We start from the raw sequence: 54,858 nt of genomic DNA, 5'->3' as shown, positions 1-54,858 counted from the left end.
CCGGCGACCGTTGAACGGCCGTTGCCGCCTCCGGTGGCCATGACGGGCACGACCAACCGGACATGCGGCTCCAGCCGCTCCAGTTGTGGAACCCCCCTGGCCATAGCTGCACCGCCCCCAACGTGCCTCGATGCCTGCGCTCGCCAGACGCAAGATGATCAAAAGCAATGTTTAGCAAGGGGCCTCTGAGTCTGTCTATGACTTTTAGTGACTGTTGATGACTGCTGTGGTTTCAGTTATGAGTTGGTACGGTCCTTGATCAGTTCAGGAACGTCCGGACGGGATGGGAGACCGCTGGTGGCACCCGCAGGCACTGACGACGCCGGTGAAAGCCGCGAGGACAGCACCCCGTCAAGTTGCACATGCAACGCACAGTCGCAGGGGTGGCCCGAGGTCCTCACCGCCAAGGAGACCGCCGACTACCTGCGGCTGGACTACCAGCTCGTGATGCGGATGACACGCGCTGGCCACCTGCCGTCGCTCAAGGCGGGGCGGACCTTTCGCTATCACCGGCGTGCACTTGAGCAGGCCATGGGCGCGGACGTCATACGCCAGTAGGTGACGACAAGGGAGGGGACGGGGGCGGGGTGGCCAAGAAGCTGCTGATCGGCGCGGGGGCGGGGCTGGGTGCGTTCTTCACGCTCATAGCCGGCGTGACGATCCAGACCACGACATCGGATGTCGCGAGTGCGAACCCGAATACAGGTGCCATCGGGGGTGGTCTCAAGGCAGGTTCGGTGCCACCCCAGTTCGCCCCCTGGATCGAGAAGGCCGCCGGTGCCTGCCCCGGCCTGCCTGCCCCGATCCTGGCCGCGCAGCTCGGAGCCGAGAGCGAATTCAATCCCAACGCCCGTTCCGAGGCGGACGCCCACGGGATCGCCCAGTTCATCCCCAGCACGTGGCAGGCCTACGCCGTGGACGCCGACAACAACGGGAAAGCCGACCCTTACGACCCGGCGGACGGAATCATCGCGCAGGGCCGGTACATGTGCGATCTCCTCAAGGACGCGAAGAAGTCCGGCTTCCCAGGTGACCCGATCGAGCTGGCCCTGGCCGGCTACAACGCCGGCTGGGGCGCGGTCATGAGGTACCACGGGGTCCCGCCGCGGTCCTTCGCCCGCGGGCAGACCTACGACTACGTCCGCGCCATCATGGCCAGCGCCAAGAAGTACACCGCCCCCGCCGCACCGAGCGGACCGGTGGACCTTCCGAAGGGCTTCTCCATCCCGGCCGACGCCCCGGACACCGTCCGTAAAGCGGTCGCCTGGGCGCTCTACCAGAAGGGCGGCTGGTACCACCTCGGAGGCGACTGCACCAACGCACTCGGCTCGAACCCCGCGCACTGGTGCGACTGCTCCAGTCTCATGGAACAGGCCTACCGCGCGGCCGGGGTGGCCATCAGCCGCACCACCTACACCCAGGTCAACGAGGGCCAGGCCGTGAGCATGGACGCGCCGATGGCCGGCGACCTGGTCTTCACGCCCGGCTCGGGCGGCTCCGCCTCCGCCCCCGGTCACGTCGGGATGTACATCGGCAGCGGCCTGGTCATCGAGGCGCCCCGCACCGGCGTGCAGACCCGCATCGTCGCGTACAGCAGCTGGCGCAACTCCAGCAGCCCCATCACCCGCATCGTGGCCGTGCGCCGCATCGTCCCCCAGTAACCGGGAGCACCATGAGCACCGACCAGACTCTGCATGCCCCCTGGGGGCTCGTCAACCCGGCCTTCTGGCACACCGGCGGGACGCCTTCCGCGCTCGCCCGCCCGGAGCCGGAGAGCGCGGCGGCCGCGGTGGGACAGACGGAGGCGCCTCCGCCGCCGGCGGAGTACCGCTGGCAGATCGCGGCGATCACCGCGGCGTGCGTCCCCCCGATCGACCCGCAGCGCCTCGCCGCGGCGAACGTGGAGGCCGAACGCATCGACCGCGAGTTCACAGCCACGTTCGGGGCCGCGCACTCGCACACGATCAACGTGCGGGAGCTGCGCGGCTGGATCGCCCACCTGATGGGTCAGCCGGCGGCGGCGGCCCGCTGGTACCTGCACACCACCGGCCTCCAGGCCCAGGTGTGGGGCACCGAGCACGAGTTCACCCGTGCCTCGGCAGAGCGGGCAGTCCAGCAGTGGAGTGGTGTCACTGACCCCACCGAGCGGCTCGCGCTCGGCTCCGAGCTGCTGCCCATGCTCCGCGTCGTCACCGGCGAGACCAGTGATGCCACACGCGCCGTCCGGGCGGTTGTCGGGCCGTCTGTCTGAGTGCGCGCCGCACCGCGCTCAGGTGACCTTCTGGCCGGACGAATCGGGCCGGAGGACCGGTTCTGGGCCCTGCCGGTTCTGCTGAGCGCCAGCCGTTTCCGCACGGCGGGCCGGCGGCCGGACCATCTGGCGAGCGTTGTGCTCCGCCTGGTCCTGTCCTGGGGCCTGTGCTGCGATCTGCTGGCGCAGCTCCCGCTCCGCACGCAGCGCGGCGGTGGTCGTCCGCAGCGTCTCGGCCCGGGCGCGAAGTCCGCTCTCCCGGCCGCGGGCATGCTCGACGTCCTCGGCGCGCTGCGTGTCGATCTGCTGCGCGAGAACCGGCAGAGACTCGCGCATCGCGGCGAGCCGCTCCTGCATCTCGTCGAGTTCGCGGGGCGGGGCACCGGTGGCGCCCTGTGCCCGGAAAACTCCGGCGTAGGGAGAGCGGGCGATGGTCTGCCACGCCTCGCGCTGGGCGGCCTGGGCAGCCTGGCGGGCGCGCTGCTGCTCCTCGTGCGCGGCCTCCATCTGCTCGGTGTACTGCGCGAACAGCTGCTGCTGGGCGCCGCGGGACGTGCCGGAGGTGCGCAGCCCGAGCCGGGTGCGCCCCGCGGCCGTCTCTGCCTCCTGACGCATCGTCCGGGCCCTGTCCCCCTCGGTGCCGGCCCGGTCGGCGTTCGCCGTCTCCTGCTGGGCGAGGTCAAGGAGTCGGTCGGCCTCGGCAAGCAAGGCGCCGGCCTCGTCGGCGATGCGCTTGCCCGGTGAGACGTGCGCGGTGAGTTCGGCGGCGGCGCTCTCCAGCTCGCGCGCTTTGTCGGCGGCCGCGCGCCCGGCCGCCGTCGCCTGCTGCTCGGCCTTGGCGATTTTGGTGTCGAGGACGGCGTCGGACAGCGCACCGTACGGCCGCGCCACGGTGTCGTCCCACGCCGGAAACTCCGGCTCGGGCGCGGGCGCCGGCGGCGCGACAGGGTCGGGAGCAGCGCGCAGTTGGTCGCTGACCATCTGCGCCGGACGGTCTTGCTTAAGCAACGCGCCGTACGCGTACAGGGCGCGGTCCAGGAGTTCGGCCTCGCTGCGCGGCTCGCCGAGGGTGGCCCGCGTCTCCTCGTCCTCCAGGGCGGCCGCCGGCAGCCACAGGTGGTTCTCGCCCTTGGCCCGGGTGATGCCGGGGTAGAGGCTGAAGCTGTTCGCGCCGAGGCCATACATCAGGCTCGTCTGCGCGGTCAGGCCCTGGGATGCGGCGATGGTCATCGCATAGCCCAGACTGAGGGCGCCCTGGCTGATCTGGCCCGGGGTCAGCCACGCCTGCTGGTGGCTGACGGTGCCGTCGGACTCCTCGCGCCGCCAGGTGATCTGCACCCTGCGGTCGTCGGAAATGTCGGTGACGACGGCGCGGTAGCCGTTGAGCACATCGAGTCCAGCGCCGCGGCGCGAGCGGTAATCGTTGCGCCGCACGCGCACAACGTCCCCGACCGCCAGGGTCAGGGTCTCGCGGCGGGGCAGCACGAAGGTGCGCGCGGGCCCGAGTTCCCCGGCGGCGCGTCGCAGGGCCTGGGCGCCGGCGTTGAGGCTGTCGACGTCCTCGTTGCGGGCCGCCAGGACGACAAGGTTCGCCAGTGCGTCGTGCGCGTCCGGCCACCGCGTGCGGATCTGGTTCCAGGCAGCCAGGATCTCAGCGCGGGCCGCGTCGGCAGTGTCCGTGGCGTGCACCCGGCCACCATCAGAGAGCATGCGCAGCGCCCGCTCGCGCTGCGCCGCACCCTGGCGCCACACCTCCAGCGCGGCCCGCTCGCCCTCGTCCTTCTGGCGGCGATTGTCGGCGAGAAACTCGCCGCCCACCAGGCGGTGGACCTCTTCGAAACCGCCGCCGGGGCCGATCGCCTGGAGCTGCTGAGGGTCGCCGATCGCAATGATCTTCGTGCCGGTGCGGGCCGCCTCGGCGAGCAGCACGGCCATCGCCCGGTCGTCCGTCATCACGGCCTCGTCCAGCACCAGGACATCCACGCCGCGCAACCCGGTGCCGGCCTCGATGCGCTTCAGCCAGGACGCAATGGTGCTCGACGGCACCCCCGATCCCTCGTACAGGTTCTGCGCGGCAACAGCGGACAAGCAGGCGCCGGCGTAGGTCATGCCGACCGCGTCCCAGCCGATCCGGCACGCCTCCATCAACGTCGTCTTGCCGGAACCGGCGACGCCGAACACCGCATCCACGCCGTGCCCGGCGGTCAGCAGACGCTCCACTACGCGCCGCTGTTCGGCCGACAGCTCGAAGCCCGCCGCCACCTGGAAAACGCTGAGCGCGGCCGCGGCCTGGTCGCCGGTCAGGCGGGCGGAGCCGTCGGCGTAGCGGGCCCTGGCCTGGTCGACGATGACCTGCTCGGCCGCGAGGATGTCGTGGGTGGTGTAGCGGTCGGTGTTCGACATGAGGGCCGATCCGCGGTGCGGCAGTGCCCTCGCGTACCCCTGCACCGCGAGCACCTGGTCCGCCACGTCCTCCAGCACACCGTCGCCCAGACCGTACGGGCACGCGTTCGCCACCGCGGCCAGCAGCTGCGCCCTGCTGAACTCCTTCTCGTGGGCGGTGAGGCCGCGGGTGGGGGAGAAAACCTCGGCGGCGATCTGCTGCGGCGTCGGCATCCGGGGGCCGTCGGGACCGCCGGCTGCCATGGTGCCGTCCGGTCCGGGCGGGCCCGGGGCGGCGGCCGCGACCATCGCGTCGACGTCGAGGCCCAGATCCTCCGCACGCTGCCGCCAGTGCGCCCGCAGGTCGATCACACCGGCGTCGTGCTTGGCGTGCCGGGTCTCGGCCGAGATCCTCATCTTCTCCTCGCGGCTGGCCTCCGCACCGGCCTGCGCGTCGACCTGGGCAGCGCGGCGGGAGTAGTGCGCGCGCAGCTCCTCGGGTATGCCGACCACGTTCCAGGCGCGCGTGCGCACGTCGCGCTCGTAGCGCACGCCGAACCGCTCGCCGGCCAGCGCACGCACGCGCGCCTTGAACAGTCCGTCGAAGGCGCGCACGTGCCGGTGCAGATCGCGGCCGCCGTTGGCGATGGCCCGCCACTGGCCGTCCTCGCACCTGGCCATATTCACGATGACGACGTGGACGTGCAGGTGCGGATCGCCCGGCGTCTGGTCGTCGACCGGCCGGGCCGACTGGTGCTCCACCGTCCAGCCCAGCAGTCCCCCGGTGGCGATGCGGTGCAGCTTGCCGTCCTCGCTCGCCAGGCCGTAGCCGATCCACTCCTCCAGCTGCGCGAACGCCTCCCGCTTGGCCTGGTGGACGAGCTCACGGAACCCCGCCTCGTCTTGTTCGGCGAGCAGAGCCCACAGCACGGAATCGCCCTTGGGCAGGTCCGCCACCACGTCGTAGGCGCGCATGCGGACGTTGACGCGCTCGCCCTCGTGGGCGCGCGCCTCGGCGAGTTCCCCGGCGTCGTAAATGTCGTCCAGGTCGAGCCCAGCGGCACGGGCGAGGCGGTGCAGGGAATCCACCTGGAGCCGGTGGCGCTCGCCCTGCGCGTGCACCATCCGCGCGAGGGTCGCGTACTTCTTCTGCTGCTTGGGCTTGCCGCGGAAAAGGTCGCCCGGCTCGACCCCCGCGGCCGCGGCGGCGGCTTCGATCGCTTCGACGAGGCGGGCGCCGGCCAGCTGAGAGCGCGGGTGCGCCCGGAGTTCGGCGCGCACCAGTCGCTCGCCGGTGACAGGGTGGGTGCCGTTCGCCAGCGCTCGCGCAGCGTTCTTGCCGGCCTCGTCGAGGATGGTTCCGGCTGTCAGGCCGACCTCCGGCAGGCCTTCGCCGATCCACACGAGGCCGCCGTTCTCGGCCGCCTTCATGCGGTAGTCGACCTGCGCGTCAGTCGCCGCCTGGCCCTGCTGCTGGGCGCCCTCGGCGTCGAGCTGGACGTAGCAACCGGAATTCGCGGACAGGCGGTACTCCACCTGTTCCATGTCCACGATCCCCGTGACCCAGGCCACCTGGCGCCGCCCCCTCCCCCCGGTCTTTCAGCGGCGAAGCCGCGTACGTCCCCGCAGGGGACGTACCTTTGTCCATCCGTTCTTGATCTTTTGGCCTCTGACGGTAGCTCTGGGACAGATGGCAGTCAACGGAATGAACGGATGCTGTTGAGACGGATGAGGGGTGATGTGAGGGGATTTGAGGTAGATGCGAGGGAAACGGAATGTGCTCTCGTTCAACGAGCGTTCGGGGTTCGGGGTGCGGCGGGGCTGTCCAGGGGCACGAGGAATTCATCCGCCGGGGATGGAGGGCTTCGGCCTACGACGACGACAGCGGCCAGGGGCGAGGTATCACGCCGACCCAACTCGATTCCTTCCGAGCCGGTCGACTACTACGATCCGATCATGGCTACAGCAGAAGAGATCATGAGGCAGGCGCAGGAGATAAACGCTGCGCGTGAGACCGCCCTGGGCCCGCTCGCCAGCCTCCTGGCAGACCGGAAGACGCTGCGGGATGAGTTCGAGAAGACCGAGGAACCGTACGGCCGCGCCTACGTGGAAGCACAGGCCGCCGGCTGGACAGCCGAAGAGCTGAAGGGCCTGGGTGCGGAGGAGCCGAAGCGCCGCCCCAAGGGCCGGCCGCGGACGGCGAACAAGACGGCTGCCCCGAAGAACGCTGCGGCTGCTACCGCGAAGTCAGCGCCGGAAAATGCCCTGGGGTCCGCCGCCACCTCGCCGGAAAAACCGCACCAGTAGGTACCCTCCGGCGCCCGAAAAAACCACCGGACCTGACAGCGAGATGATTGCGCGCGATCACGTCTCCGGTTCCGGTAAATGAGGCAGCATCAGCTCCTCACCAGCGTGCCGCGCCTTCCGCCCCGACGTGTGAGAGAGCCCCGACCGATTGTCTGTCGGGGCTCTCTCACGTACCGCACCTGCGGGCGCTGCCGGCGCGCGGGATGCGGTTGCCAGTCGCTACTGCGTCTGCCTGCGGGCCGCGGTAATAATCCGCTTCCAGGTGTGGACGGACTGACCGTGCGCCTCCGCCAAGTCGGCGGCGATGTCGCCGGCGGCCCGGTCGGGCTGTGCTGCCAGGGCGTCGGCAGCAATCTGCACACGGGGGTCCGGTCCGGTGGCAGCACGGCGGCCGGCGGTGCCGATCCGGTTGGTGGTGTCGTGGTACTCCCACAGCTGCCGCCGGGTACGGAACTCGCGCACCCCGCCGGCGGGAAGGTCTTCGACTCGTGTCGGCTTCGGCCAGCCGTTCGGTGGCTTCTTCCGGTACTGGGCGATCATGTTCCGGGGCAGGCCCAGCACCCTGGCCTGGTCGGCTGGCCTGAGCTCCTCGTCGGGGTCGCCGCTGCGGTCGATCGGCTTCGCCGCGTTGCGCCGGGTGCGCTGAAACTCGGCGTACCAGCGGTCCCACTCGTCCACGTCCCAGTGCATGACGCCGTCGATGATGCGTGCGGGCGGGTGGCCGTTGGAGACGCGGTCCTTCCAGAAGTCGGAGAGCGTGGCCGTGCTGTAGCCGGTGTGCTCGACGAGGTCCTGGCGTGTGCCGTACTGGTGGCCGTCGATGATCTGCATCTGGTGGGGACTCTCCGTTGCCCGGGGCGTGGTTGGCTACCATGGTGACGTGTTCGGTTCATGGGCCGTTGAGGGCCCTCGGTGGCCGAGCGCGAAGCGGCCGACGAGATTCCCCGTCGGCCGCTTCACTTCTTCTTGATCCTTGTGCGTGGCCCTTTTGGTGGGGCGAGCGGGGATTCCCTTCCCGCTCGCCCCGGGGCCGTTTGTTACGCGGCCCAGACCTTCGTGGCGGTGCCGCCGAAGTCGATGCGCTGGCCGCTGGCGGTGTAGCCGTACCGGCAACCGGCTTCCGTCGCGAGCTTGACGACCTCGACCGGCTCGCCGGTCAGTCGCTGGCGGTCGCGGGCGAGCCACACGCGCCCGTCATCCTGCACGTCGCCGTACACGAAGAACGGGGCACTGATGCCCTTGAGGGTCCGCCACTGCGCCGCCTCGGCGAGGCACAGGCCCCAGGTGCGGGCGATGGCGAGTGCGGCTTCCTCCTTCGTGGCGAAGAAACCGACGGTGCCGTCGCGGCGGGAAGCCTTCGGGGACCACGCGGCCCAACCGCCCCGGGTGAGGCGGGCGGAGGTCTCGTCGAGGATCACGCCGAGGTGCTGGCTGCCCTTGAGCACGTCGTACTTCATCGTGCTGATGTCGTCGGGGACGGCTCGGAGTCCGGTGCTCGCCGGGGCGATCCAGTCGCGCCGGTGGTCCGCGATGTACACCGCGATGGCGCGGGCGCAGTGCGCGGAGTCCTCGACCAGCGTCAGGCCCCCGGGCGCGGTGTCCAGGGTGTCCACGTAGTCGCCGTTGCCGTCGTAGAGCGAGGCGCTCCACGGCTCGTCGTGCCCGGCCATCAGGCGGTGTGCGTCCTCGCCGGAGGAGACGAGGAAGTGGGGTTCGAGGCGGGCGGAGTCCTCGTCGGCGTGCGGGTTGAACGGCACCACGAGGTAGGTGGCCCCGCCCTCGCCGCCGTCGTACGCGGAGATGCCGTAGGTGGAGAGCGCGCCGCGCAGGACGTCGGCCTCGGTGAGCGTGGACTCGTGCTGCTTGATGTGGGCAGTGACGGCCTCGGCGACGGCGGCGGTGTCGACCGCGCACTCCTTGTCTTCGCCCTCGGAGTCGTAGACGGTGGCGAACTTCTCCTGGTCGGCGTCGTGCCAGTACGCCTGCCAGCTGCTGTGCTCGTCCACGTCGTGGATGGCGCACACCTCGGCCCCGTCGGTGATGGTTGCGCTGATGCTGATCTGCGAGCCGTCCGCGAGGGTCAGCAGGACGTAGGTGCCCGCGCTGTCGCCCCACATCTCGGGGGACAGTCCGGCGGCCTCCAGCTTCTCGAACAGCGGGAGCTGCGCGGCCTGAGTCGACTGCGTGGTCTGCATGGTCATGGTGGGTCGTACTCCTGATGTTGAGGTTTTCGGTGACACGTCACGGCGGCGCGGCCGATGCTCATGCAGCGGTGAGTGCTGCTGCATCGCGTTCCCAGGGCCGCGCCGTCGTCCGGCCGCACGGTGGTTTGCGGCCGGGGCGGGGCTGACGGCTACAGGCGGCAGTCGCGGCGGGCGATACCGGCGGCGTGCGCGTGACTGATCGCGAAGACCGGCGAGACGCCGCCGAAGGCGTCGTAGGCGTCCCACGAGAGCTCGTCGTAGAGCTCCTGGGAGTCGAGCGGGTCCGCGGGGGCCTCCTCGATGTGCCAGACCTCGTAGCCGTCCACCTCGTCCGTACCGACGACGAAGAACTCGCGTTCGCGCTTGGTGAGGTCGACAGTCGGCACGGGGGCCAAAGTGTTGTTCATGGCTTCTCCTGTTGAGGTTTTCGGTGTTGACCCGGGTGGCCCCGGGGGTGTCGGAGGGGATTCCCGGCCGCTCCGACGCATCTAATTCAAGTACCTTTTTACTCCGTGGTCAATCCCCTTCCGCACACCAACTTGATCTTTCCGTCTGGGAATCAAAACGGCCGTTTTGGCATGGCCAGGAGGGAGCGAGAGCAGAGCACCCGCCACGCGCCGCCTGCCGGCCCGTACGTCGAACGCCTCCCGGGATGGTGCTCCGGGAGGCGTTCGACGTCGGCGTGCGTTCGGCGCTCGGCTACTGCTCGGGCAGGCGCATGGGGCGGGTCATGCACGCGAAGACCGGTGAGTCCGGGAAGGGCTGCTGGCGGCCGACTTCCTCGTAACCCCATGCCTGGTAGAGCGTCACGACCCGCGGTCGCTGCGGATTCACCAGCAGCGTCACACGCTCCTCACTGCGGCCGGACAGCAACTCGTCGTGGAGGCGACGGCCGAGGCCCTTGCCGCGCCACCGCGAGCGGATTTTCAGCTCGTTGAAAGCGAGCGTGCGGCGCCCGGTCTCGACTGCGTACCCGTCAGGGAGCGGGGTGAGCATGTCCTCCCACCAGGCGGTGGTCGCACCGAGCGGCGTGCCGTACGCGAACCCCGCTGGTTCGCCCGCGTCGTAGGCGATGACGGCCTCCCAGCCCGGGCCGGCGTGGCCGCGGAGCCGGTCGGCGAACCGCGCGGCGGAGTAGAAGTCGCTGGTTTCGTCGGCGTGGACGTCGGTGTAAATGCTCAGGAGGTCCTGGCGGGCGGCCTCGACGTCCGTGTGGTGCCGGAGCTCAACGCTCAACGCTCGTCTTCCCTTCGTGACAGTGGTCGGCCCAGGCGCGGGCTTCGGGGGTGCGCGGAGCCACCGCGGCGAGCCGCGCGGTGAACTGCGCGAGTTTCTGCCCGGCCCTCCCTTGCCGCGCGTCGGCGGGCACGGCGAGGGCGGAGGCGACGGCGGGTTCGAGTGCGCCCTGCTCCAGCTGCGCGTGCGCCAGGTATGCCAGCGACAGGGCGCGGTTGCGGACCAGTTCCGGGCGCAGCAGCGCGAGGTGCTGGTGGGCGTGGGCCTCGGCGTCGGCCCACTGGCCGAGGACGGTGTGGGTGATGAGCGTGAGCAGCTCCAGCTCGGCCTCGTCGTAGAACTGCATCCACGGTGGGCGAGGGGTGTTGCGGTCGGCGCGGGTGAGGGCGTCCTGGGCGTGGCCGAGGCTGCGCAGGGCTGCGGTGCGGGCGTGGAGGTCGGCGTGCGTGACGGCGATGCGGGCGTGTGCGAGGGAGGCGTAGAGGGGGTCGCGGCGGGTGATGACGACGGCGCGGGCGGCGTCGTCGGCGGCCAGGGCGTCGGTGTAACGGCCGAGCTGTCGGTAGAGGGCGGCGGCGTGGCCCCAGACGCGGAAGCGGACGGCGCCGTCGCCGGACAGGCCGGCGAGAGTGACGGCGCGCTGCATGTGCTGCTGCGCGGTGTCGAGCCGTTGGCCGTCGGTCGCCGCCCACATCGCGCTGGAAGTGAAGGCGGCCGCCAGGGCGTAGAGGTGGCTGCGGACCCGGGTGGTGCTGCTGCCGCGCTGCTGGAGGTCGAGGGTCTGCCGGGCCAGGGCGGCGGCACGGGTCTCCAGCGCGGTGGTGCCGCCGTGCCGGTCATCGGAGGCGACCACGTCGGCCAGGCGCGCGGCGAGCCGGTTCACGTCGCTCATACCGACGCGCGGCCGCGGCCCCTGCCCGGCCACCGCGGTGGCGGCCAGTGCTGTTCCAGTGGTGGCGGTCAGGAAGACGCGGCGCTGCACGGGCTCCACCTCCTGCGGCGGCGCGCTCCTGCTCCTGCTCCTGCGCGGGACGAACCCGAGGGCCTCGGCAGAGCGGCCGGCCAGCTGCTCCAGGACCTTGCACTGCCTAGTCTGAGGCCACCGGGTCTCGCCCGACAGCCACCGGCGCACCGTGCGGTCCGACACCAGCCCGTCCCGGCCGGTGAGGGCCCCCAGCTCGCCGTTGACCGCGTCGGCGAGCTCGCCCTCGGTCATCTGATGCTCGGCCATCCACTCGGCCAGCGCCTCATTGCGCGTGCGCTCCACGAACCCACCGTAGGCCCGGCGTCCACCCCGGAACGGCAAAGCAACGGTCAACTCGTCCGGGGGCATACACGCGGAAAGCAGCGGGCTCGACCTGCCCCCGCCCGGACAACGGCCGTTACCTAGGGGTCAGCACCCCTGGGGCAGCCACCAGCCCCCGACAGGGAGTGCAGCGGCCGGGCCCCTGCTCCCCCGCACGGGCCCGGCCGCCGTTCGCAGACGTCCCCCAGGCCGAGGAGAACCCGCGTGAACGCCACCGACCAGACCCCGCCGCGCATCGAGTCACTGATGACGGGCGACACTCCCCCTGTGGACCTGGTGACGATCCGCGCCACCGTCACCCGCGCCCTCCTCGAACGCCCGGTGCTGCCCCGCGCCGAGGAAGTCCGCGCGCTGACGGTCGACCTACGCGCGCACCTCGCGGTCATGGCCGACGAGACCGAAGCCCGGCGCGACGCGTGTGCCCGCAGCACCGGCGACTGGCACCAGTGGAACGCCCTGCTGAACCGGGCCCGCACCGACATGCAGAGCGACGCCGGCCCCGGGCTGAAGTCGGCCGTGATGCACATGTACGAGCTCGGCCGCACATGCAGCCACCTCGTCGACAAGCTCGCCGAGTAGAGCGGCGACGTGATCGCCGGACCGCGGGCCGCGTGCACGATCCGCCGCGACGACATAGTCGACGTCGGCGGCCGCCGACGTCTCGTCGCCGCCGCCCGCACCGACCACTCCACCCCCGCTAGCCCCCGCATCGTTCTCCAGTTCCGGGACGGCGGCCCGACATTGCGCCTGGCCCCCGGCACCCGGCTGAACATCACCCGAAGTCTCACCTCTTAAGCGGTGAGAGTGAGGGACGCCCGCCAGGCCCCTGCCACCGGACCGACCACCACAGAACCCCCGGCACCACAGGAATGTGGTGCCGGGGGTTCTCCGCTGACTCGGGATCAGCCGGGCTGGCTCAAGGGTGGCCGAGAAGCCAGACGATCTCCACCTCGACACGGTCCGAGTAGACCCGGTAGCCGATCGAGACACGGGCCGCCTCCAGAACCAGCAGCCGAAGCGCACCGGACCCATGTCCCTCGTACTCGCTGCCCACGGAAAGCGGGCGCATCGCCAGCTCTCCGCGGACCGCGTCGTTGACCGCCCGCCGCTGCGCAGGTTCCAGGCCGGCCATGCCGCGCCGGGCGTCCTCCCCCACGACCACCTTGTAGGTCACGGACGCGCCCCCGGAAGCAGCTCGAACGTCTCGGGGTCGTAGTCGGCCATAACCTCGTCCCACGGCACGGCGCCTGCGCTGCCTCCCTGCGAGTTCGCGGTGGCCTCACGGAGAACGGGGTGGACGAGCGAGAGCCACACCATCCGGTACTCGGCAATCAAGCCCCGCAGCTTCGAGAACTCGGCAGCCTCCAAGCGCGCGGTGAAGGCCATCAAGTGCTCCGGCCACGGAGCCAACGCGGCCTTGAGCTCCGCGATCGACTGCGGACCCTCGTCCGACTCGATCCGGTACGGCGAGCGAGTCGGGTACGCCTCGGCCGGCTGTGCACTCATCGGAACCTCCTCATGTCTGCGTCCAGTGTGTCGGATACCGGCCCCTGGCGGGCCCGGGTTCGTACGGCCGGGCTCCTTGGTCAGCCTTGGGCCATGTCGTCGACGCGGCTGAACCTTCCCCTGAAGGCGCAGGTGACGATGCCGGTGCTTCCCTCACGGTTCTTGGCGACGATCAGGTCGATCTCACCGGCACGGATACTCTCCGGCTCGTAGTAGTCCTCGCGGTGAAGGAGGACCACGGCGTCGGCGGCCTGCTCGATCTCGCCGGACTCACGCAGGTGGGACAGCTGCGGGACGCGGTCCGTGGTGGCGGTGGTGAGCCGCGAGAGCTGAGCTGCGGCGAAAATCGGGAGGTCGAATTCGAGAGCGAGTTCCTTGAGACCGCGGGCGATGCCGTCGACTTCGTTGGTGCGGTTGGCGCCCCTGCCAGCCTCGGGCTTGACGATCTGGAGGTAGTCGACGGCGAGGGCTGCGGGCAGACGGTCCTCGATGGCCCAGCGGCGCAGATTGGAGCGGATCTGCGCGACGGTGATACCGCCGGGCGGGACGATCAGCCGCAGTGGAGCCTGCGCGAGGGTGTTCTTGACCTTGTCGTACTTCTTCCACTCCTCAGCGTCCATGGCCCGGGTGCGCACGGCGTGCTGGGGGATCTCGGCCTCGGCTGCGATCAAGCGGTTCATGATCTGGCGGCGGGCCATCTCCAGGGAGACGAACGCGGCCGGCTTGCCGTGGACGACGGCCAGGTGCCTCATGAAGTCCAGGAGGACGACGGACTTGCCCATGCCGGGGCGGCCAGCGACGACGACGAGGTGGCCGGGCACGGTGCCGAGCATGGACTGCAAGTCGGAGTAGGGCATTGGCAAGCCGGGGTTCTCGCCCTCGGCCTGGGCTTCCTCCCATTCGTCCAGGAGCTCCGCGAGCGGGGTATCCCACCCGGCCGGGTCCTTGCCCGTGTCGAACGAAGCCTTCAGCGCGAGTAGTTCGGCGGCCGCCGACTCGACGACCTCCTCCGGGTCGGCCTCCTGGGCGTAGCCCATGGCCGTGATGCGCGTGCCGGTCTCCACGGCCTGGCGCAGCTTCCAGCGTTCGCGGACGATCTCGGCGTAGTACGCGGCGTTCGCCGCGGTCGGCACCGACTGCACCAGGGCGTGCAGGTAGGGGGCGCCGCCGACCCGGGTGAGCTCGCCACGTCGGGTGAGCTCGGCGGCGACCGTGATCGGGTCGGCGGGTTCGCCCTTGCCGTACATCTCGACGATGACGGCGTAGATCGTCTCGTGGGCCGGCAGGTAGAACTCGCGCCCCTTGAGGATCTCGATGACGTCGGCGATGGCGTCCCTCGACAACTCCATCCCGCCGAGGACGGACCGCTCAGCCTCAAGGTCCTGCGGCGGCACGCGGTCGAACCCCTCGGCGGACCGGCGGGGGCCGGGGACCACGTCCGGGTCGCCGTCAAACAGGCTGGTGCCGTCGGTGTCCGGGGACGGGGATGTCATGCTGGTCATGGATCTCTTCTCCATCGGGTTGGGATCACACGGCGGCCGGTTCTTGTCGGGAGCGGCCGCCGTGCTGTTTTTCGGGGTCGAGGTAGGTCAGACAGCGGCGGTCTGCTTGACCGCGCCGGGGTGGCATGCTGCGCACTTCACCAGGCGGCCGGCAACCTTGCGGAACCGCTCGGCGACGAGCTCAGGGCGGACGCCGTCGTTGCATTCGCCGCACCAGTCCGAGACCGCGGCGCGCTGGCCCGGTCCACGCGTGCCCTTCGGAGCCGGGCACTGCGGGTGGGTCTTCGCCCGCCCGAAGTCCAGGTAGCCGTTGCGGACCATGAACGGCACGACGGACTCCAGCAGCCACTCCACGGTGTCGCCGTCTTCCAGGGCCTCCACCCCGTCCTGCACGACGGCCCGAAGCTGGCGGCGGCCCGGGCGCGTACCGCGCTGGACCTTCCACTGCTCCGCGAACGCCTCAGCAACGGCCTCGGCCAGAACCGTATGGGACGTGATCGGCGAAGCCTGGTCTCTCTCTCCCCGCGCAGCGGGCAGCGGAGGCAACGCCTGACCTGCGACCTCAGTAGAGAGAGAAGATCCATTAGAAGACACCACGGGAAGATCGCGTTCCCGCAGGTCACCACGAGAGTCGTGGTCGGAATCCCGACCACCGTGGTCGGAATCCCGACCAGCCTGGTCGGAATTCCGACCACGACTCCTGGCCTGGTCGGAATTCCGACCAGACTTCGGAGCGGCCTTGCGGGTCGGCTTCGGTGCAGGTGCCGGGATGGGGGCCTCGGCTCCGGGATCATCGGCCTCGGCGCCGGCGGCGGCCTTGATGGCCTGGAGCTTCGCCTCGGCGTTACGCCACCCCTGGTAGCTCGGGGGCGCGGCGTCGTTGATGCGGATGCGCAGCGGCTTGTCGGCGGCCTTCTTGCTGGAGGAGGTCGTCAACGGCTCCCCTTCGGGAGTGGTCACCAGGCCAACGCTGGTGAGCGCCCGCAGCATGTCCCGGACGCGCGTGAGGCTTGACGTCTTCCCGTTCGGGCCCGGGATCAGCTCGCACATCTCGTTCAGGGTCAGCTTGCGGACGTGGTTGGCGAACTTCTCGATCACCAAGCCGCGCAGGACCACGTAGCCCCGCACGTCGGCGTCGCGCAGGTCAGAACACAGCCCGACCCAGTCCTTCACCCGGGTCTCGTACCACCCGCCGTCCTCGGGACCGTAGAGCTCGACGACTTGCTGACCCTCGTGGGCGGCCTGCTGCTTCGGGATGCTCACTGAACGCCCCCGGCAGCTGCGCAGGGCCGGGAGATCGTCGTCGCCTTCCTTCGGTCTTCGGGCAGACCATGGGGCTCGACGCGAGCGCTGTGGTGGTTGCTGGTTGTGATGTGAGCCACACCACCGCCGGGGGCTTCACCCAACGGGGTGGCGCTGCCGAAGGGGACGTCGGCGGGGAAAACCGCCTGGTCAACCCGAGGATTGAGGCCGTGCACCGTGATCGCCTTCCCGCGGACAGCGAAACGGGGAGTCAGACCTACTGCACGAACCGGCGCTGGGCCCGCTATCGTGGACCCGCACGCGGTTCGACGCGAGCGAGGGGAAGCTCCCGAGCCGCTACCGCGAACTATGGCCGGTTGACTCGCTCTACTTTGGCGAGTGGGATCGAGTCTCCGGCTTGGTGGGCCCGGACCGTTTCTGGTCCGGGCCTTCTGCTTTCTTTCTGTGTCGCCGCAATTACGAAGCGACGTTGCGCATCGTATCCCTCGACGTCTCAGACGCCGCACCAATACCAGCTCAGCCGGGCGCGCCTGACAGGTCGTCCGTATTTGATACGGATTAGACCCCCAGTTCGTAGACGAGGCGGTGCCGGTCGCCGGGGGCAATCGTGCGCACTACATAGATGGGCGTGGTGTTGCCGTGGCCAGTGCGCACGTGCTCGGCCACGGGTGTCCCGGGCGGGAGGCCCAGGGGCTCGGCCTCCTCCGGTGTCGGCATCCGCACATCGATCTCGTCCCGCACGCGCTGTTGGGGGTGCCCGGCTTGAGCCAGGACGGCGGCGGGGCGAGCTACTTCCCTCTCCTCGGCGAGGGGGGTGTTCCTTACGAGGCCGGCGGGGAACCACATGTTGACCAGCTGGAACGGTCTGCCATCCACGGTGCGGAGATGCTCGCGTCGGACGACTTCCTCGCCGGGGTCGAGGTGCAGCCAGGCCGCGACCTCTCCTGACGCGCCCTCAGTGGTGACGCTGAGCGTCTGCGCGGGTTCCCGGCCCGCTTCCTTGATGGCGGTTGCCCAGTCGTCCATGACGGCCGCGCCCTGCGTCGAGCTGGTCAAGTTCCAGGTGATAGGCCGGGAGGCCCGTACGCGCCGCCGGCCGCCTCGCTCGCCGACAACGAGCCCTTCGACCTTCAGCACGTCGATGCCCGCGCTGACGGTCTTGTGTGAGACCCCGTAGCGACTAGCGAGCTCCCGGCTCGTGGGCAGCACTGCGCCCGGCGGCAGCGTGCCGCCTCTGATCTGCGCCCTGATGTCGTCGGCGATCGAGCGGGCGGTGGCCCGCTGATCACCCTTCGCCTTCTCCATGGCCGCTGAGTGTACCCACCGAATCCGACTTTGGTACACAACCGGACCGCGTAGACGACTTCTCCGAGCAAGTTAGGTACTTAACTCTTGACTAGATGGCACCGAAGACCTGTAGTGTCCTCTCCAGCGGCGCAAGTTAAGTACCGAACTTCGGGATGTGGCTACGCCGGATCGGGCACTTCTGTGCCCGGATGCGTCCTCGGAACCGGTCCCTGCGGGGCTAGGCCGGGAGAGCGCAGGTGCCTTGAGAACTCAACAGCGTGCGAAGAGAAGAACGCCCTCGGTACTGGTCACAGCACTTCAAGAGCCAGTACGAGGGCCGGCGTCCAGACAGTTTCGGCCCGGCGCATCCGCCTCGACGGGGATGTGCCGCGGCCGTGCCCGTCTGGGCTGCATCCACCATCCCGGCGCCCGTAAACGGGCGCGGCCCCGGACAAGGCGTTGCACCGCCCCCGGGGCCACTTCGGAACCCATCTCACCCAAGGAGTGGATCCCGCATGAACGACATCATGACGGACCCGGTGGTCATCCGGCGAGTCCCGCCGGTGCTCGCCGACGCCGCCACGCGGATCGGGCTGTCGCTGGAGCTCGGTATCGACGCCGACTTGATCACCGGCAGCGAGTACGAGATCCCCGAGACCCTGAGCGAGCAGCAGCGTCGAGATGCGCTGCTCGCCTGCTTCACCGAGGACTTCGCCCGCCGAGAGGCCCTCGCCGACATGGTCGCCTCCGGCTTCCTGCCCGTCGACGACGTCGCCCACGCCGCCGCGCACCTGACGGTCATGGCCTCGGTCCTCGACGAGATCGAGGACGAGGACAACCGGAGCGGCTTCGAGCCCGAGGCGATGGCCTGGGGGTGGGCGGCGTGACGGACAACGACCGCAAGGCGATGGTCGACAAGCTCCGCGAGGTCAACCGCCGCTCGACCGGCAGCGACGTGGGGAAGAACGGCGTCGCCATCGCCGGATCGGCGGTGGCGCTGTGACGACCCGAGCCGAACTTGCCCGCCTCGGGCGCCGCATCGTGAGCGGCGCCGACAAGCTGCACCCGGCGGCGCTGGCCGCCCTCGTCGTGGTGCTGCTGGGCCTGGCCTACGGCGTCGGCCTCGTCCTGGAGCCCGCCGTGATCGCGGCCGTCACCGCGCTGGTGGCGGCGGTCAAGGCCGCCGCGGTCCTGGGGGCCGCCGGCCTGGCGGGCCGCTGCGCGGTCCGCGCCGCCGTCCACCACTTCTCCCGCCCCGGCTCGCGCAGCCCCAAGGAGGCCCACGCATGATCCGGATCATCCGCGCCCGTCGCCTGGCCGCCTTGAGCGACCAGCGTGACCGCGCCGAGGCCCGCATCCCGGCCGTGCAGCTGCGTCTGGCCGGGGTCAAGGCCGAACGCGACCAGCTGCTGCGCGACTTCGACGAACGCGCCCTGCTCGTCCAGGCGCAGGCCGCCAAGCTGGAGCGCAACCTGAGCGCCGAGCAGGAGCGGGCCGGGGCCCTGGCCGCCCAGCTGAAGCAGACCCGCGAGGAGCTGGCCGCGCTCCGCACGGTCGAGCGGTGGCTCCAGACCACGGTCGAGCACTACCTCGCCGTGGCGGACACGCCGGTAGAGGTCATCGTCCGCGACGGCGTCGTCCACGGCGTCGAGCGGTCCCGCGAGAGCGCGAAGGAGGCTGTCCGCCGGATCGACCCGGCAATCACCTCCTGGTCGCCGGTATCGCCCGACGGGGATCTGCGCAGCGGCTGGCTGGTGAGTACCCGCCGCCTGCCGGAGCCGCCGCGGCCCCCGCACTACGCGGAACTCCAGGCGCGCTACTGGCCCGAGGGCCCCGTCCCGCAGCTTCAGGAACCCGACCGGTCGCCCGAGGCCGACGGCAGCTCGTGGCCGCTGGCCAGCCTCGACGAGGGGGAACGGGACGAGTTCCTGGCCTCGCTGTCCTTCGCCCTTCTCCTGCTGCTGAAGCGCGTGGTCGTCGGCGAGTGCTGGGAGCAGGCCCTTGGCCCGATCGACGCGGAGGTCGAGCGCCGCCGCGCCGCCGGGAAGGGGGCTACGGACCGGTGACGACCTACCAGACCGAAACCCCGCCTACCCACAACGGGCACCCGTCCGAACCGCCGTACGGACAGGTGCACATCGGCCCGTCCGTACGGCGGGAGGAGAAACGCCGGGACCGCAGCGCCGAGTGGGCCCAGCGGCGCGAAGACCGGCGGCAGGATCGCGAGCAGCGGCGCCTCGACCGCGAGCACCGGCGCGAGATGAAGAACGCCGATGACGAGGCCAAGCTTGCCCGGAAGGCGCAGGAGCGTGACGCTCGGGAGAAATTGCGCAGCCGCCGCCGCAGGGAACGACGCGCGTCTTGGCAGGCCGCCCAGCTCAAGGTGGCCAACCACATGCCGCTATGGGGCCTACCAGTCGTCGCCGTCTCCATGATCCTCGGCTGTACCGGGCAAGCATCGGCGGCCGCGGCGCTCGGGATGGGCATGGGTGCCATTGGCATCCCGGTCCTGACCGAGGGCATGACCCTCACCCTGGCGGGGCTGACCAGCCATGCCATTGAGCAGAAGCGCCCGTACCGGTGGCTGCTGCGGGCCACAGTGATCACCGCCGTGATCGCGGCTGCCATCAACGCGGCCGGGCACCTGATTGAGGACCACTCGGCCGCCGGCGGCTACCGGGCGGGCGCTTACGCCCTCGCCTCGCTCGCCGCGGTGGCCCTGTGGCTGGTGGTCATGCGCTCCAAGAAGGTCGCGTTGTCCAAGCAGAGCGCGGAGGAAGCCGACCGGTGGCGGCGACTCGGCCGCCGACACCCGGTCCTCGTCCGGCGCGCCCGGCGGCTCGCCGACAACGCCACCGTCTCCATGGACGAGGCGTACGAGACGGTGTGGACCCGGGCCAACGCGGCCTCACCCGACGAGCCGTCGATCCGCGAGATCCGCGCTGCCCGACGGGCCACTTATCGCCGCGCCCGGGCTGCGTCCTGGGATGGCCGACGCCGGTGGATCCGGCGGGGCACACCGCTGACTGCGGTGGTTCCCGACGCGGTGGAGCCGGAGCCGGAAGCGGTCGTCGAGACCGTGTCCGACGAGGCGCCCGAGGTGATCCCCGCGCCCGTCCTGCCGGTCGCCCTGGTGGTTCCCGGAGTGGACGGTGAGTGGGTGGCGCACCGGGTGCCGGTGCATCCGCTCAGTGCGTCCCGCCCTCCGGAGGAAGCGGTTCCCGAGGAGCCCACACCCCGCTTCCCGCAAGGGAAGGAACCGGTTTCCGACCCCGTCCGGGACCAGGTCGACGACGACCGTCTGGAGACGGTCCGGGCCATGGTCGACGAGGTCCTCGAAGCTGGTGGGGACCTGATGAAGGAACCGTCCGCGCGCAAGACAGCCAAGCGACTGGGATGCAGGCCGGGCACCGCCCGCGCGTTCCTCGCGACCGCGCTCGCCGAGCACGGAATCACCCGGCCCAAGCGCCACTGACCCGCCTGCTTCCCTCTCTTCGGGGCGCGCCCCGCCCCCCTGCCGGGGCGCGTCCCGGGACCTCCCTCTTTGGAGACTCCGTGTCTGCCCGACTCCTGTCCGCCATCCGCTTCCTGGGCTCCTTCGCCATCGGCGCCCTGGCGGTGGCCACCCCGCTCGCCGCTGGCGGAATCGCCGGACTGTACGCCCACGGCGACCTCAACCAGATGCTCCCGGACCCGGTGCCCGTGCCCACCGGACACAGCCTCGGCCTGGCGCTCGTGGCGGCCATGTTCATCGGCATCGCCGTCGAGGGCCTGACCGGCGCGTGGTTCGCCAAGACCCAGGCGCGCGTCGGCGGCAAGCCCTGGCACAGCTGCCCGGTCTGCGCCCAGCACATCGAGACCCCGGCCGACGAGGTCTTCCCCGTCCCGGCACTGCCCCGCCGCCAGGAGGAGCAGTGAGCACCACCACTACCGACAACCCTGCCCTCGACGAGGACCTCCACGAAGACCCGGCCGGCGACGACGGCGCCGACGAGACCGAGTCCGCGCCACCCTCGACTACCCGCCCTGCCACCCCGACCCCGCACACCCCCGGTGGGATCCCCGCCGTACCGCTGACCGTCATCGGCGCCAACTCCACTGTCGCTGCCGTGTCCGCCGCGGTCGTGACGGCCGGGGCAGCGACGACCGGCCTGGCGGCCGCGGGCCTGGCAGTCACAGCTGCGGGAGCCACCGCCCTGGCCCGCCGCGCCGCCGCGAAGAGCACCACCGCGGGCCGGGCAGGCTCCACCAGCGGTGGGAAGTCCGCCGGAGGATCGGCCCGCACCCGCACCGGTTCCCTCTCCGGGGGCCTCGGGGGCCGCCGCACGGCCGGCGGCGGCAAGGCATCTCGGACTCGGAGCGGTTCCGCCTCCGGCTCCCGCAACACCGGCGCCGGTGGCCGTAGCGGTTCCCGCGCACTGCGGGCCTCCGGCCAGGCCGCCCAACGGCGGGCGACCGCAGCGGGCGCCGCGAAGAACGCCCGGGGGGCGCTCGGCGCGGTCAAGGCCGCGCGAGCCGCCCGGCAGGCCGCCGCCCCCACCCGGGCGCAGCGACGCGCGAAGGACACCGCTGACGCCCGCCGTCTGAGCGACGCCCGGCGGGCGGCCAAGGCTCAGCGCAAGGCCGCCAAGCGCGCCGCCAAGGACAAGGCCGCGGGTCGCGGGACGGGTTCCGCCGACAAGCGGCTGAACCTGAAGAAGTCCCCCAAGGGCGCCGCCGGTGGCGACCGCGCGGGGCACGCCAAGGACAAGCGGCGCAAGGCGGCGGAACGCCGAGCCGGCGCCGCGAGGTTCTCGGCGCGGGAGAGGGCACGGCACGCCCGGCGCCGGCTGCGTGACCGGGCCCGGGCCACCCGGGACGAGCACACCCGCCGTCGGCTGTCCCGGCTGCGCGCGGTACGGAAGCGGGCTCGGGCGCGGGCTCGGATGTGGCGGCGGCTGAGTGCCTCGGCGCTGCGCTGCTACGGCCGCAAGCTCCTGGCCGCTGCCATCAGCATCCCCTTCTTCGCGATCGGGCTGATCACCCACCCCATCGGCGTCCGGTTGGGCTGGCGCGGGCTGCAATACCTCGGCCCGCGCGTCTATCGGCGCCTGGCCAACGCCGCCGACCGGGCCCGCGCGGAGCGCGACCGCGCCATCCGCGGCGAGTACGAGACGGCGGTCGAGGCTGCCGAGAACGACGACAACCACCCGGTGGCGGCGAAGGTCCGCCGCGCCCCTCGCCACCACGCCAACTGCATGAGCACAGGAGGTTCCACCCCCATGTCCACCTCGGCCGGCCCCGGATTCCTGTTCAACGAGAGCGCGGCCGACATGGAAGCCGCGGCGAACGCCTACGACCCCGACGGCATGATGCACGTCCACGACACCATCCAGGGGTTCCCCGACGCGCTGGAGTCCGTCGCCAACACCTTCGCCATCCTCGCCACGAAGGCTGACAGCGAGTTCCCGCTGGAGCCCGAGGTCGGCGCGGCCCTGGACGACATCTACAAGGCGCTCCAGCAGGCCATCGACCAGGCGGAAGAGGCATTCAAGGTCTTCTGCGTGGTTCACGAGCAGGACATCAAGCGGCACACCGACCCGCGCAACAACGCCGAAGAGAAATGGGACACCACCAACAACTAGCGCCCCCCTCCCCTGCCGTTTCGCCCGGGCCCGCACACCGCGTCGTGTGCGGGCCCGGCCCTCGCCCCTGTCAGGAGCTCTGGAAGGTGACCGAGAAGACGATGAGCCGCGAACGCCGCTCCCTCACGCTCACGAAGAAGAAGCCGGGCGACGACACCCAGCTGCCTCCGCTGGACTGGGCCCGTGGACACGGGCCGATCACCGGCGCCCTGTCGGCGACCACCGGCGCCGCGGCCGTCGCCCTGTTGGGCACCGCGACCGGGATGCCGGAAGGCTGGCCGCTGGTCATCGGCGCGGCCGGCGCGATCGGCCACGGCATCGGCCACAGCGTCCGCCGCAAGCTGACCGTACGCTCCGCCGTCGCCCGTGCCGCCTCGTGGCTGGTGGCCGGCGGCTGGACGACCTGGGCCATGGCCCACGGCCCGCTGTCCTGGGCGGCAGCCGGATCGCTGGCCGCCCTCGGCGTGGGCACCTGGGCCGCCGCCTCGCACACCGCTGCCTGGGAGGAAGTCGTCGAGGAGGAGCGGTTCTCCGCCGAGGCCCAGGCCGCGGCCGCCGAACTCGACACCAAGCGCCGCGTGATCGCCCGCGAGTGGCAGGACCGCATCAAACGCGTCGCCACCGTCGACGTCAAGGTGATCGCGGTCGAGTTCTGGGAGACTGGCGCCGGCTACTCGCTGGAGGCCGAATTGCCCGGCGGCGGCGTGACCTGGGACCGCATCGGCGCCCGCGCACGGGCACTGGCCGCCGACGCCCGGCTGCCGCTCGGCTGCACCGTCCGCGTCGAAGAGGGCCAGGCCCAGGGCCTGGTCGTCGTCGACGTCATGACTAAGAACATCATGCGCGACGAGGTGCTGTACCCGGAGGACTACACCCCCTTGTCGCTCCTCACCGGCATCCCGTGGGGCCTACGGCCCACCGGCGAGGAGATCCAGGTCTTCCTCCGCGAGGCGTGCGCCCTGATCCTCGGACCGCCCGGATCCGGCAAGAGCACGTTCATGGACGTCATCATCGCGGGCTTCGCCCGCTGCGTCGACGTCGTCACCTGGGTGATCGACCTCAAGATGGGCGCCATCGGCATTCCGTGGGTGACACCGTGGCTGGAGGCCCGCGGCCTGATCGACCCGGACGACCCGGACGACAAGGCGCCCGCCGGCACCAAGCCGGGCATCGACTGGCTCGCCTCCACCCCCAAGGAAGCCATCCGCATGCTGAAGGCCGCCCTGCGCATCAACAAGGCCCGCCAGCTGCATTACCAGAAGCTGATGCGGAAGATGGACACCACCCTGCTGCCCATCTCGGCGACCCTGCCGCAGATCGAGATCCTCATCGACGAGGGCGCCGAGATCCTGGCCCACGCCAACAACCGGCGCGAACCGGAGAAACGCGAACTCGCCGAGCTCATCAGGGAGGGCATGCGCACCACCCGGGCCATGGCCGAGCGGTTCGTGCTCACCGCCGTGGACGGCAACGTGAGCACCATCGGCGACACCGTCGTCAAGCGATACAGCCCGGTCTCGGCCGCGCTGACCTCCGGCGAGAACTCCGGCCACAACGTGGGCAAGCTCTTCCCGCGGGCCCGCATCGACACCTCTCAGCTCAATGAGAAGGGCGCAGGCGTCATCGCCAGCAGCGCCGCCAACGGCTTCCCGGCCACCGAGTTCAAGGGCTGGAAGTCGCTGCCGTCGATGGTCCGCAAGGTGGTGCTCGCCACCAACGGCCGCCGCATCGAGCTGGACGCCATTTCTGCGGAGGCCGCCGGGGACGACTACCGCGACCGCTGGAGCCCCGAGCGGGCCGGCTGGCTCGTCACCGCCGCCCACGCCGCCCGTCTCGGCGCGGACCCCGACGACAACGACGCCGCAGCGGGCGGCACGACCACCGCCGTCGTCGAACCACCCGAGCCTCCGACGGTCGACACCCGGCGCCGCAAGTCGCTGGGCCTGTCGTACGAGCGGAAGGCCGAGGACCCCGACGTCCTCGCCGCGCAGCTCATGGCGGAGATCGACCAGCGCTTCGGCACCACCGACGAACCCGGGCACCCTGACGGCGGAGAGTCCGGGGGCAGCAACGGGGGCGACGGCGACACGGGCGGCCGCCGCGGCTCCCTGGGCCTGTCCTACGAGCGCAAGGGCACCGACCCGCAGCCGACGGACGAAGGAGCCTCCCCGGCTGCGGACCCCGACGAGTCGACGCCGTCCCCCGCCCCACCGGCGGAGGGCCCCGACTGGCTGCCCCAGGCGCTGGAGGCGATCGAGGCCGCGGGCACGGCGGGCATGAAGGTCGGCCAGATCGCCGCGTTGGTCAAGCGGGACCGCAAGACCGTCCGCCAGGCCCTGCAAGAGGCCGTTGCCCGCGACCTCCTGACCTACCGCGAGAACGGCCCGCAGTCCGTCTTCCTCCACCCCGACCACGCCTGACCCGGTAACAGGCAGCTACCGCGTAGTGGGTAGTGGGGTCCACCCCACTACCCACTACGCACCCCCACAGCCCGGAAACAGACCCCAACCTGCGCTTTTACTGGTGACCCCAGTACCCACTACCCACCCCACTGCCCAGTACGGCCACAGAACGTGACCAGTGTGTGAGCGGCCGACACGGCGCTCACCCCGGCCCCGAAGGACACCGGTGGACACCACCCGCGACCCCATCACCGCCCTCGCCCGGGCCGACCAGCCGTGGACGCACCCCCACCCCACGACGCCGGCCCCGCTCCTCCACACCCACGGCCCCGCCGCCCATACGGGCATCGTCGTCCCGCCCGAACAACTCGCCGCGCTCATCACCGCCGCCCAGCTCGCCCAGCAAGCTCCCCCCGCCCCGCCGCCCGCAGCCACCCCGGTGGAGACCCGCATATCCGGACGGGCCAAGGGCGCCGCCCTCGTCACCGCCGCCGGCGGCATCGGGGTCGGCACCGCAGCCGTCGGCATCGGCTACGGCGCGGGCCTCATCGCCGACAAATCGGAAGGACTGATGACCGCAGCTCTCGCCTTCGGGATCGGCAGCGGCTCCCTCGCCGCGCTCGTTCTCCTCCTGCGCTTCCTCTTCGCCAGCCGCACCAGCTCCGGTGCCACCACCAACCACACCACCATCAACCAGACCGTGCATGCCTCGGGCTGGTTCTCCAAGGGATCCATCCACAACCACTGACGAAGGGACCACCGTGACCGAGGTCGACCCCGTCCCGCCCCTGCCCTTCACCTTCCGCGACGCCTACTCCCGCGCCCCCCGGCTGCTCACGGAGACATACGCCGTCCTCCGGCTCCAGGTCCTCGCTGGCGATGCCACCAGCACCCCGGACGAACGCCGCGAGTACCTGCTGCGCTACGCCGCTCTCGCTGACCGGCAGGCCGAGGCGACCGGCGGGGAGGACGACGTCGTCGTGGCCGAGCACACCGCCGAGCAGCTGCTCGGCCACGACCGCCAGCACGGTGTCACCGCGGGCCTGTACGACCAGAACCACCCCATCTGGACCGTTCACGGTGTCCGCGGCTACGTCCGTCAGGAGTACGCCACCTGGCACCCCGACCACCTCAACTGACCCGCCGCGAAGGGAAGCAAGCCGGTGACTCTCTTACAAGACGTCCTCAACCGATGCGGCCGACGCTGCGCATGCGAAGGAGCATGCGGCCGGACCCACCTGGCCGGCACGTGCAACTCTCCCCGCGGCCTCACCGCCGCCCCGTACCCCGCCCGCGCCACCGACGCGCAGAACGCGAACGTCCAGCCGGAAGACCTTCGCCCCTGGTGCGGCCCCTGCTGGAACCACGCCCGCGGCCGCGCCCGCCAGGACGCCGCGGCCGCGCGCCAACAACAGATGGAGAAGGGCCAGCAGAGCCTGTTCGATCTGACCTCAGGGAGCGCTGCGTGACGACCACGGACCCCCGACTTGACGCTCGCCTTGCCGAGGCCGACGCCACCGCACGCAAGGAGATCGAGCGCAGCGAGCCCAAGTCCGGCGCCCTGCTGTCCGCCTTCAGCATCCCCCTGGCCGTCCTCGTCGCCACGGTCCCCGGACGCCACCTCCCGCCGGCCGTCGCCCTGCTCGCCACCGTGGGCGCTGTCGGGCTTGCCGTTGCCGTGAAAGCGGTCCTCTTCGCCATCCGGCCGCACATCACCGGAGCCCCCCGCGGGACATACCTCTACTGGGCCACCCTCGACCCGGCCACCCCCCAAGACCTGATCGATGACCTACTCGAAGAGCGCCGTGCCGAGGACATCATCCGCCTGGCCAAGCTTGCCCGCGCGAAGCACCGCAGGACTCGCCTGGCCATCGACATCACCGTGGCCGCGATCCTCGCCCTGGACGTGGCCCTGCTCGTCGCCCTCCTGTAAGTGGCCGACCGCAGCCTCTACGGGCATTCCCGCCCCTGCCGACCGTACGAGACGACAGGATGAAGCCCGGAGCCACCGACACCGGCCCGGGCCTCGCTACCAACCCGCCAGGACCACCACGCCTGGCTCTCCACATCTGACTAGGAGCACCCCGTGCACTGGACCCCGACCACACTCGTGCTGATCGACGAGGCCACCGACCGCGACCGCGCATCGGACGGCCGCTCCCGCTACGGCGTCTACCTCCGCCAGCAGGAGCCCAAGCGCTGGTTCATGGACGAGATCGAGGCCCGAGACCCCGCCGCCTTCGCCCGCTTCGCCTGGACCGCCGGCACCGGCCCCGTCATGAGCCCGGCCTACGCCGTCGTCCGCCCGGACCTCGACATCCGCCTGACGCGCGCCGAGGAAGACGGCTCCCTCCTCGTCCTCATCGACGTGCGTCTCCACCACGACGCACTCGACAAGAAGCACCGGCCCCCCTACCAGGTCGCCACGTGGGAGACCGTCCACGGCAGCGACGACTACCCCGCGCGCATTGAGCCGGAGAACGAATCGAAGACTGCGCTGTTGCTCACCGCGACGCTGCGCGTCTCTGCCGCCCAGTGGGACTTGTGGGAGCCGTCGGGAGAGCTGGAAGGCGAGACTCTTACCGACGACGCCAAGAGTGCTGTAGGGCGCCTGGCGGAGCTCATCAACACCCACGTCGGCCCGAAGGTCGCAGCCCTCCTCGATAATGAAGCCGGCCGCTGGGAGTAGCCGGTCCGGTCTCTAAGGCTGGCGCCTCGTTGGCCGAGGGGCTTAACGGAGCGCGGCCGGGGGCCGCCACAATGAGCGGCCCCCGGCCGGATTTCGATCCGGTCGGGGGCCGCTCTTGTGTTCTGAGAGCCGTCAGGCCGCTGCCGTCTCCGAGTCGGGCGACTTGATCTCTACCTCTATCCCGACCGATGACGACAGGGCCTCGATCAGTTTGCACACCATCGTCCGCGTGCCGTCGGGGTTGCGCTCCATTGCGGCATGGATCGCGTCAGGGCTGATCTTCCTCGTGGCCCGGTGCAGCGCCTTGTAGGGGTCCGTGGTTGGGGGTAGCTCCTTCGTCCCCTCGATGGTCGCGAGGTAGGCGACGACTGCCTCCTCGGTGGCCTTCTTCTTCCCGGCTGCCTCCGGTGGCAGGTTTCCTGCCGCGCCCTTCACCAGCGCGGCCGTGACGCCCATGCCCTTCGCTTGGATCAGAGCCAGGTAGAGCAGAGCGGCCGCATCGACACTGTGCTCTTCAGTGAGGGCGACCAGTTCCCATGCCTGCCCGAATCCCAGCTTCTTGGAAAGAATTCTTTCCAAGTCCTTCGACTTGCCGCTGACCATCTCAAACAGCTTCTCCGCGATCCCCCAGGACCTGATGAGCTGGTTCGCGTACTGCCGGGTGATGTCCCACTGTTCCTGGCAGTAGTCCTCGAAGGTGGGGTGCGTGGCCCGGTACAGCCGGCCATCCCGGATGACCTGAAGTGCCTTGCCCGCCGCCCAGTACGCGACCCGCAGGTTCTCCAATGCGGCCTCGCACCGGACCAGCATCTGCTGTTCCTGGGCAATGAGGACGGGCGTATCCGCGAGCTGTTTCGTCGGGAGCTGGTCGATGGACCGGGCCAGTGCGACAGCAGTGTCCGGCTTCCCCGGCCCCTGTGGCCCCCCGCTGACGTTGATCGGTCGTCCCATCAGAGCATCTGCTCCATGGTCAGGGCGACGCGCATGAAGTCCTCACGGGCATTCAGTGCGGTGCCGCTCATCTTGTACTCGGTGACGAGGGTGCCGTTCTCGTAGGCGTGCTCGTGGATCGTGTAGCGGCGAATCGGATCCGAGACGCGCGGGTAGTTCCGCTCGTCGATCCACGCCTTCACCTTAGTGAGCTGGGTTTCGTGCTTGTCCTTGCTGGGGTCGTGCATGTTGATCACTACCAGGAAGGGGATACCCCTCGGCTTGAGGACGCGCTCGATGGTGAACTCGCACTCGTCCCAAGTGATCTTGCTTGGGGTGATCGGCACGATCGCCAAGTCCGCTACCTCCAAGACCTCGCGCAGGGCGTCAGCCGTTCGGCTCTCACCCAATGGATCTGCGCCCCACTCCGCATCAGGGTCGACATCCATGAAGCCCGGTGTGTCGATGATGATGCGGCGGCGGTCAGGATCCTCCACGATGCTCGGCAGGATGCCCGTCTTGCTCTTGGTGACGAGATAGTCGAAGGGGAGGGCCTCCTCCCGCACTGCGGCACACCATTTCTCCAGGCTGCCCTGGACATCGATGCCAGCTGCGACGATCGGGGAACCGACCGACTCGTCCCCGTTCGACAGCACTGCGGACCGTCCAGCACAGGCGGCAGTGTTCACCGCTATCGTGGTCTTGCCAGCGCCGCCCTTCTGCTGGAGAACGACGATGACTTTCGCTGCCCGCCCCGTCTTCGCCGCCGTTCGCGCGGCTGGTAGCACGGCTGTGGATGTGGTCATCCGATGGCCTTTCAATCGCCCGTTGATTTCACCGCACGGCGCGGCTACTCGGACTGCCGTCACAGCTTGCCAGACGATTACTACCCGCACGCAGTCGGCCCGCCGCCTCGTCAGGTAAAAGGGCTGGCTGCCCCTGCTGGCTAGCTAATTAGGGTGACGGGCCTTACTGGGGTTCCGTTGGACAGCAGCCCGGCGACAAGGCCGCCGAGCCCGTGGGGGTAGACGGTCTCGTCGGTCATGTCGAGCTCGGTGACGGACCACCAGCGCAGGGAGCGGATGGTGTCGGGCTGGGTGGCCCTGGAGAGGTCGGCGGTACCGGTGGCGAAGCGGACGAGGTAGTACCGCTCGACCTGGCGGACGGTCCGCCCGCCGACCTCGTGCTCCTGGTTGCGTTCCGCGAGTTGGGGGCCGAGCTCGGCGTCGGTGACGCCGAGCTCTTCGCGTAGCTCCCGTCGGAGGGCGGTCTCGTGGGTCTCGCCCTCGTCCAGCGATCCGCCGGGCGTTGCCCAGAACCCCTCGCCTTCGTCGTAGTGGAGGAGGAGAACACGGTCCTTCTCGTCGAGCGCGATGGCGCGGGCGGCGTGGCGGATGGGTGGAGTCATGGCGTCAGTGTGGCCCGTTCGACGAGGTAGTTGCCGATGCACGCGGCGTCGAGCCCGGATGCCTGGAAGGTGGCCAGGGCGTGCGCGGGGGTCTCGACGATGGGTTCTTGCTGGTTGTAGCTGGTGTTCAGCACGACGGGGACGCCGGTGATGCGGTGGAACTGCTCGATCACCCCGGAGAACTCCGGGGTGTGGTCGGGGTTGACGGTCTGGACGCGGGCGGTGCCGTCGACGTGGATGGCGGCCGGGATCGCGCCGGTCTTCTCGGGGCGTACGGATGGGGCCAGCAGCATGAAGGGGGACGTGGCGCCGCCGAGGTCGAACCACTTGTCGGCGTGTTCTTCGAGGATGGCTGGGGCGAAGGGCCGGAACGGCTCGCGGCGCTTGACCTTGCTGTTGAGGGCGGTGGAGCTGTCGGTGGTGCGGGGGTCGGCGAGGATGCTGCGGTGGCCGAGCGCGCGGGGCCCGAGCTCGGATCCGCCCTGGAACCAGCCGACCAGGTGCCCGTCGGCGAGCAGCTGCGCGGCGGTGGCCGCGATGTCGGACTCGCGCCGCCACTGGAACGCGGCCCGGCGCCGTTCGACGAGTCCGGAACGCGGGTCGCGCTTGAGGGCCTGCTCGATCTCCGCGTCGCTGTAGGCGCGGCCGAAGTAGTCGTTGGTGGCGGGGCGACGGGGGAGTTCGCCGGTGAGGCGGTGCCACCCGTACAGGGCGCAGCCGAGGGCTTGGCCGCGGTCGGAGGCGGCGGGGGGTGCGAAGTAGCCGGTGACGGAGGGGAGGCGGCGGAGTTTGTCGGCGGCGACGCAGTTGAGGGCGACGCCGCCGGCGAAGCACAGGTTGCTCAGGCCGGTGGTGGCGATGACGTGCTCGGTGAGCGCGGTGAGGATCTGCTCGGTCTGGGCCTGGAGGTAGGCGGCCAGGTCCGCGCCGCGCAGCTGGTCGCCGCGGGTGTCGGGTGGGCCGACCTGCCACCCGGTGCGGGCGACGAGGTCGGCGATGCCGCGGGCGTGGGTGTGGTGGAGGCGGCCGTGGACGTGCGTGCCGTCGAGGTCGAAGAGCGGGTCGGGGAAGGCGTTCGGGTCGCCGTAGGCGGCCAGCGCCATGGTCTTCCCGGCCTCCTGCTCGTGCCAACCGAGGTAGTTGGTCACGGCCTCGTAGGCGGCACCGATGCCGCCGGTCCGCCGCCGGGTGGGCGCGTTGCTGCCGATGCGCTCGATGCCCTTCGGGGTGGCGGTGTAGAAGGTCTCGGTGTCGCCGCTGTTGCCGCCGCCGTCGACGACGAGGACGGTGGCCTGCTCGAAGGGGGAGAGGCAGTAGGCGGTGTAGGCGTGGCTGAGGTGGTGGTCGACGGCGACGGTGCGGTCCGGCCGGATCCCGAAGTGCCCCAGGCGGGTCTCCTCCCAGCTGGGTGGCTCGTTGCCGATGCCGCTGACGACCACCTGGTCGATGTCGTTGAGCTGGAGGCCGGCCGCGTGCAGGCAGTACAGCAGGGCGGCCTGCCAGCCGGGGCTGTAGCGGGTGCGGTTGATGCGTTCTTCGCTGATGGCGACGGTGGTGTGCTCGGTGATGAGGGCGGCGCCGCCGTCGTGGCCGAGGTTGAGGCCGACGACGCAGGGGGTGCGGGTGGTCATGACGCGGCTCGCAGGGTCGGGTCGTTGGCCAGGGGGTTCCACAGGATGGTGCGGGCGTCGGGGGTCCGGTGGAGGGCGCCGAGCTGGTAGAGCTGCACGGTGCCGTGCCGGTAGTCGAAGGGGGCACTGGCGGTGTGGCCGAGGGCTTCCAGGCCGCCCAGCTGTTGGTAGGCGCGCGCGAAGGCCGAGTCCTGCTCGGGGCTGCCGGCGATGGGGACGTCTGTGGGGTCGCCGGGCAGGGTGATGTCTGCGGCGCGCAGGTGCTCGGCGATCTCGCCGAGGACGTCGCGAATGCTGGCGTGGTCGGTGTCGATGACTCGGGGCGGGGACGGGCACAGTCCCGGGGCGATGTGCGTGTAGAAGTGGTGCAGGCGCTCCAGCAGGTCCGGGTCGAACCACTGTTTCCAGCGGGGCAGCTCGGCGGCGCCGCCGCGGCGGCGGAGGCTTTCGGCGGGGCTGACCAGCAGGATGACGGTCAGCACGCGCTCGGGCAGGGCGGGGGCGACGTGCCGGGCGTAGAAGTCGCGCGCGGTGCGGTAGGGCAGGGAGTCCTCGGCGTGGGTGGCGTAGCAGTAGGCCAGGGCCCCCAGGTGGTTGCGGTCGCACAGGATCAGGCGGGTGGCGGGGTCGGCGGCCAGGCGCTGCATGGCGCGGGCCTTAGCCTGCTCGTGCCGCAGGAACCACAAGCTGTGTCCGGCCGGGGAAGGGTGCGTGGGCGCGTCGAGCCCCCGGGCGAGGCGCGCGTTCGGCTCGGTGAACCAGGCGGCGGCGCTGCCGAGGAACGGGATCAGCTTCGCCAGGACGCTCGTCTTCCCGGCACCGGGCGGGCCGTCCACGGCGAGCACGGGCACATCAACGGCGGGCATGCTGCTCCTCCTTCTCCTGGTGGTGGGGCACGGGGGCGTGGGTAGCGTCGGCCAGGCCCGCGGCGAGCTCCTCGACGTGCAGGGCAAGGTCGGCGCTGGTCGGCAGGTCGGCGGGGTGCTGGCCGGCCAGCCGCTGGCCGACGGCGTTCCACATGGCGGTGAACGGGTCGCCGAACACGGTGTGTGGATCGCTGCCGAGGTGGGTGCTCAGGCGGGTGCCGGTGGCGCGCTGGTAGGGGCGGGCGATGTCGAGCGTGGCGGCGAAGTCGCCGCCCACGAGGTGGATCTGCTCGCGGAAGTCCCCGGGGGCCGCGGGCACGATGGCGAGGGTGAACAGGGCGCCGGCTGGGCCGGGGCCGTGGATGGTGGCGGTCAGCCCCTGGCCGTGCGCGGCGAGCGTGCACGTGCCGGGACGGGCACCGGGGACGGCCAGGACGAGGGCGGTGAGCAGGTGGTAGCCCTGCCACAGCAGGATCCGCAGCGCGTCCAGCTGGTCGTCGGCCAGGTGGTGGGGGGTGGGCTGGGGTGGGTCGGCGGCGAAGGTGTACGGCTCCAGCCCGGGCGGCAGCAGCGCGCGGCGGGCGGCCTCGTCCGCCCCGTCGGCTTTGATCAGCCATCCCCCGGCCGGGTCGGGGACGGTGGCCAGCAGGGCGTGCAGGGCGGGGTCGTGGGCGCGCATCGCCCCCACTTCGAGGATCCGTCCGGCGCGGCGAGCCTTGCTGATCAGGGCGCGGGTGCGCTCCAGGTCGAGGCTGACGGGCTTCTCGGTGAAGACGTGCACGCCGACGTCGAGGGCGGCGTCGATGAGGGTGTCGTGCACGCCGGTGAGGACCGCCAGCAGGTCGGCCCCGTCCAGCAGTTCCTCCACGGTGTGGGCGATGCGGGGCACGGCGAAGCGGCGGGCCGCGAGGCGGGCGCGTTCGGCCTCGCGGTCGTGGACGGCGACGATGTCGAAGGCGGGGTTGGCTGCGAGGGCGGGCAGGTGGAGGCCGAAGGCGGCCGCACCGCAGCCGGCCACGGCCACCCGCCACTGCCGGGTGGGAAGGTTCACCGGGTGACCTCCGGGAGGTTCCAGCGGCTGACGGCGCTGTGGTGGGCGCGTTGGGCGATCTCGCCGACGGGCAGCGCCCGCAGGGCGGGGTTGAACAGCTCGACGGAGACGGGCCCGGTGTAGCCGGCCTTGTTCAGGGCCTGGCCGAAGGTGCGCCAGGGCAGGGCGCCGTCGCCGGGGAAGAGGCGCATCTCGTCGGCGGCGTCGGCCGGAGTGATGCCGATGGGGAGGTCGGCGATCTGGACATGGGCGACGGGGATGGTGCCGAGGCCGGTGATGTGGCCGCGGTCGGCGCCGGCCGCCGCCCAGTGGAAGGAGTCCACGAGGACGCCGACGTCGGTGCGGCCGGTCTCCTCGATGAGGCGGGCCAGGCTGGGCAGATCTGTCAGGAGAAGGTGTTCGCCAGTGAGCTCGGGCGGCAGGCCGCGGGTGACGCTGACGGCCTCCACCGCCAGGCGGACCCCGCAGGGGGCGGCGGCGTCGGCGAGCTGGCTGATGCGCGTGCGGGCGCGGGCAAGCGCGTCGGGCCGGGGCCAGGTGGTGGCCGGGTTGAGCACGATCGTGGCCGTCGGGCAGTTGAGGGTCTGGAAGGCGGCGAGCCGCTGGGGGAGGTCCTGAAGCAGGTCGGCGTACTGCTCGTCGGGGATCAGCAGCGGGGCGGGCAGGACGGGCCCGGCGGGCAGGATGCCGGAGGCCGCGACCGCGCGCAGGCCGTGCCGGTCGAGCATGTCGCGGACCTGCTGCGGGCCGTGCGCGATCACCTGCTGGATCGACAGCTCGACCGCGTCGAAGCCGGTCTCTGCGGCGAGGGTGAGGAAGCGCGGGAGCGGGATGCCGCTGAGGGTGGCCGGGTTCAGGCAAGCCGTGAACCCCAGTTCGGCGGCAGGTGTAGAGGTGGCGCTCATGCGGTGGCTACCTTTCCGGCGAGCAGGTCCTCGCGCAGCCCGTCCAGGCCCTCCATGACCTCGGTGACCGTCTCGCGCACCACAGCGTTCGGCAGGGGCTCGCGGCCGGCGCTCTGCACGATGGCCTGCCACGGGTCGTGCAGGTCCCGGCCGGACTGGGAGACCAGGGCGACCGCGACCGGCTGGCCACAGCTCGCGTGCAGCCGCTTGGCGACCTCGGCCGCAGCGAGGTTGTAGAGCTTGCCGACGTGGTAGACGGGGTTCTTGCCGGAGACGCCTTCGGCCGACCACGGCCGCAGCATGCTGATCAGCCCGTTGGCCCGGTTCCCGCGGCCGACCACGCCCTCGTCACCGGACTCGATGCTCGATCCGGTGGCCGTCAGGTAGAGCTCCGGCCGCTTGTCGTCGTCCCGGGTGTTGACCGCCACCGTGACCCGGAAGTCGGGCGCGATCCGCGCGGCCTGCTCTTCGATGAACCGCCGTACCTGCGCGCGGCGGGCGACGTAGGTGTCCAGGTCCGGGGTGCGACGGGCGATCTGCGGTACGCACGCGGTCAGATGCACTTGCCTGCCGTTCCGGACCACCATGATCTTGATGTCCGTGCCGTAGTACGGGTGCTCTTTCTGGAACGCCTCGCCGCTTAGGTGGTTCTCGACCCCGAGGGCGAGGTCCTCGGCGATGCCGAGCGGCGCGTAGCCGACCCCGGCGCTCGTGTCGTTGGCGAACATCCGGCGCCGCTCCGCCAGGTCGTCCAGGCTCCGCGGGGCGAACCACCGCTGCCGGGCGGCGTCCGCCTCGGCCGCTTTGCCGTCCACGGCGCCCGGGCTGGACGCTTGGGTGAGCCGGGTCCGCACGTCCACCCACATCCCCGCGTCCAGCAGCGGCAGCGCGTCGGCGAGGTACTCGCGGGCGGCCCGGGTGACGATGTCCTCGACGGGAATGCGTTCGTCGCCGAAGCGGTAGCTCATGCGGCCGTTGACCATCACGATGATGGGCGCGGTCATCTCCCCGTGCCCGAACCGCACGGTGGAAGAGCCGCCGAGCAGCGCGGTCTTGTCGGTGTTGTGGTGCAGGATCGCCCCGAAGCGGTCGCGGCAGTAGTGGCTGTAGGCGCGGGAGACGGCCTCTGCGACGCCGTCGGCCAGGGTGTCGGGGTGGCCGGCGCCCTTGCGCTCGACGAGCTCCACGGGGGCCGATGACAGGCCGGTGGTGGTGATGATGTCCATCAGACGCGCTCCTTCTCCTTCTTGGTGAACTTGGGCAGGTCGGACAGGTCAGCCAGGGCGATGGGGCGGCGGCCCAACAGGCGCAGGCGGCCGCGCTCGGCGTGGTAGGCGCCGATGCGGGCCAGATCGCGGGCGGACTCCACGGCCCGGGCGCGGTCCAGGAACGTCCACCCCTGCACCAGGCCGACGGCGGCGTCCTTGACCGCGGTGCGGCCGGCGCGGATCGCGGCGGGCTCCACCCGCACGCTCAGGTGCATCCGGGCCACGCAGATGCCGTGACCGATGCCCTGGTCGACGTAGTACCGGGCGGTGGTCTCGCGCCGGTAGATCGGGTGGGAGACCACCGCGGCGGGCTCGATGAGGGTTTCTAGACCGTGCTGGCGGGCCCGGTCCACGAACTCCAGGTCCTCGCAGTCCAGCCGCCACCGGCCCTTACGCCCCAGGTCGGTACGGAAGAGCCCTAGCTCAAGCGCCGCCCTACGGTCGAAGAGCAGGTTGCAGCCGGTGACCCAGTACGGCCACGCGGCCAGCGTCCGGCCGTCGGGCCACTCGACGGCGCCGTGGCACTCCCGCAGCGCCGTCGACAACGGCACCACCTCCCCCTCGGGGTACTCCACGGCGGTGCGGCCGCCGACGGCGAATACGTCCTCCTGCTCAGCGCACGCCACCAGGGCCTGAAGCCAGCCGGGTTCGGGGACGATGTCGGGGTCGGTGATGGCGACGAAGCGGCCACGGGCGGCACAGATCCCCCGGTTGCGGCCGGCGCTCAGGCCGGGCAGCGGCTCGAAGAGCACCCGCAGCGTGAACGGCCACGGACCGCTGCCGTCCAGCGCCTGGCCGATCGGGCGCACCGGCCCCGGCGGGTCATTGTCGACGATCACGGCCTCGAAGTCGGTCAGCGTCTGCTGGGCCAGAGCCTCCAGCAGCGTCAGCAGCGACGCGGTATTTCCGCGGGCGCTGACCACCACCGACACCAGGGGGGAAGGGTCCTGCACGGCTCCTCCTCGGGCAGTACGAGCGGGACGCCGCACATGTCACCGCCACCAGCACCGCCGGGGATAGAGCTGCGCTGTTGCGGACCTGTTGCGGACCTTCCCGCGAGCGCCTGCACGGTCCGTAAGGAGGCCGCTACCGTGACGCGGCATCAGGCCCGTTGCGCGAGAGGAGACCCCGGTGCGCGACAAGCCCTTCCGCCATCCCCTGGCCGCCCTGCGGCACGAGCTGGACCTGACCGCCGAGGAGTACCTCGACCGGCTCTCCCCAGTCCACGCCGCCCTCGGCTACGGTCACCTCGCCAAGCGCCGGGAGAAGGTCACCAGGTGGGAGTCGGGCATCCACGCGCCGGAGACCGTCACCCAGTACGCCATGGCGGCCTTCCACAACGTGCCGCGCGAAGCCGTCGACGAGATGGGCTGGCCCCACTGGCTGCTGGTCAGCTTCCCTGACGACCGGCCGATCCTGGATAGCCCCTGGACCCCCATGGGTACGGTCAGGTCAGTAGCGGCCGCCGCCAGGGGAGGCTCCGTGGACCGACGAGGATTCCTGATAGCCAGCGGTGCGACCCTCACCGCCGTCACCGCCGGCTGGACCGACGCACTCAGCACCACCCAAGCCATCGCCGCCACCCGCGGCCGCCGACGGCTGACCGCCGACACCGTCACCCGCCTCGAACAGCGCCTTGACGACCTCCGCCGCCTCGACGACGTCCTCGGCGGCGGCGAACTACGGCCCGCGGCCGCCGCCGAGTTCCAGCTTCTCAGCGCCCTGGCCAACGACGCCACCTACAACGAGGACGTCGGCCGCCGGCTGCTGACCGCGCTCGCCGAGTCCAGCCGCATGTGCGGCTGGCTCCACTTCGACGCCGGCCGCCACGCGGGCGCCCAGAGCTTCTACATCACCGCCCTGCGCGCCTCCGCCACCGCCGGGGACCACGCCACCGGCGCCAACATCCTGGCCTTCATGGCCATCCAGACCTACTCCACCGGCAACCCCCAGGACGCCGTCAACCTCGTACGCACCGCCCAGGACGAGGCCGCCGGCCACAGCACCCCTCGCGTGCGCGCCATGCTCCACGCCCGCGCCGCCCGGGCCCTGTCAAAGACCGGCGCCCGCACAGCCTGCGCGCGCGAACTCGACGCCGCCCGCGACGCCTACGCCCAAGGCACCCACGACGATGACCCCCCTTGGTCGTACTGGCTCGATGCGGGCGAGATCGAAATGCTCTCCGGCTCCTCCGCCCTCGACCTGGGCGACCCCCGAACCGCCCTCCACCACTTCGAGGCTGCGTACAAGGCCGCCTACGCCACCGACGGCTACGTCCGCGACCACGCTCTCTACCTCACCCGCGCTGCCCAGGCCCACCTCGACCTCGGCGACCTCGACGCCGCGTGCGCCACCGCCACCAAGGCGCTCTCCCAGACCGACGGCGTGGACTCCTCCCGCCCCTCCGAGGCCCTGGACGACATCCGATCCCAGCTCCTGCCCCACCGTCACGTACGGGCCGTCCGGCAATTCCTCAGCCTCAGCGCTTAGTCAGGCCGAGGCTGGCGGCAGGGGCAAGCGGGTCGTGCACGTCGGCAGCGGTGCTGCGCCGGGGCGGAATCGGCAGTGACGCGGAATCTGCATGACGCGGGTCGGTCCCTGACGCCGTCGCCCTAGTCCTCACCGAGAAAAACGGCCAGCCCGTCGACGTCCAAACCTTCTTCGAGGTCAGCGGAGAGATCAGCTCCCCCTGGGCCAATTTGTGCGCTAAAACGGACGTTTTTGGTAGGCGGGGCACAGTGAGTCGTGTCGCTGTCTGTCTCGTCAGGGTGCTGGACGGCAGCTGACAAGTACGGGGCGTTCGCCTCGCTCTGGTCTGAGGGCTCGCGCGTCTGGGCGGGTCGGGGGCTGGCGTTGCCGGAAGCGCTGCCGCCATCGGAGGAGCGGGGGAGGTGTCGGGAAAGACCTGGAAGCGTGGCTGGTGCCGGGTGTGGTGCCGCCGTTCGGCCGTGGCCGGCCGCCCGGCTGGGTACCTCCCGTACCTCCGTGACCACAGCTCGGCGCCGCGGTTCCGCCCGTTCTGTGGTCGAGGTATCCGAAGGGGAAGTGGGGCGTCCTGCTGTGGGAGGGTCCGACGCGCTGTGGGCGCGACGGATGCGGCGCGGATGTGGGTGCGGGTAAGGCGTTCGTTGTCCGGGTCCTGTGAGTACATAGAGAAGACCACGCCGAGACCGCGTCTGACCTGCGGTTTTCTAGGTGGTGATCCAGTTCCCAGGATCGGATATACGGGTCGAGGGATCGCTATATTCCGCTCCGGGGGGCGGAATATTCGGCTTCCCGGAGCGGGAAGCATGTCCTATGTGTACATGTCGCTGAGGTTCATGGATCCGGCTCTGAGATACGGTGTGCATGTACTCATGGGACATGTCGCACGACGACCGGAGAGATCCGTATGGCGCGCCCTGCACAGCAGGCGGGACCGAGTGAGCCCGGGCGGGAGCCGCCGCGGGCGCGCTTCGGGTACATCAGCGGCTACAGCACCGTGGACAACACCCGGCTGGAGGCCCTGGCGGCCATCCCGCCGAAGAAGGGCGGTCTGACCGACCGCGAGTTCAGGGTCTTCGGGTGGTTCGTCGGGGCGACGCCGGGGCCGGACCAGCCGGTCATGAAGACGACGGCGCAGATCGCGGAGCGGACCGGTACCAGCCCGGACGCCCTGGGCCGGATCGTCCGCAAGCTGGTCAAGCGTCGGCTGTTGTTCTGCGTCGAAGAGTTCGGGCGCCAGCGCTTCTACAAGGTCAGCCCCTACTTCGCGAGCCAGCAGGAAGCGATCGACCAGCGCAGCACCATCCGCGCGTACAACCCGCCGGACATTCCAGGACTCCCGGGATTCGAGCCCCGGCCTGTGAAGGGGGAACTCGCATGAACAGTGGCGACCAGACGGCGCTCACGGTGCTGCGCCAGACCAAGGGGCTCAAGCCCAACCAGCGGCTCTTGCTCCAGCTGTACGCGGCGGCGCCCAAGCTGCCCAACGGAGCAGTCCAGCAGACGGCCACCCGCCTTGCCGGAGAGCTTGGTTGGACGCCGACGCTGTTCTCCCGGGTGCGCAAAGACCTCGTCGAGCAGGGGTGGCTCGAAGAGGTGGACCGGGTCGGCAACATCTCGGTCTACCGGCTGGGGGAGAGGACCACGGGCGAGCGCCGGGTCGTACCTCTGCGCTCGGCTTAAGACACGGCCCGGAGTTCTCACACTCGCCCCGTTACTCTGCGGCGATCCAGATCGGGCTTCCGATGTAGACGACGTCGGCTGTGGTGGGGCCCCAGGGGATGGGGCCGCGGTGGTAGGCGTAGATCTCCGTACCGATCTCGACGCGAAGCGGCTGTTTCTGGTGTTCCTGGTGGGCGGCGGAGGCGAGGGAGACGAGGGTGCGGACGGTTTGGGGGTTGGCGAGCGCTTCGACGGCTGCCTCGTCGGTCTCCCGGTGGTCTACGGCCAGGAGTTGCAGGGCTCGTACGGCGTTGGGGTCGGCCAGTGCTTCCTGGGCGGCGTGCGGCAGCGAGGGGTGGCCGGGGAGGACGTTGCGTGCGGCGCCGAACAGGCACCAGCCGACGGTCAGCTCGGGCTCGGGCAGGTGGCTGGTGCCGGTGTAGAGGACGAGTCGGGGGTCGTCGAATCCGCCGGTTTCGTACAGGTCGGCTTCGCCGTGGGCGGCGGTGGGCATGCGGGGCTCTGCCGCCGGCCACTGCTTAAGCAGCTGTTCCACTGAGGGGATCTGCTGCTTGGCGGCCTCGATCGCAGCCTGGTGGTCGTCCCCGGTGCTGGTCATGACGAACGGTCCTTCCTTCGCCCGGTGGTGAGGGGGCGGATGCGGTGGGGGTCGATGACGGTGATGGTCCGCATGAAGGTGCGGGGCTGGAGGACGAGGTGGCCGAGCTGCCGTTCCGGGCCGAGGTGGGACATCTCTTCTTGGAAGGTGATCAGGCCCTGGCGTGCTGCGTTGGGGTCGTCGACGAGGACCAGTTGCGGGACTTGACGCAGGGCTTCGAGGTGGTCGGCGCGGCCTGCGCCGACGGTGCGGTCGGCGACGGCGAGGAGGCCGACGACGCGCTGTTCGGTCCGGGAGGGCCTGGTCTCGGCGGAGACGTAGGGGATGCCGTCGTCCCAGCGGCGTTCCCAGAGGCGGTGGGTTTCGAGGAGCCTGCCGGGGGCGTAGTCGCCGTTGGGCATGCGCAGGTTGTACAGGGTGTGAAGGTCGACGTTCTGTAAGGGGATCCGGCTGGGCCTGCGGACGGCGAGGGTGCGCAACGCCTTGAACATGGGTGTTCTCCCCCTGGTCACTGGTCGAGGTCCTGAGCGTAGTGTCCGGGCCATGCCCCTGGTCCCCGGCCCGAAGTCATGGGTGCTCGACGGTCCACCGCTTGACGGTCGTGCGGACGCCGGCTGTCTCGGCTTCGAGCGTGATGACCACACCGGGGGTGCTTCCGTGGGTGCCGATCCAGCGGCGGTATTTTTCCAGGGCGGTCGTGCTGCTGGTCCAGGTGCCGGTCACGGGTGGCCCGGCGGGGCGGAAGCGGACGACGACGTGGTATTCCTCGGCGTCGGGGAGGGGTGCCTCGGCGGGGTCGGTCATCTGAGTGTGATCTTCTCGATCTCCACGTCGAGGGCTCCCTCGCGTTCCAGCTCGGCCTGCCGCTCCTGCGCGACGGGCAGGCTGTACGAGACGGCCGAGGTGCGGCGTTCGGTGCCTTCGGCGGGGGTCCAGTGGACCTTGTAGTTGATCAGCATGGTCGTTTCTCCTCGTGTTCGACTGTCAGCCGGGGGCTGAGCTGCGGGTTCGGGGTAAAGAGTCGCACCCGCCACTGACAGCAGAAGACGGCCACACTCGATCTTTAGATAACAGCCCAGGCCCCACTCCGCGGCCCGCACGCGCGCACCCCCGCCCCGCACCTTCGGGCACCACCGCAACCGCGGCGAGTAGGGTGGCTCGGGTAGGGCTGTTATCTAAAGATCAAGGGCTGTAGCTGTGACCGTCCCCGGCCTCGACGAACTCCACCACTGGCTCGCCCGCGGCTACGGCCGCCCCCTCCGCGACGGCACCGCCCGCGCCCTCCAGGGAACAACACCGGAACACTACGGCGACGACATCGCCGACTGGCTCCGCTGGATCCACGCCGCCGGCATCAGCCCCTGGCACGCCGACCACACCCACGCCACCGCCTGGCTCAACCACCGCGGCGGCGCCGCCCGCTCCCGCAACCGCCGCTTCAACGCCCTGCACACCTTCTACATCTGGGCCGTTACCGAGAACCTGTGCCGGCACAACCCCTTCGACGAACGCCTCCGGCCCGACCTCCGCGACGAACCCGGCCTCCCCGTCCACAACGCCACCGAGATGACCGCGCTCATGCAGGCCGCCGACGGCCTCTACGCACCCGTCACCCCCAGGAACCGGTGCCTCATCTACGCCATGCTCGCCGGCCTGCGCCCCGGCGCCATCACCCGCCTCGACACCGACGACCTCACCCCCCGCGGCACCACCACCGCCGCCAAGGTCTGGCAGAAAGGCGGCGGAACCCGCCTGATGGCCCTCCCGCCGCTGTTCGCCCTCACCATCAACACCTACCTCCCCCACCGCCTCGGCCCCACCCCCGGCCCCCTCATCACCACCCGCACCGGCGGCCGCCTCGACGCCCACGTCACCCCCCGCACCGTCCTCCGCCAAACCGCCGCCCAACACCCCCTCCTCACCGACACCGCCCCCACCCTCCTCCCCGACGCCATCGCCAACAGCGCCCGCCACCACGGCACCTCCCCCACCGGCATCGCCACCGACCTGTAGCACCACGCACCTGCCGACAGGCAGTTCGTACGGCAGACTCCTGGTGTGACCACAGCGCACCCGCGCGGCCGCGCCCTCGGCCGAGGCCTCCACACCCTCATATCGCCCGGCCCCGAACCGGCCGCCGGCGAGCCGACCATGGACCTCACCACCGGGGCAGCCCCCGGCGTGGAAGAGCACGCCGACGCTGCTGCGGAAGCCGCGTGCCGCCTCGCTGACTCCGCGCACACCACGGGCTGGAGCACCACCGCGGTGGAAGACACCGTCGACGCAATCGATTACCTCGTCGAAGCGCTCTCCACCCTCGACCCCAGCACCGCCCGGATCCTCGCCGACGTCCCGACCGCGACCGCGGCCCTGCTGAAGCACCTTGAGCAGACCCAACGGGAAGAATCGCCGGCACCTCCGACGAGCGGCAGCCCGCGGCGAGAACGGCGTCGGCTCGGGCCCGGCTGGCAAGGTGCTGGGGCCTAGCCACGCTGTCAGGGGCGGCTAGTGGCCCGTTCGAGGGACCTTGCCCGCACGCGCCTTGCGCCGGCGGCCTGCCCGTACCCACGCTACGCGTGGGCGGCACTGAGGCATCGAGATCATCCCGTGGAGCGCCAGCGGGCGAGGAAGCGGCGCAGCTGCACCCGCTGCTCTTCCTCGTCGCCCAGGACGGACTCCCACACCGCCCGGGCGAAGTGAACGTGCACCGCGGCCATCACCAGCTGCCTCAGCTCCTCCGGCGGCAGCGCCTCCACCTCCCACTGCACCGGATACCGCACGTCGAGCCCATGCCGGGCAGCGAAGGCCGGCCACCGCGAGTCCGTGCGCTTGCCCACCGCGGCCGGGATCTCCCGCTCGCGGACCTGGGCCATGTTCAGGGCGACGCGCTCGACGCGGTCCCAGCACGCGGTGCGCTCAAGCCAATCCCGCTCAATGTCCTCGCCTGAGGCGTCCAGGTCCCCCACGTAGAGGAGCACGGCATCCCGGCCATCGGCCCGAACGGCGGCAGCGACGTCCTGGACGTAACTCTGGGAGGAGAAGCCGCGGGCGATGACCACGGGGATGCCGTAGTCCTCCAGCCAGCCGGTGAACTGCACTCGCAGCGTGTCCTTCTCCGCCGCGACGTACAGGTTCACCCCCTGCCCGCGCCTGCGGTCAAGGCGGAAGGAGTCCGGCATGCAGCGCAGCATGTCGGCGACGTCGGCGAAGGCCTGCGGGCGATGCACTTCGCGGGTGGAGTCGATCAGGTCCGGGAAGCTGCCGGCCCGGCGTTCCTGGGCGATCAGCGACGACAGCCGCTTGTAGGCAGACGTGGTGTTGGGGATCGCTCCGGCCGCCGCGCAGCGGTAGTGGACCTGTCGAAGGGTGACGCTTCTCGGGGGGTATTCGCCCATGATGCGGCGAGCGAGCAGCAGCACGTTTTCCCAGGTGATGCGGGAAGTGGGACTAGTCCTCCTTGGCGTCATGTCCACCACCGTGAGGGCCGCTGGGCGCGAAGTCACGTACCCAGGCAGTGGCCGGGCCGTTCACGGCGGAGGGGCGACGGCGTCCAGGAGCCGCCGCAGGGGACGCAACTCCTCGGAAGGGATCACGGCGGTGGTCTCCATCGCGGCGGTCACCGGGGCCAGCACGTCTGAGAGGCGGCCAGGCGGGGCCTGGCGCAGTCCGGCCCGGAGGCTGGACGGCGACAGGCCGCTGAAGGCCAGGGACTCGGCGAGCGAGCGCTCGGAGGCGGTTGGCGTCCAGGCGCCGATGTTGTATTCGGCCAGGAGCAGTTCAACGTCGCGTAGCGGCAAGGTCGTCACGCGGATTCAACGATCGGCAGGTCGTCCGGAAGCGGACGGGCCATGCCGGGAAGCGCTACTGCTCACGGGAGCCGATCGGCTGGCCTCGCCGGTGGCTGGCACGTTTTCTGGTACGGCCGTCAGTGGCGGCCGCTATCGTCTTGACGTACGGCCGCGCACCGGCCCAAGCCCCGCCTCAGCCCATGACTGGGAGCCACTGAGGACGAAGGTGTGCCGGGCCCCTTTTCCGGGCCCGAGCGCATCAGTGCGAGCACCACCGTCGCGCACTTCGGCGACGTCTTCCGTATGTCCGCGCAGTCCTTCTCAGCTCGCGTGCATCGGGTCATGGGTAACCGCTGCGCGCTGTTCGAGGAGAGAACTGCCGTGGTTCAGAACCGTAGGAAGAAGACGCGTGCCCGCCGACGGGCTGAGCGCACTGGTGCTTCACATCAGGCAGCTGCCACCGGCGCTCTGCACACGCACACCCCGCTGCCGGACATGACGGTGTTCGCGGACCTGCCGTACGCGGCGGGCCGGACACCGGACACCGATCTCGCGGCGCGGCTGGTGGCCGCGTGCCGGGCGGGGTGCGAGCCCTGCCAGACGTCGATGGCGCGGAAGGTGAGCGCTGACCGGCCGACCCTCGCGGTGCTCGCCGGCGCGGTCTATGGGCTGCCCCTGAACCGGGGTGCCGCCCGCTCGCCGCTCGCTTCGTCTGCGACCCGCCTATGGGCGCCGCTGGCGCTGGCGGCCGCCGAGTCCGGTGACGGCACCGCGGCGTTCGCCGCGCTTGAGCAGCTGTCGGACGCGGCGGCCGCTGAACTCCTGGAGGACGCGCTCGACCACTGGGCCGCCGGCGCCGCGCCGCTGACGCCCCGGGCGCTGGATGCGGACTCGCAGGGCAGTGCGACCGTGTCGGACGACGGGGCCCCTGAGAGTCCCTTCAAGGTGGTCCGGCTCCTGCTTGACGACCCGGACGGAGTGCCGCGGTACCGGGTGATTTTGACCCGCGCCTTCGCGCCCGACGGGCAGCCGCTGCCCATGCTCACCCTGGAGTGCGAGACCGCGGGCGCCGGGATCGAGGACCTGCGCCGCCGGACCGAGTGGAAGCCCTGGGACCGGCGCCGGATGCCGGAGCTGGACGTCACCTGGCGCCTACGGGCCGACATCGACTCCCGGTCCCTGCTCTGCCTCACCCACGTCACCGACGACGGCTACGACGAACTGCCGCACCTGTGGGACGCCGCAGAGACCGTGCCCCTGCCCGAGCACTGGTGGAATCTCCTCGACCGCACCGAGCACGTCCTCGTCGCCGGGCCGGTCAAGGACGCCGCTGACGGAACCGCACTAGACCGGGCTGCTGACGCCGGCGAACTCCTGGCCGTCGTCGCCTGCGTGCGCTTCGCGTGAAGGGGCCCACCGTGAACGAGCCCCCCGCCACCCTGACGCTCGCCGACGGGCAGACGGTCACCCTCCTCGGCCCCCACCTCTTCTCCCGCTCCTACGACGAGGTCGGGTTCGAGGAACTCGGCGGCTTCATCGAGCACGACGCCCTCATCCCCTGGCCGCGGGTCGATGTGGCGCGGGCGGAGGTGCCCGGGCATCCGCCGTTCATGGTGGACCGGGCTGACGTGGACATCAGCTACGCAGCAACGGCGGCCGTGAAGTTCCTGCGGCTGCTCTGGCGCACCGAGCAGCGCCGCCCCCTGGGCACCGGCACGATGCCCGACCACGCGCAGATCACGGAGGAGCGATGACGGACACCCTCGTAGAGGCAGCACCGCAGGAGTCGCTGCCCGAGGCGCTGGGCGCGCGGCGGATCGCCGCCCTGCTGGCGCAGCACCTCGACGAGCCGGTGACAGCGGACGACGTCAACGAGCTTGTCGCGCAGAAGCACCTTGTCTGCTGTGACTCGTACAAGGGCCATCCGCTGTATGCGACGGCTGATGCGCTCGCGCTCGATGCCGAGCTCGTGCGTGGGCTTGTGGCCGAGCGGGTGGCGTGGGAGGCGGCGAGCCTGCCGCGGGATGCGGCGGCGGAGCGGATCGGCTGGCACTGGCGCGACATCGCGCGCATGGGCGCCGAGGGCCGGATCACGGTCGGCAGGGGCGGCCGGTACCTGATCGCGGACGTGGACCGGCTCCCGGAGGAGGCCGCCGGCGAGCAGTACATCACCGCTCAGGCCGCCGCCGACGTGCTGGAGATCCGGCACCCGGCGGACTGGCAGTACGTCGAGGCCGCCGGCTGGGTGAAGCCCGCCGGCTCCTACGAGCGGCCGGTCGGATCCGGGCGGCGCACCGTCACCGTGGCGCTGTTCCGGCTCGGCGACGTCCAGGACCTGCGCGATCTGCCCGGGGTGGACTGGGAAGCGGTCCGGGGCCTGCCCAAGGGCGCCCCCTCGCCGTTGCGCGAGTACGCGCAGCTGGCGCCGTCCCGGGCCGCCACGGTCAAGGCGTTCGCGCAGGCCCTGGCCGACCGGCACGGCGTGACCGTGTGGGCATGGAACTCGCCGTACTCCGGGCGTTGGGAACTGGACTGGGAGCGGCTCGACGGCGCCCCGGGCAAGGATCAGGTCGCGGACGAGCTCGCCGCCGACCCGGCGGCCGGCAGCTACGCCGACGAGATCACCCTGTGCCCGCAGTGGGGGCGGCTCACCCGGCAGGCCCGCGCGCTGCTGGAGCCCGACACGGCGGTGATCCTCGACACCGAGACCACCGACCTGTACGGGCAGACCATCGAGATCGCCGTCATCGACGCCACCACCGGCAAGAAGCTGATGGACACCCTGGTAAAGCCCACCGAGAAGATCACAGCGGGAGCCCGCTGGGTGCACGGCATCAGTGACGAGGACGTCGCCGACGCGCGGCCCTTCGACAGGGTCCTGCCCCGCCTGCGCAAGGTCACCAAGGACCGGGTCGTCTGTGCGTACAACGCGGAGTTCGACCGGTCCGTGGTCCTCGGTGACATCCGCCGGGCGGGGCGGAAGCCGATGCACCTGGAACCCCGGGACAGCTGGTTCTGCCTGATGGAGGCGTACGCCGCGTGGATGGGCTCCGGCCGGTGGCTGCGGCTCGGCGGTGGGCATCGCGCGCTCGGGGACTGCCAGGCCGCCCGGGACGTACTGATCGAGATGTCCAAGGGACGGGGCACCGAGTTCACACCCAGGAAGCAGTAGACCAACCCGCGTGTCGGGTCCTTGGGGTCGTGCCCTCCCACGGACCCGACACGGCGAAGACCACCGACGTACCACCCTCAGCGAGACCCCCAACCCGGACACCGGGGGCCCGGCGCCGCGCCGGGCCCTCATAACCGACTGGAGGACCTGGCATGACCGTTCAGCCGACCGGAGCCGCTCTCGTTCGAGAGGCCGCTCGCCTGGCCCGCACCGTCGCGGCCGGCCGCGCCACCCACGAAGACGCCGAACAGCTCGTCGCCCTCGGGACCTGGCTCGCCCACCGGACGAGCGCCACGTGGTCTGCCCGCCGGCAGCAGCGCCCGGACCTGGACGCCCCCGCGGCCATCAACCTGATGAACGCCGTGGGCAACGCGGCCGTCATCTCTACCGCAGGCCAGATCCGCGCCGCACTCGCAGAGCGGCCCGGGATGGCCCCGCTCGACTACCTCACGAGCCTGAACCTGGCCACGCTCCCGGCCTGGCCGCTGCCCGACGACGACGAGGCCGAGATCGTCGTCTACCGCCGCGGCGCCACGGGCTTCGGCCGCCTCTGGGCTGCGGTTGGCAGCGGCGACGACGCCGAAATCGACCGCGCTATCGCCAAGGCGACCGAGTTCGCCGGTCACGGTCCGAGCGAATTCTGGGCCAGGGGCCTGGGCGACTAGCAGGCCGAGAGGACGACCTCCTCCATCCGCCGGCGTATCAGCGCGACGGTGGAGCACCCCATCGCGGGCTGACCGCTCAACCACCGGGCCGTGGTCAGCCGAAGAGGTGGCCGAGGACGTTTTCGGGGCGGCAGATCGCGCAGGTGACGGCCTCCTCCGGGTCGGCCAGCATGCGCAGGGCCTCGCGATCGGTGGCAAGCTTCTGGGACAGGGCGCCCTGGGCGCAGTCGAGCCGGTGCACGACCACCTCATAGGCGCTCCCAGGCGGGGCCTCGGAGATCCTCCAGCGGCGGCGCTCGTCGGCCGGGGGCGGGTCCAAGACCGCGTAATCCTCGCCCTCGATCGGCTGGACGTCGGGGTGGCGGGCGGAGAATTCGACCTCCTTGACGTCCGGGACGGGCCCGCGCGGGGTGTCACGCCTGCTCGGGAGCCTCACGAGGAGGTCGTACCACCATTCGCCCCGGAAGTGCCGGCGCCGGGTCACCCGCACCTCGATGACCTGGTCGCCCTCCAGGCAGACGAGGGCGCGGGGAAGCTGGTCCCGGGGAATGCCGTCCATGCCTCGAATGCTAGTTCCGCCGCCCCGGGCCCGGGGCGCGGCCGAGATCGGGCAGACTGCCCGCGTGACCCACAGCATCCCCTCCACCCCGCGCTGCCGTCTGCTCCCGGCGGCGGGAGCCGGCCGGTGAGTGACCCCGTGCTCGTGCTGTTATCTAGGGTGCCTAACGAGGGTCAGGCATGTGAGCCAAGGAGGATCTTTCGCACGCGCCTCACCCATATCTCCACCGTTTCAGGCACGTTGGGCATGTGAGGGACGTTCGCGCCTTGGTCACCGATGGCGTAGCACGGCGGCGGCCTCGGCTGGGTCTGCGGCGAACTCCGGGTTCTCCCGGCCGGCCCCTCGCGCACGAGAGTGAGTTGTCATCATATTGATGACAAAGCCTTGAGTCCTCAATATGATGACGGCATGACGATGACCAACGCCCAGCGCGAGGCATATCAGGCCGATGTGGACCGCCTTACCCGCCGCTTTCGGGCCTTCGCGCACGAGATCGCGGGGGTGCGGCCCCGTAGGCTTGGCACCCAGCCGCTCTCTCCTCTCACCGCCGTCTCAACCGTGGCTGAGGCGGTCGACTGTCAGCGTCCGGACGTTGACACCGAGGACCTCCGGGCCGCGCTTCGGCTGCTGTCCCGTGCTCGACGCAGCATGGAGTTCGATGAACTCATGCTCCTGGCTCGGGCTAAGCAGGATTTCACCTGGGACGAGATCGGAGCGCTCACTGGGATCGGAGATCGCCGCCTGGCACACCAGCGATACACCCGGCTCCGTGATCGTTTGGCCCCTAATGGCCTGGACATTGAGGACGCTGACGTGGAGCCCGGGACCCCTCAGAATGGGGATCAAAGCTAGAGGTCCAGGCGGGACAGCCGAACCGCTGCCCAGCGCCAACTTGCCTCACGTGCCTACATCGGCGACTTGCGCTCTGACCTGCACAGATGGGCACCGGACCATAGATAGCTGAGGCAGCTGGCCGCGCTGTTCCGGTGGGAGCAGCACCAGCCCGGCGGCTGTCGCTGCTTGTCCCCCTGACCGCCCGGCAGGCGTAATGGGACACTCGACGCACGCCATGAGGGAGGCCCTGATGACCGCACAACCTGAGCACCACGACGTCGTACCGCCGATGCGCACGCTCGCCGAGCTGCGCACCGCCCTGGGGGTCTGGGGGTTCCCCGGCGACCTCCAGTCCTTCGAGCAGGAGCTGGAGGACGCGGACCTGGACGACCTCACCCGCGTCCGCGAGATCACCCAGGCGTACCGGCACCGGGTGATGCTGCGGTGCGACCCACAGGCGATGGCGGCCTTGATGCGCCCCAGCGAGGACGTCGCCTTCGAGCTGGGTCAGAAGATGGCCGAGGGGAACACCCGGTGACCCACGCGTTCTACAGCGACGCCGCCGAGAAGATCCTGCGGGGCGACCTCAGCGTCGGCGAGCGGACGGCCGTCATGTCGGTGCGGGCCTCCCTAGAGGAAGACCCGACCCCCGACCATGCCCGCGGACTGCCGGACGCCGATCCGCGCTCGCAGTCGTACGCCATCGACCTGCTCCCCGAGCAGACCGGCGGACGCGGCATCACCATCGTCTACCGCCATAACCGGGACTTGGACGCCGCGCTGATCCTGTGGCTCATCGCCGGTCCCTGACCCCTGGACCACCGAAGCCCCCTGGGCTCCGTGGTCCGTCGCGGGCGGCGGGCTGCGCGGTGAAGGTCAGGCGACGTCGCCGTAGGCAGCCTGACGCATCGCCCGCAGCATGCGTTCGAACTCGTCCTCGTCGGCCGCGTTGATTGCCTTGTGCAGGTTCACGCTGGTCTTTCCGACGAGTGACGCGGCGAACTCCAGCACGGCCTGTTCGCTGCCGGAGCACTTCAGCACCCATGGCTGGGTGACCAGGACCAGGGCAACAGCGTTCCAGTCCACCGAGGGGCTTGTGTCAGCCCGGTCGATGAACTGGCACGGCTGGTTGACGGCCTCGGCGAGCTCCCGGTCGTCGAGGAAGCGCCGGAGCCAGTAGCCGTCGCGGTGTGCTCCCAGGAGGCGGGTCGCTGCCCTCATCTGCTCGTTGCCGATGCCGCGCAGCAGGTTCTCGGCGAGTTCATCGCCTGTGGTGCACTCGGTCGTCAACGTCACCGGCTTCTCCCACTCCTGATGGTGTAGGGCCCGGGGGCGGCCCAACACCACTGTCCTCGGTGCGCAGACCGTGGTCCGTCCCACACGCCGGGCACGTCACCCAGACGCCGGGCCGCCAGCCCCGGGCCTTGGGCTGGCGGCCCTTCCCTAGACTGCTCGGCCGGGAGGTGGTCGTGTGGCGGGACGTCGCAGGAGGAAGCCGGCTGCACGCCGGGCGAGCGAGGGCGCGAAGGTGCGCCGGCGGCGGGGGCTGGATCTCTCGGTGCCGTTCTGCTCGAAGTGCGGGTCGACGCTGGTGCAGACGTGGCTGCCCGGCCCGTCGATGCAGGTCCTGATCGACGCGGCGCGCCCCGAAGCAGGGGTGCTGGCTGTGCTGGTGCACTCGGACGACTTCCCGCAGGGTGTGTTCAAGGACCCGTGGCCGGTGATGTGTGCGGTGTGCGAGCAGGATTGTGGGAAGTCCCCCCGGCAGTGGGGGCATCCGCTGTACGTGGCGATGATGGCCGGGCTCGAGGCGGATGCGTGGCCGCGGGCCCGGGACTGGGAGGTCCAGGACCTCCACACCGACTGGTACGCGACCCGGCTGCGCAAGCTCGTCGACGGGCACGAGGAGCTGCTCACCGGTGCGCGGCCGTTCCGCTACGGCTCGCACAAGGAGTGCGACCCGCCGGGCCGCGGCGCCCCCGAAGAGGGTGATGGTCCACACGTAGGCCACCCCGCGTCAGGGACCGTCGCCGACCCGACTGGTCCACACGTGGACCAGGACCCGTCAGAGGCGGTGCCGTCGGCGGGTGGTCTAGGCGTAGACCACCCCCCGACCGTGGAGGAGGCGGTGGCTGGGGTGCTGGCGGCCCGGGCCGCCGAGGCGCGGTGGCTGGAGCTGCTCGGGGTGGCGCTGCGGGCGGAGGACGCGCCCGGTAAGCGCCGCGAACTTGCGCGCCGTGCCGCGCCGGCGATGTCGCGCGCCCTGGTGCTGCGGGAGCTGCCGCCGGTCAACGACAATACGACCAAAGAGTAATTTCCGCCTGGACCGCCAGAAATGCGACCCGCAGAACCGGCCCTCTCGCGGCCGAACGCGGGAGGGCCGGTGCGATCGGGCCTCGACGGACACGCAAGGCCCGCAGAGAGGCGCCTGCGGGTTCTCGCCAGCGGACCAGATTCCACCCCTCATGCCATCTTCCCAAACGCACAGGATAATTACAGTTATCCTGTGCCTATGCTGACGCCGGATCAGAACGTCCCGGAATCGGGTGAATCGCCCGACATGCCGGGCAAGGTGCTTGCCCGCTCGCCCCGGGCGGCGCTCACCACCGTCCGGCGCGACCCGCGCGACCTCTGGCCCGAGCACGCGCGCAGGCTCTACGACCACCTGATCGAGTTGTACGGCGAGGACGATGTGCTGCCGACGCTCGCCGCGGCGTGGATCGCGCACCAGCGCTCGGTCAACACGCAGAAGTCCTACGCCCGCGGCTTCAAGGTCTTCGAGGAGTTCGCCCGGGAGCACGGCGAGCACCCGATGGCCGTGAAGTTCGTCCTCGCCGACACCTTCCGGCTGTACCTGGAGACCACCCCGACGTGGGTGCGGGTCAAGGGCGGCCGGCGCGGCGAGATGGTCCGGGCCGGGAAGCCGTACTCGGACGCCTCGCGCAAGAACGCGCTGTCGGCGGCCTCCTCGTTCTTCGTCTACCTGGACAAGGTGAGCGACGACGGGGTGAAGAACCCCTTCGACGCCGTGCAACGGCCCTACGTCGACCCGACGTACTCCCCCACCCCCGGGTACACCGAGGCCGAGTGGGCCCGGTTTGTGGCCGTCGCCCGAGATGAGCACCGTGTCGCGGCCTACCGCAAGCGCGCGTACGCCCTGCTGCTCACGCTCTACACCTGCTGCCTGCGCATCAACTCCCTGCTCAACGCCCGCGTCGAAGACCTCGGCTACGACAAGGGGCACCGCGTGCTGCTCCTGGAGAAGGTCAAGGGCGGCGGCCGGAAGAAGAAGCCGATCCCGCCGGTGACCTGGGACGCGCTGATGGAATACCTCAACGGCCGCACCACCGGCTGGCTGTTCTGCACCGCGTCCGGCGGCCAGCTCGACGAACCGGCCGTGTGGCGGCTGCTCCAGTCCCTCGCCCAACGCGCCGGGCTGCCGCTGCGCGGCCCCCACGGCGTGAAGGGCGACGCGGTCACTCACGCCCTGGCGAAGCCGGGCGCCCGCCCCGACAAGGTGCAGCAGTGGGCCGATCACAAGGACGCCCGCACCACCCAGCTCTACAACCGGCGCCGAGAACTCCTGGACGACTCCCCCGGCTACGACCTCGGCCGCGACGTCGCCGGCGCCCTGGAACACGGCGAAGCCTGAATCCCATCCCTCGGCCGCAACGGTGTTGCGCGCATCCGCACCGGAGCGCAACGCCCGCACCTCTAGATTCGCAACGGCGACCTCGGGTCTTCTTCTCCGTGTGCACTGACGAAGTCACGGTGCCTCTGCCGTGCAGGAGCGAACCGCCCCTTGGGCCTCCCACCTGCACGGGCGGGCATTTTCCCTACATCCGAGCCCGGAGACGGACCATGTCCACGCCTCTGATCATTGCTGCTGCGCTCGTAGTCCTCGCGGTCGTTGGCGCGATCACCATGATCGCCTGCACCGCCCTGCGCCGCGCCGATCCAGCAGCCGTTCCCCGCGTCCTGAAGGAACTGACACCGCTGCTGGGTATCCTCCTGCGCCGACGCCGTTCGTAGCCGAGGCGATCGGAACGTGCCCGTACGGGAGAACCGGGGCGTGACGACGTACGCCTCGATCACCGCCCTGGACCGGCTCCTCGACGACAGCCCGGGGGTACGACGTCGCCAGCGCCCCGGAGCATGGCGTGGCCTGCGCCCGGGATCTCAACAACTCCGCTGAGGGCTACCGGGACCCATATCAATCAATCCCCGTAGCGGTATAGCCGATCGTTCGATATGGTTGGACCAGACCGTCACCCAGGAAAGGTGTGAGAATCCATGCTGCGGATCCGCCCCGGTGCACGCCTGTATGAGCCGGACGACCACCCGTTCCTCACCCGCGAACTGCGCGGTTACGACCCCACGATGAGCCCGCTTGAAGTCCTCAACGCCGCTCGCGGCTGGTGGGTCCTCGCCGAGGCCGCAGAGAACGAGAAGTTCGCTGTTGTAGTGAGCCGCAACACCGGCCTGGTCGTCATGGCCGTTGCCATCGAGCGCTGGGAGCAAGACGAGCAGGGCCGGCGCGCCTTCGCCGGCCGCATTCTGCCGTCCGGAAATCCGGTCCACGACCGCTACGTCGACCAGCCCGACCCCACCCCGAACGCGGTCCGTAGTGCGGTCACCTACTTCTCCGACGACGAGTTCGACAACCTGCCCTGCCGGTGCGGCTGCGGGGAACCGACCCGGACCCAATGGCGCCCGGGGCACGACCAGCGGGCCCTCCACACCCTCATCCGCACCGATTTCGATGGGTCGGTGGCCGCCTTCCTCGACTGGTACCAGGCTCACCACTCCGAGACCCAGACCGTCTGACCACGCCCACTCACTACAGGAGACGACGTCCCTTGAGTGCTTCCGCTCAGCAGCCCGACCCGTACGAGAACACGCCGACAGCCATGGTGTACGAGGAGTTCGCCGAGGCCGAGTCCCAGCTCAGCGCCCAGTACATCGCTCGCCACCGAGCCGCGGCCGACGAAGCGGAGCGCGCTCGCCTGTGGCAGAAGATCATCGATCTGCGCGACGCCAAGCGCGCCGTGCCCGCG

At 70.8% G+C, this 54,858-nt stretch carries 63 protein-coding genes (1 of these 63 only partly in view); 34 read left to right on the top strand and 29 right to left on the bottom strand.

Features of this window, described 5'->3' with window-relative positions; translation table 11 throughout:
- Positions 1-104, bottom strand: the start of a protein-coding gene (locus ABZ951_RS15850) for a hypothetical protein (protein WP_344090167.1). It extends 811 nt beyond the left edge of the window; 104 of the gene's 915 nt are visible here — the first part of the coding sequence; it begins with the start codon at positions 102-104; its stop codon lies off the left edge, out of view.
- Between the two features lie 193 nt (positions 105-297).
- On the opposite strand from ABZ951_RS15850, the gene ABZ951_RS15845 reads away from it, so the two are divergent.
- The 3 genes from ABZ951_RS15845 to ABZ951_RS15835 are packed head-to-tail and all read left to right on the top strand — an operon-like array spanning position 298 to position 2,251.
- Entirely contained in the window at positions 298-558 is a 261-nt protein-coding gene (locus ABZ951_RS15845) for a helix-turn-helix domain-containing protein (RefSeq protein WP_344090169.1), read from the top strand.
- 29 nt (positions 559-587) lie between these two features.
- Positions 588-1,661: an NlpC/P60 family protein gene (locus ABZ951_RS15840; protein ID WP_344090172.1), complete on the top strand. Its 1,074-nt coding sequence runs from the start codon at positions 588-590 to the stop codon at positions 1,659-1,661.
- Between the two features lie 11 nt (positions 1,662-1,672).
- Entirely contained in the window at positions 1,673-2,251 is a 579-nt protein-coding gene (locus ABZ951_RS15835) for a hypothetical protein (protein WP_344090174.1), read from the top strand.
- Between the two features lie 18 nt (positions 2,252-2,269).
- On the opposite strand, the gene mobF is transcribed toward ABZ951_RS15835, so the two are convergent.
- Positions 2,270-6,205 (bottom strand): MobF family relaxase, encoded by a 3,936-nt coding sequence (gene mobF, locus ABZ951_RS15830; RefSeq protein ID WP_344090176.1) that lies wholly within the window; start codon positions 6,203-6,205, stop codon positions 2,270-2,272.
- A gap of 384 nt (positions 6,206-6,589) precedes the next feature.
- Between mobF and ABZ951_RS15825 the strand changes: the two genes are divergently transcribed.
- Complete coding sequence (locus ABZ951_RS15825; protein WP_344090178.1) at positions 6,590-6,940, top strand: hypothetical protein; 351 nt, start codon at positions 6,590-6,592, stop codon at positions 6,938-6,940.
- Between the two features lie 219 nt (positions 6,941-7,159).
- On the opposite strand, the gene ABZ951_RS15820 is transcribed toward ABZ951_RS15825, so the two are convergent.
- The 5 genes from ABZ951_RS15820 to ABZ951_RS15800 all read right to left on the bottom strand — a co-directional run bounded on the left by ABZ951_RS15820 (position 7,160) and on the right by ABZ951_RS15800 (position 11,647).
- Complete coding sequence (locus tag ABZ951_RS15820; RefSeq protein WP_344090181.1) at positions 7,160-7,771, bottom strand: hypothetical protein; 612 nt, start codon at positions 7,769-7,771, stop codon at positions 7,160-7,162.
- A 206-nt stretch (positions 7,772-7,977) separates the two neighbouring features.
- Positions 7,978-9,141, bottom strand: a complete 1,164-nt coding sequence (locus ABZ951_RS15815) for a hypothetical protein (protein WP_344090184.1) — start codon at positions 9,139-9,141, stop codon at positions 7,978-7,980.
- Positions 9,142-9,293: 152 nt separating this feature from the next.
- Positions 9,294-9,551, bottom strand: coding sequence for a hypothetical protein (locus ABZ951_RS15810; protein WP_344090187.1), 258 nt, complete (start codon positions 9,549-9,551; stop codon positions 9,294-9,296).
- 292 nt (positions 9,552-9,843) lie between these two features.
- Positions 9,844-10,380, bottom strand: a complete 537-nt coding sequence (locus tag ABZ951_RS15805) for a GNAT family N-acetyltransferase (RefSeq protein ID WP_344090189.1) — start codon at positions 10,378-10,380, stop codon at positions 9,844-9,846.
- On the bottom strand, positions 10,370-11,647 hold the full coding sequence (locus tag ABZ951_RS15800) for a Tat pathway signal protein (RefSeq protein ID WP_344090191.1): 1,278 nt from the start codon (positions 11,645-11,647) through the stop codon (positions 10,370-10,372). The genes ABZ951_RS15805 and ABZ951_RS15800 overlap by 11 nt, the downstream gene beginning before the upstream one ends.
- Positions 11,648-11,890: 243 nt before the next feature.
- Between ABZ951_RS15800 and ABZ951_RS15795 the strand changes: the two genes are divergently transcribed.
- On the top strand, positions 11,891-12,265 hold the full coding sequence (locus tag ABZ951_RS15795) for a DUF6415 family natural product biosynthesis protein (RefSeq protein ID WP_344090193.1): 375 nt from the start codon (positions 11,891-11,893) through the stop codon (positions 12,263-12,265).
- Between the two features lie 9 nt (positions 12,266-12,274).
- Positions 12,275-12,481 (top strand): hypothetical protein, encoded by a 207-nt coding sequence (locus ABZ951_RS15790; RefSeq protein ID WP_361280036.1) that lies wholly within the window; start codon positions 12,275-12,277, stop codon positions 12,479-12,481.
- Between the two features lie 121 nt (positions 12,482-12,602).
- Here the strand turns inward: ABZ951_RS15790 and ABZ951_RS15785 are convergent, their stop codons facing one another.
- From ABZ951_RS15785 to ABZ951_RS15765, 5 genes are all read right to left on the bottom strand, one after another.
- Positions 12,603-12,860, bottom strand: a complete 258-nt coding sequence (locus tag ABZ951_RS15785; protein WP_344090043.1) for a hypothetical protein — start codon at positions 12,858-12,860, stop codon at positions 12,603-12,605.
- The gene (locus ABZ951_RS15780; RefSeq protein ID WP_344090045.1) at positions 12,857-13,192 is read right to left on the bottom strand and encodes a hypothetical protein; all 336 of its coding nucleotides are present in this window, start codon (positions 13,190-13,192) and stop codon (positions 12,857-12,859) included. Before ABZ951_RS15780 ends, ABZ951_RS15785 begins: the two co-directional genes overlap by 4 nt.
- Positions 13,193-13,272: 80 nt before the next feature.
- Entirely contained in the window at positions 13,273-14,694 is a 1,422-nt protein-coding gene (locus tag ABZ951_RS15775; protein ID WP_344090047.1) for a replicative DNA helicase, read from the bottom strand.
- Positions 14,695-14,781: 87 nt separating this feature from the next.
- A complete protein-coding gene (locus ABZ951_RS15770) occupies positions 14,782-15,957 on the bottom strand; it encodes a hypothetical protein (RefSeq protein ID WP_344090049.1) in 1,176 nt (391 codons plus the stop codon).
- 558 nt (positions 15,958-16,515) lie between these two features.
- Positions 16,516-17,262, bottom strand: coding sequence for a GntR family transcriptional regulator (locus ABZ951_RS15765; RefSeq protein ID WP_344090051.1), 747 nt, complete (start codon positions 17,260-17,262; stop codon positions 16,516-16,518).
- 497 nt (positions 17,263-17,759) lie between these two features.
- Between ABZ951_RS15765 and ABZ951_RS15760 the strand changes: the two genes are divergently transcribed.
- The 11 genes from ABZ951_RS15760 to ABZ951_RS15710 all read left to right on the top strand — a co-directional run bounded on the left by ABZ951_RS15760 (position 17,760) and on the right by ABZ951_RS15710 (position 27,959).
- Complete coding sequence (locus tag ABZ951_RS15760) at positions 17,760-18,131, top strand: hypothetical protein (protein ID WP_344090053.1); 372 nt, start codon at positions 17,760-17,762, stop codon at positions 18,129-18,131.
- 112 nt (positions 18,132-18,243) lie between these two features.
- Positions 18,244-18,534: a hypothetical protein gene (locus ABZ951_RS15755; protein WP_344090055.1), complete on the top strand. Its 291-nt coding sequence runs from the start codon at positions 18,244-18,246 to the stop codon at positions 18,532-18,534.
- Positions 18,531-19,310, top strand: a complete 780-nt coding sequence (locus ABZ951_RS15750; protein ID WP_344090057.1) for a hypothetical protein — start codon at positions 18,531-18,533, stop codon at positions 19,308-19,310. Before ABZ951_RS15755 ends, ABZ951_RS15750 begins: the two co-directional genes overlap by 4 nt.
- Positions 19,307-20,719, top strand: a complete 1,413-nt coding sequence (locus ABZ951_RS15745; RefSeq protein ID WP_344090059.1) for a hypothetical protein — start codon at positions 19,307-19,309, stop codon at positions 20,717-20,719. The genes ABZ951_RS15750 and ABZ951_RS15745 overlap by 4 nt, the downstream gene beginning before the upstream one ends.
- An 80-nt stretch (positions 20,720-20,799) precedes the next feature.
- Positions 20,800-21,162 carry a hypothetical protein gene (locus ABZ951_RS15740; RefSeq protein ID WP_344090061.1) on the top strand — a complete coding sequence of 121 codons (363 nt, stop codon included), beginning with the start codon at positions 20,800-20,802 and terminating at the stop codon, positions 21,160-21,162.
- Entirely contained in the window at positions 21,159-22,868 is a 1,710-nt protein-coding gene (locus ABZ951_RS15735; protein WP_344090063.1) for a hypothetical protein, read from the top strand. Before ABZ951_RS15740 ends, ABZ951_RS15735 begins: the two co-directional genes overlap by 4 nt.
- 86 nt (positions 22,869-22,954) lie before the next feature.
- Positions 22,955-25,288: a hypothetical protein gene (locus tag ABZ951_RS15730; protein WP_344090065.1), complete on the top strand. Its 2,334-nt coding sequence runs from the start codon at positions 22,955-22,957 to the stop codon at positions 25,286-25,288.
- A gap of 208 nt (positions 25,289-25,496) precedes the next feature.
- Complete coding sequence (locus ABZ951_RS15725; RefSeq protein ID WP_344090068.1) at positions 25,497-26,018, top strand: hypothetical protein; 522 nt, start codon at positions 25,497-25,499, stop codon at positions 26,016-26,018.
- Between the two features lie 13 nt (positions 26,019-26,031).
- Positions 26,032-26,409 (top strand): hypothetical protein, encoded by a 378-nt coding sequence (locus ABZ951_RS15720; protein ID WP_344090070.1) that lies wholly within the window; start codon positions 26,032-26,034, stop codon positions 26,407-26,409.
- Positions 26,410-26,735: 326 nt separating this feature from the next.
- A complete protein-coding gene (locus tag ABZ951_RS15715) occupies positions 26,736-27,203 on the top strand; it encodes a Pycsar system effector family protein (protein WP_344090072.1) in 468 nt (155 codons plus the stop codon).
- 153 nt (positions 27,204-27,356) lie between these two features.
- Positions 27,357-27,959 carry a hypothetical protein gene (locus tag ABZ951_RS15710; RefSeq protein WP_344090074.1) on the top strand — a complete coding sequence of 201 codons (603 nt, stop codon included), beginning with the start codon at positions 27,357-27,359 and terminating at the stop codon, positions 27,957-27,959.
- A 132-nt stretch (positions 27,960-28,091) separates the two neighbouring features.
- Here the strand turns inward: ABZ951_RS15710 and ABZ951_RS15705 are convergent, their stop codons facing one another.
- From ABZ951_RS15705 to ABZ951_RS15665, 9 genes are all read right to left on the bottom strand, one after another.
- Complete coding sequence (locus ABZ951_RS15705) at positions 28,092-28,910, bottom strand: hypothetical protein (RefSeq protein ID WP_344090076.1); 819 nt, start codon at positions 28,908-28,910, stop codon at positions 28,092-28,094.
- Positions 28,910-29,695: a ParA family protein gene (locus ABZ951_RS15700; RefSeq protein ID WP_344090078.1), complete on the bottom strand. Its 786-nt coding sequence runs from the start codon at positions 29,693-29,695 to the stop codon at positions 28,910-28,912. The genes ABZ951_RS15705 and ABZ951_RS15700 overlap by 1 nt, the downstream gene beginning before the upstream one ends.
- Positions 29,696-29,835: 140 nt before the next feature.
- A complete protein-coding gene (locus ABZ951_RS15695; protein ID WP_344090080.1) occupies positions 29,836-30,297 on the bottom strand; it encodes an NUDIX domain-containing protein in 462 nt (153 codons plus the stop codon).
- Complete coding sequence (locus ABZ951_RS15690) at positions 30,294-31,928, bottom strand: carbamoyltransferase C-terminal domain-containing protein (protein ID WP_344090082.1); 1,635 nt, start codon at positions 31,926-31,928, stop codon at positions 30,294-30,296. Before ABZ951_RS15690 ends, ABZ951_RS15695 begins: the two co-directional genes overlap by 4 nt.
- Complete coding sequence (locus tag ABZ951_RS15685; RefSeq protein WP_344090084.1) at positions 31,925-32,794, bottom strand: AAA family ATPase; 870 nt, start codon at positions 32,792-32,794, stop codon at positions 31,925-31,927. The genes ABZ951_RS15690 and ABZ951_RS15685 overlap by 4 nt, the downstream gene beginning before the upstream one ends.
- Positions 32,781-33,845 carry a Gfo/Idh/MocA family oxidoreductase gene (locus tag ABZ951_RS15680; protein WP_344090086.1) on the bottom strand — a complete coding sequence of 355 codons (1,065 nt, stop codon included), beginning with the start codon at positions 33,843-33,845 and terminating at the stop codon, positions 32,781-32,783. The genes ABZ951_RS15685 and ABZ951_RS15680 overlap by 14 nt, the downstream gene beginning before the upstream one ends.
- A complete protein-coding gene (locus ABZ951_RS15675; protein WP_344090089.1) occupies positions 33,842-34,750 on the bottom strand; it encodes a sugar phosphate isomerase/epimerase family protein in 909 nt (302 codons plus the stop codon). The genes ABZ951_RS15680 and ABZ951_RS15675 overlap by 4 nt, the downstream gene beginning before the upstream one ends.
- Positions 34,747-35,976, bottom strand: coding sequence for a methionine adenosyltransferase (locus ABZ951_RS15670; RefSeq protein ID WP_344090091.1), 1,230 nt, complete (start codon positions 35,974-35,976; stop codon positions 34,747-34,749). Before ABZ951_RS15670 ends, ABZ951_RS15675 begins: the two co-directional genes overlap by 4 nt.
- A complete protein-coding gene (locus ABZ951_RS15665; protein WP_344090093.1) occupies positions 35,976-36,971 on the bottom strand; it encodes a glycosyltransferase in 996 nt (331 codons plus the stop codon). The genes ABZ951_RS15670 and ABZ951_RS15665 overlap by 1 nt, the downstream gene beginning before the upstream one ends.
- A gap of 178 nt (positions 36,972-37,149) precedes the next feature.
- Between ABZ951_RS15665 and ABZ951_RS15660 the strand changes: the two genes are divergently transcribed.
- The 3 genes from ABZ951_RS15660 (at position 37,150) to ABZ951_RS15650 (ending at position 40,185) form a co-directional block, all read left to right on the top strand.
- Entirely contained in the window at positions 37,150-38,508 is a 1,359-nt protein-coding gene (locus ABZ951_RS15660) for a transcriptional regulator (RefSeq protein WP_344090095.1), read from the top strand.
- Positions 38,509-39,409: 901 nt separating this feature from the next.
- Positions 39,410-39,883 (top strand): hypothetical protein, encoded by a 474-nt coding sequence (locus tag ABZ951_RS15655; protein WP_344090097.1) that lies wholly within the window; start codon positions 39,410-39,412, stop codon positions 39,881-39,883.
- Positions 39,880-40,185, top strand: coding sequence for a replication initiation protein, RepL2 (locus ABZ951_RS15650; protein ID WP_344090099.1), 306 nt, complete (start codon positions 39,880-39,882; stop codon positions 40,183-40,185). The genes ABZ951_RS15655 and ABZ951_RS15650 overlap by 4 nt, the downstream gene beginning before the upstream one ends.
- Positions 40,186-40,216: 31 nt before the next feature.
- Here ABZ951_RS15650 and ABZ951_RS15645 read toward each other — a convergent pair whose 3' ends face one another.
- The 4 genes from ABZ951_RS15645 to ABZ951_RS15630 form a co-directional block, all read right to left on the bottom strand.
- Positions 40,217-40,783: a hypothetical protein gene (locus ABZ951_RS15645; RefSeq protein WP_344090101.1), complete on the bottom strand. Its 567-nt coding sequence runs from the start codon at positions 40,781-40,783 to the stop codon at positions 40,217-40,219.
- On the bottom strand, positions 40,780-41,274 hold the full coding sequence (locus ABZ951_RS15640; protein WP_344090103.1) for a hypothetical protein: 495 nt from the start codon (positions 41,272-41,274) through the stop codon (positions 40,780-40,782). Before ABZ951_RS15640 ends, ABZ951_RS15645 begins: the two co-directional genes overlap by 4 nt.
- 76 nt (positions 41,275-41,350) lie before the next feature.
- On the bottom strand, positions 41,351-41,587 hold the full coding sequence (locus ABZ951_RS15635) for a hypothetical protein (protein ID WP_344090104.1): 237 nt from the start codon (positions 41,585-41,587) through the stop codon (positions 41,351-41,353).
- Positions 41,584-41,742: a hypothetical protein gene (locus tag ABZ951_RS15630; protein WP_344090106.1), complete on the bottom strand. Its 159-nt coding sequence runs from the start codon at positions 41,740-41,742 to the stop codon at positions 41,584-41,586. Before ABZ951_RS15630 ends, ABZ951_RS15635 begins: the two co-directional genes overlap by 4 nt.
- 238 nt (positions 41,743-41,980) lie before the next feature.
- On the opposite strand from ABZ951_RS15630, the gene ABZ951_RS15625 reads away from it, so the two are divergent.
- Entirely contained in the window at positions 41,981-42,796 is an 816-nt protein-coding gene (locus ABZ951_RS15625; protein WP_344090108.1) for a site-specific integrase, read from the top strand.
- Between the two features lie 45 nt (positions 42,797-42,841).
- The gene (locus ABZ951_RS15620) at positions 42,842-43,270 is read left to right on the top strand and encodes a hypothetical protein (protein WP_344090110.1); all 429 of its coding nucleotides are present in this window, start codon (positions 42,842-42,844) and stop codon (positions 43,268-43,270) included.
- Positions 43,271-43,383: 113 nt separating this feature from the next.
- On the opposite strand, the gene ABZ951_RS15615 is transcribed toward ABZ951_RS15620, so the two are convergent.
- A complete protein-coding gene (locus ABZ951_RS15615; protein WP_344090112.1) occupies positions 43,384-44,202 on the bottom strand; it encodes a hypothetical protein in 819 nt (272 codons plus the stop codon).
- A gap of 108 nt (positions 44,203-44,310) precedes the next feature.
- Positions 44,311-44,589 (bottom strand): hypothetical protein, encoded by a 279-nt coding sequence (locus ABZ951_RS15610; RefSeq protein ID WP_344090114.1) that lies wholly within the window; start codon positions 44,587-44,589, stop codon positions 44,311-44,313.
- Positions 44,590-45,066: 477 nt separating this feature from the next.
- Between ABZ951_RS15610 and ABZ951_RS15605 the strand changes: the two genes are divergently transcribed.
- From ABZ951_RS15605 to ABZ951_RS15590, 4 genes are all read left to right on the top strand, one after another.
- Positions 45,067-45,978 (top strand): hypothetical protein, encoded by a 912-nt coding sequence (locus ABZ951_RS15605; RefSeq protein ID WP_344090117.1) that lies wholly within the window; start codon positions 45,067-45,069, stop codon positions 45,976-45,978.
- Between the two features lie 11 nt (positions 45,979-45,989).
- Positions 45,990-46,325 carry a hypothetical protein gene (locus tag ABZ951_RS15600; protein ID WP_344090119.1) on the top strand — a complete coding sequence of 112 codons (336 nt, stop codon included), beginning with the start codon at positions 45,990-45,992 and terminating at the stop codon, positions 46,323-46,325.
- Positions 46,322-47,743, top strand: a complete 1,422-nt coding sequence (locus ABZ951_RS15595; protein WP_344090121.1) for a 3'-5' exonuclease — start codon at positions 46,322-46,324, stop codon at positions 47,741-47,743. Before ABZ951_RS15600 ends, ABZ951_RS15595 begins: the two co-directional genes overlap by 4 nt.
- Before the next feature lie 152 nt (positions 47,744-47,895).
- Positions 47,896-48,408: a hypothetical protein gene (locus ABZ951_RS15590; protein WP_344090123.1), complete on the top strand. Its 513-nt coding sequence runs from the start codon at positions 47,896-47,898 to the stop codon at positions 48,406-48,408.
- A 94-nt stretch (positions 48,409-48,502) separates the two neighbouring features.
- Here ABZ951_RS15590 and ABZ951_RS15585 read toward each other — a convergent pair whose 3' ends face one another.
- Positions 48,503-48,967 carry a DUF6233 domain-containing protein gene (locus tag ABZ951_RS15585; protein WP_344090125.1) on the bottom strand — a complete coding sequence of 155 codons (465 nt, stop codon included), beginning with the start codon at positions 48,965-48,967 and terminating at the stop codon, positions 48,503-48,505.
- A 408-nt stretch (positions 48,968-49,375) separates the two neighbouring features.
- Between ABZ951_RS15585 and ABZ951_RS15580 the strand changes: the two genes are divergently transcribed.
- The 3 genes from ABZ951_RS15580 (at position 49,376) to ABZ951_RS15570 (ending at position 50,611) form a co-directional block, all read left to right on the top strand.
- Positions 49,376-49,819 carry a hypothetical protein gene (locus ABZ951_RS15580; protein ID WP_344090127.1) on the top strand — a complete coding sequence of 148 codons (444 nt, stop codon included), beginning with the start codon at positions 49,376-49,378 and terminating at the stop codon, positions 49,817-49,819.
- Positions 49,820-50,051: 232 nt separating this feature from the next.
- Entirely contained in the window at positions 50,052-50,339 is a 288-nt protein-coding gene (locus tag ABZ951_RS15575) for a hypothetical protein (protein ID WP_344090130.1), read from the top strand.
- Positions 50,336-50,611: a hypothetical protein gene (locus ABZ951_RS15570; RefSeq protein WP_344090133.1), complete on the top strand. Its 276-nt coding sequence runs from the start codon at positions 50,336-50,338 to the stop codon at positions 50,609-50,611. Before ABZ951_RS15575 ends, ABZ951_RS15570 begins: the two co-directional genes overlap by 4 nt.
- A gap of 66 nt (positions 50,612-50,677) precedes the next feature.
- Here ABZ951_RS15570 and ABZ951_RS15565 read toward each other — a convergent pair whose 3' ends face one another.
- Complete coding sequence (locus tag ABZ951_RS15565; RefSeq protein ID WP_344090135.1) at positions 50,678-51,097, bottom strand: hypothetical protein; 420 nt, start codon at positions 51,095-51,097, stop codon at positions 50,678-50,680.
- 175 nt (positions 51,098-51,272) lie between these two features.
- Here ABZ951_RS15565 and ABZ951_RS15560 point away from each other — a divergent pair, with 175 nt between their 5' ends.
- The 5 genes from ABZ951_RS15560 to ABZ951_RS15540 form a co-directional block, all read left to right on the top strand.
- Positions 51,273-52,115 carry a hypothetical protein gene (locus ABZ951_RS15560; RefSeq protein ID WP_344090137.1) on the top strand — a complete coding sequence of 281 codons (843 nt, stop codon included), beginning with the start codon at positions 51,273-51,275 and terminating at the stop codon, positions 52,113-52,115.
- Between the two features lie 198 nt (positions 52,116-52,313).
- Positions 52,314-53,453: a tyrosine-type recombinase/integrase gene (locus tag ABZ951_RS15555; RefSeq protein WP_344090139.1), complete on the top strand. Its 1,140-nt coding sequence runs from the start codon at positions 52,314-52,316 to the stop codon at positions 53,451-53,453.
- Between the two features lie 209 nt (positions 53,454-53,662).
- Entirely contained in the window at positions 53,663-53,833 is a 171-nt protein-coding gene (locus ABZ951_RS15550) for a hypothetical protein (RefSeq protein ID WP_344090141.1), read from the top strand.
- A 261-nt stretch (positions 53,834-54,094) separates the two neighbouring features.
- Positions 54,095-54,628 carry a hypothetical protein gene (locus tag ABZ951_RS15545; protein WP_344090143.1) on the top strand — a complete coding sequence of 178 codons (534 nt, stop codon included), beginning with the start codon at positions 54,095-54,097 and terminating at the stop codon, positions 54,626-54,628.
- A gap of 32 nt (positions 54,629-54,660) precedes the next feature.
- Positions 54,661-54,858, top strand: a 198-nt coding sequence (locus ABZ951_RS15540; RefSeq protein ID WP_361280021.1) for a hypothetical protein, incomplete at its 3' end; no start/stop codon positions are given.

The organism is Streptomyces sp. NPDC046215, from assembly GCF_040646215.1.
Classification (GTDB): Bacteria; Actinomycetota; Actinomycetes; order Streptomycetales; family Streptomycetaceae; genus Streptomyces; species Streptomyces stramineus.
The sequence above is the reverse complement of the archived record's forward strand: the minus strand, read 5'-3'. Positions and strand labels throughout refer to the sequence as shown.

Excerpts from the sequence above, each read along its gene's own strand:
- ABZ951_RS15835 (WP_344090174.1), top strand. The coding sequence starts at position 1,673 with ATGAGCACCGACCAGACTCTGCATGCCCCCTGGGGGCTCGTCAACCCG.
- ABZ951_RS15825 (WP_344090178.1), top strand. The coding sequence starts at position 6,590 with ATGGCTACAGCAGAAGAGATCATGAGGCAGGCGCAGGAGATAAACGCT.
- ABZ951_RS15820 (WP_344090181.1), bottom strand. The coding sequence starts at position 7,771 with ATGCAGATCATCGACGGCCACCAGTACGGCACACGCCAGGACCTCGTC.
- ABZ951_RS15815 (WP_344090184.1), bottom strand. The coding sequence starts at position 9,141 with ATGACCATGCAGACCACGCAGTCGACTCAGGCCGCGCAGCTCCCGCTG.
- ABZ951_RS15810 (WP_344090187.1), bottom strand. The coding sequence starts at position 9,551 with ATGAACAACACTTTGGCCCCCGTGCCGACTGTCGACCTCACCAAGCGC.
- ABZ951_RS15780 (WP_344090045.1), bottom strand. The coding sequence starts at position 13,192 with ATGAGTGCACAGCCGGCCGAGGCGTACCCGACTCGCTCGCCGTACCGG.
- ABZ951_RS15775 (WP_344090047.1), bottom strand. The coding sequence starts at position 14,694 with ATGACCAGCATGACATCCCCGTCCCCGGACACCGACGGCACCAGCCTG.
- ABZ951_RS15765 (WP_344090051.1), bottom strand. The coding sequence starts at position 17,262 with ATGGAGAAGGCGAAGGGTGATCAGCGGGCCACCGCCCGCTCGATCGCC.
- ABZ951_RS15760 (WP_344090053.1), top strand. The coding sequence starts at position 17,760 with ATGAACGACATCATGACGGACCCGGTGGTCATCCGGCGAGTCCCGCCG.
- ABZ951_RS15750 (WP_344090057.1), top strand. The coding sequence starts at position 18,531 with ATGATCCGGATCATCCGCGCCCGTCGCCTGGCCGCCTTGAGCGACCAG.
- ABZ951_RS15705 (WP_344090076.1), bottom strand. The coding sequence starts at position 28,910 with ATGGGACGACCGATCAACGTCAGCGGGGGGCCACAGGGGCCGGGGAAG.
- ABZ951_RS15700 (WP_344090078.1), bottom strand. The coding sequence starts at position 29,695 with ATGACCACATCCACAGCCGTGCTACCAGCCGCGCGAACGGCGGCGAAG.
- ABZ951_RS15695 (WP_344090080.1), bottom strand. The coding sequence starts at position 30,297 with ATGACTCCACCCATCCGCCACGCCGCCCGCGCCATCGCGCTCGACGAG.
- ABZ951_RS15690 (WP_344090082.1), bottom strand. The coding sequence starts at position 31,928 with ATGACCACCCGCACCCCCTGCGTCGTCGGCCTCAACCTCGGCCACGAC.
- ABZ951_RS15685 (WP_344090084.1), bottom strand. The coding sequence starts at position 32,794 with ATGCCCGCCGTTGATGTGCCCGTGCTCGCCGTGGACGGCCCGCCCGGT.
- ABZ951_RS15675 (WP_344090089.1), bottom strand. The coding sequence starts at position 34,750 with ATGAGCGCCACCTCTACACCTGCCGCCGAACTGGGGTTCACGGCTTGC.
- ABZ951_RS15670 (WP_344090091.1), bottom strand. The coding sequence starts at position 35,976 with ATGGACATCATCACCACCACCGGCCTGTCATCGGCCCCCGTGGAGCTC.
- ABZ951_RS15655 (WP_344090097.1), top strand. The coding sequence starts at position 39,410 with ATGGCGCGCCCTGCACAGCAGGCGGGACCGAGTGAGCCCGGGCGGGAG.
- ABZ951_RS15650 (WP_344090099.1), top strand. The coding sequence starts at position 39,880 with ATGAACAGTGGCGACCAGACGGCGCTCACGGTGCTGCGCCAGACCAAG.
- ABZ951_RS15645 (WP_344090101.1), bottom strand. The coding sequence starts at position 40,783 with ATGACCAGCACCGGGGACGACCACCAGGCTGCGATCGAGGCCGCCAAG.
- ABZ951_RS15640 (WP_344090103.1), bottom strand. The coding sequence starts at position 41,274 with ATGTTCAAGGCGTTGCGCACCCTCGCCGTCCGCAGGCCCAGCCGGATC.
- ABZ951_RS15635 (WP_344090104.1), bottom strand. The coding sequence starts at position 41,587 with ATGACCGACCCCGCCGAGGCACCCCTCCCCGACGCCGAGGAATACCAC.
- ABZ951_RS15630 (WP_344090106.1), bottom strand. The coding sequence starts at position 41,742 with ATGCTGATCAACTACAAGGTCCACTGGACCCCCGCCGAAGGCACCGAA.
- ABZ951_RS15605 (WP_344090117.1), top strand. The coding sequence starts at position 45,067 with ATGACGGTGTTCGCGGACCTGCCGTACGCGGCGGGCCGGACACCGGAC.
- ABZ951_RS15595 (WP_344090121.1), top strand. The coding sequence starts at position 46,322 with ATGACGGACACCCTCGTAGAGGCAGCACCGCAGGAGTCGCTGCCCGAG.
- ABZ951_RS15590 (WP_344090123.1), top strand. The coding sequence starts at position 47,896 with ATGACCGTTCAGCCGACCGGAGCCGCTCTCGTTCGAGAGGCCGCTCGC.
- ABZ951_RS15585 (WP_344090125.1), bottom strand. The coding sequence starts at position 48,967 with ATGGACGGCATTCCCCGGGACCAGCTTCCCCGCGCCCTCGTCTGCCTG.
- ABZ951_RS15580 (WP_344090127.1), top strand. The coding sequence starts at position 49,376 with ATGACGATGACCAACGCCCAGCGCGAGGCATATCAGGCCGATGTGGAC.
- ABZ951_RS15575 (WP_344090130.1), top strand. The coding sequence starts at position 50,052 with ATGACCGCACAACCTGAGCACCACGACGTCGTACCGCCGATGCGCACG.
- ABZ951_RS15555 (WP_344090139.1), top strand. The coding sequence starts at position 52,314 with ATGCTGACGCCGGATCAGAACGTCCCGGAATCGGGTGAATCGCCCGAC.
- ABZ951_RS15550 (WP_344090141.1), top strand. The coding sequence starts at position 53,663 with ATGTCCACGCCTCTGATCATTGCTGCTGCGCTCGTAGTCCTCGCGGTC.
- ABZ951_RS15545 (WP_344090143.1), top strand. The coding sequence starts at position 54,095 with ATGCTGCGGATCCGCCCCGGTGCACGCCTGTATGAGCCGGACGACCAC.